Below are 56,755 nucleotides of genomic sequence, written 5' to 3'. Positions count from 1 at the left end.
CAACCCGCGGGTCTTGTACGAGGTGGGCGGCGCCTACGACACGGCGGGAGAGGAAAACACCGCGGCGTCGTTCTACGAGCGGGCCCTTGATGCAGGGCTGTCGGGAGACCTGTTGCGCCGATGCTACCTGCAGTACGGATCCACCTTGCGGAACCTCGGCGAATTCGCCCGGTCGGCAGAAGTCTTCGAGCGCGCCCGGGCACGGTTTCCGGTTTCGCCGTCGCTGGCAGTCTTCGAGGCGATCTCCCTCCATGCGTGCGGCCGGCTCGACGAGGCCGTCGCCGCCTTGCTCGACGTGGTCGCCACCGGCATCAGGTCCCCGGACCTGGAGCGGTACAAGCCCGCCATCCTCGGCAACGCCGCCCACATCCGGTCCTTGGCGGACGCCCGCCCGTCTGCCCGCCGGCCCGACGCCCGATGACTGCGCCACCTGTGGCGGGATCCGGCCACGGGGCCACCACGCCCCGGGGTGAACGGTTAGGCTGGCGGCATGATGGCAGAACCGGAGCTTGCTCGTTCCCGCGCGGTGCGGGCCGCCCTGGCGGGATTCGGGATGGTTGCCGGCTACGCGGTCCTTGGCGCGTTGCAGATCCTGGTCTGGAACCCCCTGGCCGCGGTTCCGGGTGCCACGCTAGCCGAGATCCGCGCCCAGATGGCCGGGGCCGGCGAGCATGCGGGGACACCGCTGGTGGTGGCGCGGGCTGTCACCGGAATCCTTTTGGGCGTTGGAATGCTGGTCGCGGTGCTGCTGCGGAAGCTGTCCGCTGCCGGCGCCACGGTGCTGTCCCTGCTGCTCTTCGTGCTCGGCGCCCCCTCGATGATGGTCGCGTCGTTCCCCTCGGGCATGGGCCTGGCCGACACCTTCGGCATCTCCGGCGGTGACCACGCCCCGTGGGGGAGTGTTCTTTACCTGGCCAGCGCCGCGGCGTTGCTTCTCCTGGTGCTCTTCCTGGTGCGCAACCACCCCAGGCCGACACCGATGCCGCCCAGGTGATTCCGGCACACGACTCCCCGGGCCGGGCTCATCCCTGGTTGTGGAGGTCCTGGACGGTTCGTGAGAGCAGGCAGAACTCGTTCCCCTCGGGATCGGCCAGGACCACCCAGCTGACGTCCGGGCCCTGCCCGACGTCGGTGCGCCGCGCCCCCAAGGCGAGCAGGCGCTCCAGCTCCTGGTCGGTCGACACTCCGTCGGCACGCAGGTCGAAGTGCAACCGGTTTTTCACGTTCTTGCCCTCGGGCACCGCGAACACGTCGATGTGAGGCCATCTTTTGTCGTGCGGCGCGATGCTGATTCCTTCGCTGTCTTCCTCAACAATGCACCAGTCAAGCACGGCGCACCAGAAGTCGGCCACGACCCGCGGACGGATCGCATCGATGGCAATGGCGGCTAGTCGACTGGTCATGGCCACACGATAGCCGTTCGGGCCCGACCACGGAACAGCTGAGGTGCACCCGAAATGGCGAAGGCCCCGCCGGTGCAGCAAGCACCCGGCGGGGCCTTCGGAGGCGTGGCGGATCAGGAAACGAGCGTCGGGTCCCAGGCGGTGGAGCGGGCCGAGTCGATGGTGGCCTGGCCCAGCACGCGGGTGCCCTGGTAGATGACCATGGTCTGGCCCGGGGCGACCCCGCGCATCGGCTCGATGAGCGTGGCCACCAGGACATTGGACCCGTCTTCCTGCGCCTCGACGCGGGCACGGGCATCGACCGGGTCCCCGTGCGCGCGCACCTGGACCATGCAGTCGAACTCGATGCCGGCGGACGCGTCGGCGATGGGCAGCCCGGCCCAGGAGATCCGGATGCCGCGCAGCTCGTCGACCGCCAGCAGGGCCTCGGGGCCGACGATGACCTTGTTTTCCTTGGGCCGGATCTCCAGCACGAAGCGGGGCTTGCCGTCGGCCGCCGGGGTGCCCAGCTTCAGGCCCTTGCGCTGCCCGACGGTGAAGGCGTGGGCGCCCTCGTGCTCCCCCAACGGCTTGCCCTCCTGGTCGACGATCGCGCCCGGTTCCATGTCGATGCGCTCGGCCAGCCAGCCGCGGGTGTCCCCGTCGGGGATGAAGCAGATGTCGTGGCTGTCGGGCTTGTTGGCCACCGAGAGCCCGCGGGCCTCGGCCTCGGCGCGGACCTCGGCCTTGGACGGGGTGTCGGCCAGCGGGAAGATGCAGTGCTCCAGCTGTTCGTGGGTGAGCACGCCCAGCACGTAGGACTGGTCCTTGGCCCAGTCGGCGGCGCGGTGCAGCTCCGGGTTGCCGTCGGTGTCGCGGATGACCTTGGCGTAGTGCCCGGTGCAGACCGCGTCGAAGCCCAGCGCGATGGCCTTTTCCAGCAGCGCGGCGAACTTGATGCGCTCGTTGCAGCGCATGCAGGGGTTCGGGGTGCGCCCGGCCTCGTACTCGGCGATGAAGTCGTCGACCACGTCCTCCTTGAAGCGCTCGGAGAAGTCCCACACGTAGTACGGGATGCCCAGCACGTCGCAGGCGCGCCAGGCGTCGTTGGAGTCCTCCACGGTGCAACAGCCGCGCGATCCGGTGCGCAGGGTGCCGGGCATGCGGGACAGGGCCAGGTGCACGCCGACGACCTCGTGGCCGGCCTCGACCGCCCGCGCCGCCGCAACGGCCGAGTCGACCCCGCCGCTCATTGCTGCCAAAACCTTCATCGTGTGAACCCTGTCCCTGCTGTTTGGATGCTGCTGACTTGTGCGGCCATGCCGGCCTTTTTGGCGCGCGCGTAGGCCTCGGGCAATGCCGCCACAAGTTTCCCAACGTCGGCGGCGCTCGATGTATGCCCGAGCGTGAAGCGCTGGGCCCCGCGGGCGGTTTCCTCGTCGCGGCCCATGGCCAGCAACACGTGGGACGGGCGCGGCACCCCGGCGGTGCAGGCCGAGCCCGTGGAGGAGTGCACCCCGAGCATGTCCAGCACGAAGAGCAGCGAGTCGCCCTCGCAGCCCGGGAAGGTGAAGTGCGCGTTGCCCGGCAGCCTGGTCCCGGCGTGGGCCGGATCCGCGGTGCCGTTGAAGACCGCTTCGGGGATGTGCTCGTGCACCCCGGCGACCAGTGCGTCGCGCAGGGCGGCCAGGCGTTCGGTTTCGGCCGCCAGGTTGGCCGCGGCCTGCGTGGCCGCCGCGGCGAATCCCGCCGCCGCGGCCGAGTTCAGGGTGCCGGAGCGCAGCGCCCGTTCGTGCCCGCCGCCGTGCTGGATGGGGGTGAGCACCGTATCCCGGCGCACGAAGAGGGCGCCGATGCCAACGGGTCCGCCGATCTTGTGCCCGGACACGGCCATGGTGGCCAGCCCGGAATCGGCGAAGGAGATGGGCAGCGCGGTGAAGGCCTGGACCGCGTCGGAGTGCACCGGGATGCCGTGGGGCCCGGCGAGCGCGACGACCTTGTCGATCGGCTGGACGCTGCCGACCTCGTTGTTGGCCCACATGCAGGTGAGCAGCGCGATGGATGCGGGGTCGCGGGAGATTTCGGCGGCGAGCACCTCGAGGTCGACGACCCCGTCGGAGGTTACCGGCAGCCAGGTGATGGTTGCCCCTTCGTGGGCCTCGAGCCATTCGGCGGTGTCGAGCACCGCGTGGTGCTCGATGACCGGGACCAGGATGCGGGTGCGGCGTGCATCGGCGCCGTTGCGGGCCCAGTACAGGCCCTTGAGCGCGAGGTTGTCCGATTCGGTGCCGCCGGAGGTGAAGATGACTTCCGAGGCGTGGGCCCCGGCCGCGGCGGCGAGGCGTTCGCGGGATTCCTCCATGACGCGGTGGGCGCGGCGGCCGGCGCCGTGCAGCGAGGACGGGTTGCCGGTCTGGGCCAGTTCGCGGGTCATGGCGGCGAGCGCCGCGTCCGACATGGGTGTCGTTGCTGCGTGGTCTAGGTAAATGGGGCTCGTGGACACCGAACAATTCTAGCCGTGTTGCCGGATTCCGGGGCGGAGTGATTGCTCACAGCCTGGCCGGGCCCCGGCCCGGGGACTGCACGGGCCCCGCGGCAACAGCCGGCGGGGCGCCGTGTCCCCCTAGTTTTGTTCCCCGCCGAAGTATTCCCCGGCCAGTTCTTCCGGGTCGAAGGGATCGGTGTCGGCCTCGGGCAGTTCGTTGCGGGTGTCCCCGGCGGCATCGAGCCGGGAGTCGGCCTGGACCTCCCAGGCTTCCAGTGCCGCGCAGCCCAGCAGTGCGTCGATGAGCGCGCGGGTGCCCCCGACGATGGTGGAGTCCTCGTAGAGTTCGGTGCTCATCAGCCAGTTGCGGTCCTGGGGCCAGGCGAGGTTGGGCGACTGGCGCTGCTCCCCCAGCGAGGTCCGTGCCCACAGCGGGCTGGCGAGGTCCTGCCCGTCCCCGGTGAAGAGGTAGAAGGAGCGGTAGCCGGAGCCGATCTGCAGCGTCGGGGCGTTGCGCACCGCATCGGAGAATGCCGGGGCCTTGGCCTTCGCGGCAAGCTCGGCGGCGCGCTGGGCGTTTTGCTGCGCATCGAGTGCCGGGTCGTCCGCGATGACGACCTCGACCTGGTCCCCGCCGTGGATGAACGCGAGCCCGTTCCACAGGGCCAGGTGGATCTGCTCCGGCGTGGTGGTGTGTGCGACCAACAGAGGGGCCATGGCCCGCAGCTCGGCGGCGCCCAGTCCGTCCCAGCCCGGGGCCTCGCCTTCCCAGGAGTCCTCGGCCAGCGGCACCCCGTCCTCGCCAATGCCGGAGAGTGCGGCGAATTGCGCCAGGGCGTGCATGGTGGTGCCGCGCCGTGCGGCGATCTGCCCCCAGCGCACAGGCTGCCCGTCCGGGCCCATCGCCGGGTGGAAGATCCTCGCGTAGGCCTCGTAGCCGCGCGGGACCTGCCCGGCGACCAGGTTTGCGGTATCCGCATCCCGTCCTTGTTCCTGCAGTGCCGCCACGATCCAGGCACCGGCATCCGGGGCCGTGAAGTTCAAAGTCATTCATTCAGGGTACCCATGTGCGGGGCCCGCCGCCCGCCGAACACCCGGCCGGGTGGCACCCGGGGCCGGCCCAATCCACGCAAATCCTTCTAAAACTGGTAAGAATGGTATAACAGATCCCCGCAAGGAGCCCGCATGAGCATGTACCTTCCAGCCCTCCGCCACCCGGTCCACCGCTTTGCGCACCGAAGCATCGATTTCAGCTCGCGGATCGCGCTGATGGCCATCATCAACCGCACCCCCGACAGCTTCTACGATTCCGGGGCGACCTTTGCCCTGGCCTCCGCGGTGGACGCCGCCCTGGATGCGGTGCACGCGGGCGCCGACTGGATCGACATCGGCGGGGTGCCCTTCTCCCCCGGGCCCGCCCTGTCCTGGCAGGAGGAGGCCCAGCGGATCGTGCCGGTCATCGAAGCGGTTCGCGCCCACAGCGACGTGATCATCTCCGCCGACACGTTCAACCCCGAGGTTGCCGCCGCGGCCCTGGCCGCCGGCGCCGATGTCATCAACGACACCACCGGGCTGAGCAACCCGGAGCTCGGGCGGGTGGTTGCCGGGGCCGGGGCGCACCTGGTCATCACCCACTCGCTGGCTGCCCCGCGGACCGTCTACCCGCGCCCGCGCTACAAGGACGTGGTGGGAGAGGTCGCCGAGTACCTGCGCGAGAAGGTCGGCTTCGCCAGGTCCCTGGGGATCGGGGAGGACAAGATCATTGTGGACCCCGGGCACGACCTGAACAAGAACACCCGCCACACCCTGGAAATCACCGCCGGGTTCGAGGCCATCGCCGCGCTGGGCTACCCGAGCCTCGCGGCGGTCTCCAACAAGGACTTCATCGGCGAGACCCTCGATGCCCCGAAGGCCGGACGCACCGCCGGGTCGATGGCCGCGGCCACGATGTGCATCATGAACGGGGCGCGGATCATCCGCATGCACAACGTCCCCGAATCGGTTTCCACCATCCGGATGCTGGAGGCTGCCATGGGATGGCGCGAACCGGCATACCTGGCGCACAACATGGGAGCTGTCAACGCCCCGGCCCACCCCGGGGCCCTGCCAGCCGCCGGCAACGGGGCGCGCGCAGCGGCCCGGGAGGACGCCTGATGCGCGGGCTGGTTCCCGGCCCCGCAGCGGACCCGGACGACGGGCAGCTGCTCGACTGGTACGCGCCCGGAGGCGGCACCGGGCCCTTCGTCCGCTTCAACTTCGTCAGCTCGACCGACGGGGCCGCAAGCATCGGGGGGCTCTCCGGGGCGCTGGGCACCGCTGCGGACAAGCGCGTGTTCATGCTGCTGCGCCGGTTGGCCGATGCCATCGTCGTCGGGGCCGGGACCGTCCGCGCCGAGGGCTACGAGGGCGAGCTGCTCGATGACGCCTCGCGCGCCTGGCGCCTGGCGCACGGGATGCCCGAGCGACCGCTGCTCGTGGTGGTCTCCGGCCGCCTGGACCTGGATCCGCACAGCGAACTGTTCACCCGGAACCCCGGGAAGATCCTGGTGCTGGCCTCCGGCTCGGCCGATCGAGGGCGCGCCGCGGCCCTGGGCGCGGTGGCCGAGGTCGTCTCGGCCCCGGCTCCGGGACCCGTCATCGACCCGCGCTGGATCATCGAGACCCTGCACGCCCGCGGCCTGCGCGTGCTCCACTCCGAGGGCGGACCCACGCTGCTGGCCGATTTCCAGCGCGCGGACGCGCTCGACAGCCTGTGCGTGACCTACTCCCCCGTGCTGGCCGGCGGCGACGGGCCCCGGATCGCCCGGGGCCGGCAGGGCGATGAACCCCGGCACCTGGGGCTGCACCTGCTGCTGGAGGAGGACGGCACCCTGCTGGCCGAATACCGCCGACGCTAGGGGCCGCACCCCCCGGGCCACGGCCGCGGGGATCGGGCGGGGGGGGACATCCACCCAGCAAACCGGCACCCGGAACCGGTAGGATCGCTGGAGCGATACCGGGCTTCGGACCCGGCGCACCCCAGGGGCCAGGGACCCGCACGTCCCGTCCTCGACGCACCCCCGAACCGAAAGGCGGCCACGTGGCCCAGCGGCAAACCCATTATGAAGTCTTGGGCATTGCCCCCACCGCCAGTCCCCGGGAGATCAAGTCCGCCTACCGCAAGGCGGCCCGGCTCACGCACCCCGACCACGGCGGCGACGCCCAGGACTTTGCCCGCGCCACGCTCGCCTACGAAACCCTCATCGACCCGGCCGCCCGCACCCGCTACGACCGCAGCTACGGCACCGAGTCCAGCTACCTGCGCGGGGGTGCCCCCGCGCCAGGTGCCCACGGCGCCGACCCGGGGCACCCGTCGGGCACGGGGGCCGGCGGGTCCATGCGCTTTGGCGCCGCCGGTCCCCGCCCCTCGGCCACCGACGCGACGATCTACGTGCCGGGGCTCGAGGAGCCCGGGGCCATCGACCGGGACACCTCCATCCGCCAGGTCCACGGTGCACCGCGCAAGCGCGGCATCTTCGGCGCCCAGGCCCGCCTGGCCCGCGAGAACCGCTCGGTGCAGCTGCTTTCACGCCAGGTGCTCACCGCCCTGCCCTCGGCCCGGCTCGTCAACGGGCTGCACGCCCCCGGCGGCGGGTACATCGACCACGCCCTGCTCGGCGGCTACCGCCTGGCCCTGGTGCATTCGATGCTGCTGCCCCGGGGTGTCTACCGCTGGGACGGCTCGACCCTGTTGCGCGACGGCAAGCACATCGACCCGCCGCGCCTCGGGCCGGTGGTGCACCAGATGCAGGGCCTCTTCCCGGAGCTGAACGTGACCGGGTGGACGGTGATCCTGTCCCCCGACGGGAACCTGCACGAACCGGTCATCGACTATGCGCGCGGCGCCGAACCCGGGCCGATGAACGTGCTCAACGTGGTCAACGCCGTGAACCTGGTGCGGGAAATGAAGATGTTCCTGGGCACCGGGCCCACCCCGCATGTGGTGGATCGCACCATTTTGGCCCGGCTCATCGGCGGAATGTACTAACCACGTGCGCTCCCCGGCGTCCGCAGGTCCTCCCCGGACCCTCCGGTGAACCGCCGCCGGAGCGCCCGGCACCATGCGCGGGCCCGGCGCACCGTAAACTGGGGTGCGTGTTCCGAATCCTTTTTTACACTCCCGAAATTCCCGGCAATACCGGCAACGCCATCCGCCTGGCCGCGGTGACCGGCGCCGAACTGCACCTCGTCGAGCCGCTGGGCTTCGACTTCGAGGACTCCAAGCTGCGCCGAGCCGGCCTGGACTACCACGACCTGGCCGTGGTCACCGTGCACCCGGACATCGAATCCGCCTGGGCGGCCCTGGCCCCCGCCCGCGTCTTCGCCTTCACCTCCGAGGGCAGCACGCTCTACACGGAAGTGTCCTACGAACCGGGCGACGTGCTGCTCTTCGGCCCCGAGTCCGTCGGGCTGCCGGCGGAATTGAAGAACGATGCGCACATCACCGCCACCGTCAGGTTGCCGATGCTCGAGGCCCGCCGCTCGCTGAACCTCGCAAATTCCGCATCGATCGCGCTCTACGAAGCCTGGCGCCAGCACGGCTTCGTCCCCGGCGGCACACACTGAATACCTAGCCTTCTGCCCTATGCTTACACGTGGCAATCACCGGCCACCCCCCGCTCTTTGAAAAGGATGGCAACATCATGACCGGCACCGATCCCGCATACCCTGCGCACCGCGGCGACGAGAACGACGACGACCTCGGCATGGATCTTGTCGATGCGGTGTCCACGGACGCCGAGTCCCCCGCACGGCGCCCGCTCAAGAGGTGGATGTTCGTGGTCGCGGCCCTGGCGGTGGTCGTCATCGGCCTGGTCGCCGGGCTGGTGAACCTGATTCCGACCAACTACGTTTCCAAGGTCGAACGTGCCTCCGACCAGGTCGTCGCCCAGGCCGATCTCGAGGGCGGCGGGCATGCGGTGCTCAAGACCTCCGCGAAGGCCGACGCCGGGATGATCGAGCTGACCGGCTTGCCGGCCATCGACCCCACCGAGGACTACGTGGTGTGGCTCATCGAGGCCTCCACCGACCGGCCCACCCTGCTGGCCACCATCGCCCCGTCGGACAAGCCCGTCAAGGAGGGGTTCAACGGGGTGGACCAGCTCGCCTCCGTCATGGTCTCGGTGGAACCGGGCGACGGAAGCAGCACCGCCCCGAGCACCGAGCCGTTGGCCGTGCTGGATTTGCCCGAGGCCAAGTAGCGCACGATTGCGGTCCCGGCGCGGCACCCGCGCCGCCCACGACGAGTGGGCCGCCTCCCCTGCGACAGGGAGGCGGCCCACTCGTGTTTAAGGCGCCGCCGGCCTGCGGCTGGAAGCGCCGGGGCCGGAAGCGCCCGGGCTAGAAGCCGGCGATGGTGTCCGCCGCGTTGACCGCGACCACGTGGAAGGACTCGGCCACAGCACCGGGCCCGAACCCCGCCGCGGCGCCCTGCGCCTCGGACTGGGCGCGCACGTAGCGTTCCATGGCCGGCACGTCGGGGTGCTGGCTCAGGTGTTGGCGCAGCGCCTCGAGCTTGAGCTCGAACACCGCGGTGACATCCACCCGGTGGTTTTCGCGTTCGGCCGGGGCCCCGTAGAGCCACAGCCACGGCAGCTTGTACGCTTCCAGTCCCGCCTCGAGCAGTTCCGGGTAGGAGAACGGGTTCTCCACCGCCGGGTAGATGGCCCGGGTGACCGCTTCCCCGCAGGCCAGGTGGTCGGGGTGCGAGCGCTGGATCCGCTCCCAGTTGCGTTCCGGGTGCATGGCCAGCACGACGTCGGGGCGCAGCGCGCGGATCAGCGCGACCACCTGCTTCATGACGCGGTGGTTGGGCTCCAGGAACCCGTCGGCCTCCCCCAGGAAGTGCACGGTGTCAACGCCCACCAGGGCCGCGGCGGCACGCTGCTCGGCATGCCGGGTGGCGGTGATCGCCTCGGCGGTGCGCGCGTCGAAGCCCCCGGCGTCGCCGTCGGTCATGATGCAGTACTCGACCTGCACGCCCGCGGCGGTCCAGGCCGCCACGGTGCCCGAGGCCCCGAAGTCCAGGTCGTCGGGGTGCGCGCCGAAGCACAGCACCCGGCGCACCTGCTGCACGGCCGGATCGAAGATGCCCACGCGACTAGCCCTTGCGCCGGCGGATCTCGGCGGCGGCCTGCGGCAGCACCTGGGCCAAATCGCCCACGATGCCCAGGTCCGCGATCTCGAACACCGGTGCGTCGGGGTCCTTGTTGATCGCGATGATGGTCTTGGCGGTCTGCATGCCGGCCTTCTGCTGGATCGCCCCGGAGATCCCGGCGGAGATGTACAGCTGCGGGGAGACCGTCGTGCCGGTCTGCCCGACCTGCGCGGAGTGGTCGATCCACCCGGCGTCGGTGGCGGCGCGCGAGGCGCCCACCGCCGCGCCCAGCGCGTCGGCAAGATCCTCGACGGGGCCGAAGTCCCCGTCCACGCCGCGTCCGCCGGCCACCACAAAGCGGGCCTCGGAAAGTTCCGGGCGGCCGGTGGCGGTGTGCTCGGCGGTGGCGGTGATGCGGGCCGCCGGGCCGGCCTCACCGAGTTCGAGCTCGTGCACCGGGGCTGCCGCGCCGGCGGCGGGGGCCGCCTCGCGCAGCTCGACGCTGTTGGCCTTGAGCGTGATCAACGCCGGGCCGCGGGTCGCCTGCGCCTTGACGGTGTAGCTGCCGGCGAGCACCGGCTTGGTCACGGTGAAATCCGCGTCGACGTCGATGGCGTCGGTGATGACCCCGGCGTCCAGCCGCACGGCGGCGCGTGCGGCGATTTCACGTCCCTCGACGGTGTTGGGCAGCAGCACCGCGGTGGCGCCCGATGCGCGCACCGCGGCCTCCAGCAGCGAGACCGCCGGGGCGATGAGCCCGGTGGCGTCCAGGCCGCCGGCCGCGGCGTAGAAGCCGGTGGCGCCCGCGGAGGCGAGCCCTGACAGTGCGGCGGCGTCGGCCGGGCCGCCCAGCACCGCGCTGGCCTCGCCCAGGCGGGCGGCCAGGGCCAGCAGCTCGCGCTGCCCCTTGGTCGGCGCGCCGGCGGGGGCGTGGATGTATACCAGGATGTTCGACATGTTGTTCCCCTTGAAAGTGGTGCTAGATCAGCTTGGCGTCGGCCAGGAAGTCCACCAGCGCGATGCCGGCCTCGCCGGAATCGGTGATGACCTGCCCCGCGGCGCGCGGCGGGCGCGGTGCGGCGGAGAGCACGCGGGTCGCGGACCCCGCGGCGCCCACGGCCCCCTCGGCCAGGCCCAGTTCGGCGAGCGTCAGCGTGGTGATCTTCTTCTTCTTCGCCGCCAGGATCCCGCGGAAGTTCGGGTAGCGCGGCTCGTTGGCCTGGTCGGTGACCGAGACCAGCACCGGCAGCGCGGCTTCCAGTGACTGGACCCCGTCCTCGCCGACGCGCAGCCCGGTGACCGTGGTGGTTCCGGGCGCGATTTCCAGCTTCGAGAGGTTGGTCAGCTGCGCCAGGCCCAGGCGTTCGGCCAGCTGTGCGGGGACCAGCGAGGTCTCCGCGTCGGTGGAGGCCATGCCGGTGAGTACCACGTCGAAGCCGCCCAGCTGCTTGATGGCGGTGGCCAGCACCAGGGAGGTCGCCCCGGCGTCGGAACCCGCCAGCGCGGGATCACAAATGTGCACGCCCGCGGCCGCCCCCATCTGCAGGGACTTCTTCACGGCGTTCGCCGCTGCGTCGGGACCCATGGTCATGGCCGTGACGGTGTTCCCCGCCTTCTCGCCGCCGCGGGACTCGGACAGGGCCAGGGCCGCCTCGATGGCGTACTCGTCGAGTTCCGACAGGACCGAGTCGGAGCGGTCCAGGCGTTGCCCCGGTGAGGTCAGGTGCCGCTCGAATTGGACATCTGGCACGTGTTTGACCAACACGAGAATGTTCAGGGGCGTGCCGGTGTTCTGGCTCATTGCTGCCTTTCTGGAAACTTGGACAGATCTGCGTGGGAGAGGGCGTCCGGTGCGCACCGGGCGCCGCCGATGGCGGGCGGGACCGGCCGATCTCCCAGGGTCCATCGTATCGGTGCCCGGAGGCGCCCGCTGGCCCGGCCCCGGGCGGACGGCGGGGCGGGGCGGGTGCACCGGCGCGGCAAGCGCGCGCGCATGCGGCAAACGCGGCGCACCGGGCGCCGGGGATGGCCCTGGCCGCCGGCACGCCGCGTCCGTCAATGTTTCACCGCATTGCCCCGCGTTGCGCGGTGTGACCCCCGGCGGCACCGGCCATGTTGCGCCGTGTGTCGCCAGGGTGCGCCGCTACTGCGCCGGGGTCTTGCCCACCGTCACGGTGGTCGACTCCGCGGCGCCGCCGCGGGAGTAGTGGACCACCGTGGTGCCGCCGGCCGGGATCTCGCGGATCGCGGCGGTCAGCGAGGTGCTGTCGGAGATGCTGCGTGCATCCACGCCGGTGATCACGTCGCCCGCCTTCAATCCCGCCTTGGCCGCCGGGCTGTCGGCGACGACCTCCTTGACCTCGGCGCCGACGCTGAACGAGGACGCGTTCGAGCCGTTGGCGCTGGCGGCCTTGGCCTGCACCGTGACCCCGAGCAGCCCGTGGGTGGCCGAGCCGTTGTCGATGATGTCGTTGGCGATGCGCTTGGCGTAGTCGATCGGGATGGCGAACCCGACGCCGATCGATCCGCTGTCGCCCGAGGAGCTGGCGCTGGAGCCGGAGGAGGCAATCGCGACGTTCACCCCGATGATGTTCCCGTTCACGTCCACCAGCGCGCCGCCGGAGTTGCCGTGGTTGATGGCCGCGTCGGTCTGGATCACGTTGATGAAGATCGAGCCCTCGGAGCTGGATGGCTGTTGCTGCTGCTCCGGGGCGCCGGGGAACTGGAAGTTGAACTGGTTGCCGTTGTCGTTCGAGTCGTTGCCCTCGGACTGCTTGGGCACCGCGGAGGAGGCGACGGAGATGGTGCGGTTCAGCGTGGAAATGATGCCGTCGGTGACGGTGCCGCTCAGGCCCAGCGGGGCGCCGATCGCGATGGCGGTGTCGCCCACGTTCAGGCTCCCGGAGGTGCCCAGCTCGGCCGGGACCAGGTCCTGCGCCTCGATCTTGATCACTGCCAAATCCGAGAGCGGGTCGGTGCCCACCACGGTGGCGTCGTGGACCTTCCCGTCGGAGGTGCGCACCGCGATCTTCGGGCTGTTGGTGGTCCCGCCCAGGGTCACCACGTGGGTGTTGGTCAGGATGTGCCCGGCCTTGTCCAGGATGATGCCCGAGCCCGAGCCAGCCTCGGAGCTGCCGGCGACGTCGATGGTCACGACGCTGGGGCTGGCCTTGGCGGCCGCGGCGGTGACCGCTGTGACGTTCTTCGGGTTGTTGATGACCACGTCGCCCTGCGGGGTGGTGCTCGACGAGGCCGCTGCCGTGGGATTGGAATTCATCACGTAGTTGGCGCCCACTGCGCCGCCCGCGCCGATGAAGGCGGCGGCGACCATGCCCACGATCAGGGCACCGGAGGTGAACTTCTTCGGCGCGTTGTTCCGGGCCGGGGGCAGCGGTGCACCGAAGGCGGAGGCGTGTTCCTCGGCGGTCGGGGTGCCGTAGGGCGAACCGCCCTGCGGCGCGGAGTTCCAGGCATGCGCCGGCTGCTGCGCCGCGGCCGGGGCCCCGTAGTGATGCTGCGGCTGCGCGCCGGCTGCCGGACCCTGGGCCGATGCGTCCGGTGCCGATGCGTCCTGGCCCGGGTTGCCCGAGTGGCGCGGCAGTGCCTGCGTCGGATCCGCGGCCCCCTCGATGCGGGAGACCGGCTGCGTGCCCTCGGTGCCCGCGGACGCGTCGCCCAATCCGTTGGCGGGGGTGCTCGGCGGGGTCGCGGGCCGCGGCGGCACGGCACCGGATTCCGGCTGCCGTTCCGGATCTCGGCCGGTGCCCGGCTGCTCAAACTGGTTCTCGCTCATGACTGTTCTTCCCATCCCTGACGGTGGATTCCTCTGCGTTTCCTGGTTACAACTATGCCCGCAAGGGCTGTGGCGGCGAAAAGGAGAACCTGAGTGTCGGCTGTGAGAAGGTGTGATTCGGAAACCGCCTGCCCCGTGCACCGGCGATTCTGTGGACTCGCGCGATTCACCCACCTAGAATCAACATCGACAGCAGAAACCGGAGAGTTGCATGGAATCATGCAACGATACGCGCATTTTCTGCGGCCGACCATGCAAGGGTGAAGGAAAACCATGAAATCGCTCCCCCGGCGGATGGCACTTGTTGCCTCCGCAGGAATCTTGTCCCTGTTCATGCTTGCACCCCCGGCCCTGGCCGACTCCCCCGTGCAGATCCCCCCGGGGCAGTTCGTCGTGGACCAGGCCAACGTCCTGGGTTCGGACGCCTCCGAGGTCGAGAACGCGGTGAAGCAGCTGCAACGGGACACCGGCCAGTCGCTCTACGTCATCTACGTCGACACCTTCAGCAACCCGGACGACCCCGCGGCCTGGATCGAAAAGGTTGCCGAGTCCAAGAACATGGGCACCAGCGACATGGTGCTGGCCGTCGCAACGCAGCAGCGCTTCGGCACGTTGGTCACCAACGACCGCAGCGAACTGCACGAATTCCAGCAGGACATCTTCAACCAGATGGTCAAGCCGGAGTTGTCCGACGATGAGTGGGCAGCAGCTGCCCTGGGCGCGGTCACCGGCATCGAAAACGTCTCCAACGGCAAGACCCCCGACGGCGACGAAGCAGCCACCGGCTCGAACGGTTCGGGCTCCAACGGCGGATCCGGCGGCGGCACCGCCGGCTGGCTGCTGGTCGGCGGCGTCGTGGTGGTCGGCGGCGCGACCGCCTGGGCGCTGACGCGCCGCAAGAAGCTCCCCGCGCAGCTCCCGCAGGTGGCCACCGGTCCCGACGGCAAGCCGCTGGACCCCCTGGCGTCGCTGGGCATCCCGGAATTGCGCACCAAGGCCGGCAGCCTGCTCATTGCCGCCGACGACGCCATCCGCTCCTCCGAGCAGGAGGTCGGCTTCGCCCAGGCGCAATTCGGCGAGGCCGCCATCAAGCCCTTCGCGGAGGACATCGAGACGGCCAAGACCCACATGTCCGAGTCCTTCAAGCTGCAGCAGCAATTGGACGACGAGATCCCCGACACCGAGGAAGAACAGCGTTCCTGGCTCGGTGAGATCATCCGCCGCTGCGAGGCCGTCAACGAGACCCTCGAGCAGCACACCGAGGAATTCGCCTCGCTGCGCGAGCTGGAAAAGAACGCACCGGAGGCCGCCGCCTCGCTCAAGGCCCGGATCGTGCCGCTGCGCCAGCGCGTCGGCTCGGTCCAGTCCCAGCTCACCGAGTTCGCAGCCCGCTACACCGACAGCGCGCTGAACCAGGTCCACACCAATATCGCCGAGGCCACCGAACGGCTGGACTTCGCCGACACCGCGGTGTCCACCGCCGAGGCGAAGATCGCCGCGGCCGAAACCGCCGAGGCCGCCGTTGCGGTCCGCGCCGGGGAGGACGCCGTGCACCAGGCCACCGTGCTGCTCGACGCCGTTGCGCACGCCGGGGACGACCTGGACAAGGCCCGCACCGACCTCGAGTCCCTGGTCTCCACCGCCGCCCAGGACCTGGCCCAGGGACGCGCCCTGGTCGCCAACGGTTCCAACCCGGAGCTGGCCGGATCCGTCGCCGCCCTGGAATCCGCGCTGTCCTCGGTCCAGGCGCAGGTCGGCACCGGACGGGTGGACCCGGTCGCCTTGCTGGCCGAAGTCGACGCCGGGCTTCGCCCGCTGAACGAGCAGCTGAACCAGATCCGCGATGCGCAGGAACGCAACCGCCGTGCGGCCGACCAGCTGCAGGCGGCCATCCGCTCCGCGCAAATGAAGATCACCGGCACCGACGACTTCATCCGCGCCCGTCGCGGCGGCGTCGGGGCCACGGCCCGCACCCGGCTGGCAGAAGCCCAGCGAAACCTCGAGGAAGCGCTGCGCCTGGCCTCCTCCGACCCGGTCAATGCCCTGTCCTACGCCGAGCACGCCTCGGCGCTGGCCGACCAGGCCGCCCGCGAGGCGGAGAACGACGTCAACGGCTTCGGCGGCGGGTTCGGCGGCGGCCGGGGCGGAAGCAACGGCCTGGGCGGAGCCATCCTCGGCGGCATCCTCATCGATTCCATCCTGCGCGGCGGCTCGCACTCCGGTGATTCCGGCGGCGGCATCTTCGGCGGCGGCGGGTTCGGCGGATTCGGCGGCGGCGGTGGCTTCGGCGGCGGATTCGGCGATGGCGCGGGAGGAAACTTCTAGGCGGCAGCACCCCAGCACCGGAACCGACCGCCCCGGTCGGTGCCACGGATCCCGGCTACCGACCGGGACCCCACAGATTGCAGTACTGCGTTTCCGGCACCGGAAGCGCGACAGAAATCAACCAGTCAGTCAACGAAAGGTCTCACCGTGGCAAAGCAGTCTATTTTTGGTCGAGTCGCCCAGCTGGCCAAGGCCAACATCAACGCCATGCTCGACTCGGCCGAGGATCCCCAGAAGATGCTCGACCAGATGGTCCGCGACTACACCGACAACATCGCTGAGGCCGAAACCGCCGTCGCCCAGACCATCGGCAACCTGCGCATGATCGAGGAAGACTACAACGAGGATGTCCAGGCGTCCTCCGACTGGGGCAGCAAGGCCCTGGCCGCCTCGGGCAAGGCCGACGATTTCCGCTCCGCCGGCGACACCGCCAACGCCGACAAGTTCGATTCGCTGGCCAAGGTCGCCATCCAGCGCCAGATGCAGGCCGAGTCCGAGGCGAAGTCCTCGGAGCCGACCATCACCTCGCAGCGCGAAATTGTGGAGAAGCTCAAGTCCGGCCTGGATGCCATGAAGTCCAAGCGCCAGGAACTGGTTTCCAAGCGCGACGAGCTTGTGGCCCGCGCCAAGTCCGCCCAGGCGCAGAACCAGGTGCAGGAGGCCGTGAAGTCCATCGACATCATGGATCCTTCCAGCGAGGTGGGCCGCTTCGAGGAAAAGATCCGTCGCGAAGAGGCCCGCGTGCGCGGCGCCGCCGAGCTTGCCTCCTCGTCGCTGGACGCGCAGTTCAACTCGCTGGAGGACATGGGCGAGCAGACCGAGATCGAGGCACGCCTGGCCGCGCTGAAGGCGCCGAAGACCGCGCCTTCGATCACCACCGGCGCGGACGAGTAACCAACCCCGCACCCACGCGCCGCGGCGGCCCCGTGTCCGCCGGCCAAAAGGACGGACGGGTGCCTTGCACACCGGGATGATTCCGGTTCGCAGGGCCCTCGCCCGTCCTTTTGCCGTCCCGCCGCACACCCGGCCCGGGAGCCCCGACCGCGCCCCCCTGCCCTCACCGGCCACGATCCCGCATTCATTTTTCGGTTATCCACAGAATTGCAAACCCTCTGGATACGAACCCGGCGGATCGGGCATGCTCAAAGGCATGAACACCGAGCAGTTCACCCAGCTCCTGGGCCAAGGCCGCGGACACACCGGCCAGGGCTCCACGCCCGGCCAACCCGTGTCCCGGGCCGATCGCTTGCGCCTGCTGCTCGCCGCCGAGGAATTCTTCGTTGCCACCGCCACCGAACTGGCCACCGGGTCAACCTCTCCCACTGAGGCCGCCATGGTCGCACTGATCGTCGAACGTGCCCACCGGCGCACAACCTACACCCAGATCCTCGCCGCACAATCCGCCCAGCGCACTCTGGCCCACGAGTTGCCGCTCGAAACCATGGAGCAGCTCTCCGCCATCGTGGCCGACCCCGCACCGTTCCTGGCGGGGAAGAGCTCCCTGCCCGCCGACCCGCTGACGGCGCCGATCGGGCGGCGGCCCCACAAGGACACTGCGGACTTCCTGCAGCACCTGTTGGGGACCGCATACTTCGAGGTCCGTGACCGGATCAATGCCGCCACCGCGCTGGCACCCCACGTGGACGTCAACGGGATCAGCCGCCCGGCCCGCTACCCCAAGCTCTCCGAGGACGCCCAGTCGGGGACGGTTGATCCCAGGCACGCGATCCAGCTGGCGAAGAAGATGGACAAGGTTGCACCCGTCATCAAAAAGCAACCCAAGGCCGAGGAACTCGCCACCACCTTGGAGGACAAGGTCCTGGAGTCGTTGCGCACCCAGGGTCCCCAGGCGACCGGCAAGCTCGTCACCGCCTGGCAGCGTCACCTGGAGGAATCTGCCCCCAGCGAGCCCAGCGACGAAGAGATCGACGCCAAGACCGGAATCTTCCTGACCCGCCGCACCGAGCACTTCTCGTACTTCAACCTATGCATGCTTAACGTGGACGCGGAGATCTTCCTGTCGCACTTCGCCAATGCGGACAACGCGCGCACCGCTGCGGGCAACAGGGACGGTCTTGCCCGCGATGCCGCGGCCCGGGCCCAAGGCCCCGTAGGCCAGGACGGCAGCGCGACGGATCTGAACGACGCGCGTCCGATTCCCGCCTGGGCGGTTGCCCCGGATGCCCCGACAAACGATCGCTCCCAGGCCGCCGACACGGACCCAGGGTTCGCCGTCACCAAGGACGACAAGGCCAACGAAGCCACCAAGACCACCATTGGCGAAGAGCAGGACGCGCCTGCCCTAGGGATTCCCGAAGAGGCCCCGACAGGGCAATGGCAGGAAGATGCTTCCCGCCTTGACGGATTGACACCGGCACGTCGCCACCTCCAATCAATCCTCAACGCGCTGCAAAGCGTCGGTGGTTCCGCCACGGGCGGCAAGGGCCGGGCCAGGGCGACTTTGGTGGTCCACTGCCAACTCGAAACACTTCTTGGGCTGGCCGAACGAGCCGGCATCAGCGCCCACGGGCTGGACATCAGCCCCGGGGAACTCAGACGGGTGTTGTGCGACGCAGGCGTATTGCCAGCCACGTTCAACGGCGAGAGCCAGATCCTGGATCTGGGCCGGGAACAGCGGTTCGTCCCGGATTACATGCGGGAGGGCATCCTCGCCAGGGACGGCGGATGCCTGGTTCCGGGTTGTGCGGTGCCGCCGGAGCACTGCGAAATGTGCCATATCGACTCGTGGGAAGACGGCGGGGTGACGAGTGTGGAAAATATCGGCCCCGGTTGCAGCTCGCACCACCATGATTTCCACTCCGGGAAGATTCAACTGGTCCGGGACAGCGATGGCTTGCCCGCGGTTTTGTTGCCCAAGTACCTCGATCCGGAACAGGTCCCGCGTCGCAACGACTACTGGCAACACCGGAGGCAAACCAACTCCCTGCTCTTCTAGCCGCGGTCCTGCATGCCACCGCCTCGATTGGGTGCCAAGATTCGGAAAATCGTTCAGGCGCAAGAAAGGCCCTGCGGATCCGTGGATCTGCAGGGCCTTCGTTGTGGAGATGGGGAGAATTGAACTCCCGTCCGATGTGGTGTTGCCAGGTCTTCTCCGGGCGCAGTTTGCGTTGGATTTTCTCTGCCCCAGTCGTCTTGCAAACAAGCGGCTGGTCCGGGCACAGTTACCTAAATTATGCGGGCCGTTCCGGTAACACTAACTTCCCGCAGTGGCTATCTAAATGACGTAAGGAACAGGGGCGATAGCATCCCCTGGCTTACGGACTGTCTGGCTGCTTAGGCAGCGAGAGCGAAGTCAGTGCGCTTTGAGTCGGCACTTATTGTTTTGCAAAGATCGTTAACGAGATAACTTTGCATCCTCGGCCCGCTTCACATGTCGCGACTCACACCGTCGAAACCGATCATCCCCGTATTTTGTTGTCAATGAGCAGCTTGCGCTGCCCCAACCACACGGATCAACCGTGCATATCTAGTCTAACGCACATTCGCGTCAGGTCTATTCCTTTGGCACGGCCAGGCCTAGTCGCGCACCCCGCGGTTTCGTTCCCGCATGGTGCGCAGCGCTTCGCGGTTGTCCTGTTTCTCACGCAAGGATTGGCGTTTGTCGTATTCCTTCTTGCCCCTGGCCACACCGATTTCGATCTTCGCGCGCCCGTTCTTGAAGTACAGGCTCAGCGGCACGATCGTCAGACCGGCCTCGTTGATCTTCCGCTCGATCTTCAGGAGCTCCATGCGGTGCAGCAGCAGCTTGCGTCGCCGCCGTGCGGCGTGGTTCGTCCACGAACCGTTGAGGTACTCCGGAATGTAGACGTTCTCGATGTACAACTCGTTGCGATAGAACTGCCCAAACCCGTCGACCAGCGATGCCTTGCCCTCACGCAGCGACTTGACCTCGGTCCCGCTGAGTACCATGCCAGCCTCGTAGGTATCGAGAATCTCGAAGTCGTGTCGGGCCTTGCGGTTGCTTGCAATGATCCGTTCTTGCGGGTCTTTCTTAGACACGTTGGCTTCTCCTCTCCGCGAGTGGTTTCTTCACTTGGCGAGCTTATAGCTTACCGCTAGAGAAGTCCCAATGGGTTTACGGCTGTACCGTTGACGATGGTCTCAAAGTGCATGTGGCAGCCGGTGGAATTGCCCGTGGTGCCGACGTAGCCGATGAGCTGGCCCTGCCTGACGTTCTGCCCCACGCTCACAACCACGCGCTGCATGTGGTGGTAGTTTGTCGCCAGGGCCCTGCCCTTGACCACGCCATGGCTGATGGTGACCTTGTTTCCGGAGGTTCCACCCCAGCCAGCCATCCACACTTCGCCGTCAGCAGCGGCATGCACCGGAGAACCACACTGGCCGCCGAAGCCCCAGTCGACGCCGGCGTGCACGTAGCCGCCACGGCCCCCGTAGTCGATCGTTCCGGACGGAGTGGGTCGCCAGCCAAAGCCCGAGGTCTGGCGTCCACCGGAGACCGGCTTGATCAGGCCCCACGAGCTACGTTCCTGGGGAACGGCTTGCGGCTTCGGGGCCACGTATTGTGGCTTGACGTAGGTGTCCTTCTTTTTCTGCCGCGCAGCTTCTTCCTTGGCCTTCTTGGCTCTCGCTGCTTCCTCGCGCTCCCACTTGGCCTTTGCCTCGGCGATGCGCTTGCGTTCGGCCTCCGCGGCCTTGCGCTTGCGTTCGGCTTCCTCACGGATCAGCCGTTCCTGCCGCTCCTTGATGTCCGCATTTACCTGTGCCTTTTCGACTTCCTCGGCGCGCAGTCTTTGCTGGATTCGCGGACGCTGGGCCAAGAGCTCGGCACTCAAGGCGTCGGTCTGGGTGATGATGCCGTCGAGCGACTGCTTCTTCGATTCCGCATCGTCTCGGGCAACTTGTTCACGCGCCAGCGCAGCGTCGGCGGCGGACTTGAGGTCGGTGATTTCGGCTTCAACCGCCGCCAACCGCAACTTGGCGTTCGCGTCGGTGGCGGATTGCTCGGAGAGGGCATCAAGCGCCGCGTTCTGCGAACGCATGGCTTGGTCGGCCAAGTCCATCCCTGCTGCCAGGTTGCCGTCGGACGTCGCGTTCAACAGCAAGGACAGGTCGGACGAGACCCCTCCACGTTTGTAGGCCTCAGTGGCGATCTGGCCAATGATTTGCTTGGAGTCCTCCAGCTTCGCCTTGCCCTCGGCAATCTTCACGTTCAGCTGGTCGCGGGTTTCGCGGGCAGCCTGCACCCGACGGGCGAGGTCCGCCGCTTCGTCGGAAGCTCGGCGCACCCTGCCCTGGGCATCGGCCAAGGCTTGCTCGGCAGCGGGAAGCTGCGCCTGCAATCCACGGAGTTTTGCGTCGGTGGCCTTGATATCACCGTCAAGGACTTCAAGATCCTCGGAGAGATTGTCAATGTTCTGCTCTACCTGGACCTTGCGGTCATCTAGCTCATCGGCGTGGGCGCCTACGCCTCCGGAAACCAGGAGTGCGATTGAAAGCGCACCCACGGCCCCTGAACGCGCAATCCGGCACCATACTGCTTTGGCTAACATAAATGTCCTTTGAGTCCTATGGGAAGCGAGTCTGACATGAGGAAGCGACGCACTAAACCTTCAAGTAGCGTCGCAAGGTTACCAACGACGATACACCAGCCAGAACCACACCCAGCAGGATCAGCCATGGCGCGACCATGAATACCTCGCCGGTGGAAATGAACGCCGTGTCCTTGTAGTCCAGTGCCAGCTTGTCGTCGATAAGGAATCTCACCGCAGCCCACAAGACCCCGGAGGCCAGCAGCGCACCAATCAGCGCGGAGATAACACCTTCCAGGACAAAGGGTAGTTGGAGTGAGGATTTCGAGGCGCCAACCAAGCGCATGATGCCGGTTTCACGGCGGCGCAGGTAGGCCGATAGGCGAATCGTCGTGCCCACAAGCAGCACGGCACACAGGATCATCACCCCGGCAATGCCGATGGCGACGAAGGAAGCGATATTGATGATGGAGAAGATCTTTTCCAGTAACTCCCGTTGGTCTACGACCACGTCCACGCCGTCCATCGACGAGAAGAGTTCCTTGATGATCTGGTATTTCTCCGGATCGACCAGCGAAACGCGGAACGACTCGGGCAGTTGGTCCGCCGTGACCGTTTCGCTCATCGAGGAGTTCTCGAACTGTTCGCGGAAGTGGGTGAGCGCCTGCTCCTTCGATTCGTACTCGAAGTTCTCCACGTATGGCTTGACGGCCGCCGAGCCCAGCATGGACTCGATTTCGCCGCGCTGGCCTTCCGTGACCGCGCCCTCGGCGCAGTTGGTACCTTCGTTGTGTTCACCGCAGAGGTAGATGGCCACCTGGACCTTGTCGTACCAGTAGCCCTTCATCTGCGTGATCTGCATCTGCATCAAGGCAGCGGTGCCCACGAACGTCAACGAAATGAAGGTGACCAAGACGACGGATACGACCATGGAAAGGTTGCGGCGGAGGCCTGAGCCTACTTCGCCAAGAATGAATCCGAGTTTCATGGCATGTCGTCCTCAGTGTCGAACGGTGCAAAGGCCTGGTTACCTGTCGACGGTTTTTGCCATGTGCTGTGATCGGCCTGCCGCAATTCGCGCGTGCCGTCCTGGTTGATCACCGGGATCATCGAGGTGTATTCGCCGGCGCTTTCATCGCGCATGATCTTGCCGAGTGAAAGCTCGACGACCCGGCGACGCATTGAGTTGACGATGCCGTCATCGTGCGTGGCCATGATCACCGTGGTGCCGTTTTGGTTGATCCGGTCCAGCACGTTCATGATCCCGACGCTCGTTGCTGGGTCCAGGTTTCCCGTGGGCTCGTCAGCGAGCAGGATCTGTGGTTTGTTGGCAATGGCGCGGGCTATGGCCACGCGCTGTTGTTCACCGCCGGAAAGTTCGTCGGGCTGGCGCTTTTCCTTGCCTTCGAGGCCTACAAGTTTCAAGACCTCGGGCACGTGGTCGCGAATGGCGCTTCGGCTTTCCCCGACCACCTGCATCGCAAAGGCGACGTTCTCAAACACGTTTTTCTGCGGCAACAGGCGGAAGTCCTGGAACACGACGCCGATGCCTCGGCGCAGCTTGGGCACGCGCCACGAGGGGATACGTGCAACGTTCTGCCCGGCAACGTGCACCGAACCACCGGTTGCAACGATTTCGCGAAGGATCAGGCGGAGGAATGTGGACTTGCCGGAGCCAGAGGCCCCCACAAGAAACGCGAAGTCACCGCGGTCAATCTCAATGGTTACGTCGTCGAGGCCAGGGCGCGCATTCTCCGAACCAAGGCGTGACTTTTGGTCATAGACCATCGTGACGTTTTCGAATCTAATCATCGCAGCTCTGCCCGCGGGATCGCCGGCGCATGATCCAGGCACGGGACTTGGTTGAAGGAAGTTGCAAAGCCAGCCCTTGAACTCTATCCGTCCCGGCGGCACACATCCGGGACTAAAAGCGGGTGTGTCACGAAACTGTGAGTCCGATGGGCGCGCGCTGCGTATCCGATCCGTGACGGTCAACCGCGGACAGCGGGCTCACCACCGCGCTGGCAAGTCTCCCGCTAACGCAACGACGTGCCCGCGCCCGGCGCAGGGATCGATGACCTCGTGAACGACCGGGAACCGGCGCTATCCCAGCAACAACGGCGCTTCCGTCGCGGACTGGACCTGTTCGGGGGTGACACCGGGAGCGCATTCGATCAACCGAAGCCCTGCATCCGTGATGTCGATGACGGCGAGATCTGTGATGATGCGTTGCACCACCGCACGGCCGGTCAGCGGCAGGGAGCATTCGTTGACGATCTTCGCGCTACCGTCCTTGGCCACATGCTCCATCAGGACAATCACGCGCTTGGCACCGTGGACCAGGTCCATGGCTCCTCCTGGGCCCTTGACCATCTTGCCCGGAATCATCCAGTTGGCCAGGTCTCCGGCGGCGGAAACCTGCATGGCACCGAGGATTGCTGCATCGATCTTGCCGCCGCGGATCATCGCGAAGCTGGTGGCCGAATCGAAGTAGCTGGCGCCGGGAAGCACCGTCACGGTTTCCTTCCCGGCATTGATCAGGTCGGGATCGACATCTGCCTCGGCGGGATAAGGGCCAACGCCAAGGATCCCATTTTCCGATTGGAGCACCAACGTGCGGTCGGCCGGAACATAGTTCGGCACGAGCGTGGGCAGCCCGATCCCCAGGTTCACGTATGCACCGTCCGGCAGTTCAAGCGCGGCGCGTGCCGCCATTTCATTGCGTGACCAAGACATTGCCTAGGCCTCCTTCGTCAGCGGCCGGTCGCCCGATGCAGCGCTTGCTGCCTGCACGGTGCGTTTTTCAATTGGCTTTTCGATGTCGGTTCCGACCTCGACCACGCGGTGGACGAAGACCCCGGGCAGGTGGATTGCATCGGGATCGAGTTCGCCAGGCTCGACCAGGTGCTCCACCTCGGCAATGCAGATCTTCCCTGCCATCGCCGCTACGGGCGAAAATTGCCGGGCGGCCTTGTTGAACACGAGGTTTCCATGACGGTCTCCGTAGGCCGCATGCACCAGGGCATAATCGGTGACGATGGATTCTTCAAGGACAAATGTCTTGGTTTCCCCGCCCGGCGCAAAGTCACGCTGGTCCTTGGGTTGGGAGGCCTGGACGATTTCTCCGTCTGGCCCGTATCGCTGGGGCAGCCCGCCCTCGGCCACCTGGGTGCCGACGCCGGTGCGTGTGTAGAAGGCCGCAATTCCGGCTCCGCCCGCGCGCAGTTTCTCGGCGAGCGTTCCCTGCGGGGTCAGCTCGAGCTCCAGTTCGCCCTTGAGGTAGCGGCGCGCAAATTCCTTGTTCTCCCCGACGTAGGAGGACGTCATCTTCGAAATCCGGCCGGCACCCAGCAAAATCCCCAGACCGTGCTCGTCGGTTCCGCAATTGTTCGAGACGACCTTGAGGTCTCCCACCCCGCTTTCCAGTACCGCACGGATCAGTGCGTTGGGGTTTCCCGAGAGTCCAAAGCCTCCCACCGCGATGGAGGCAGATTCGGGAATGTCCGCTACTGCGGCGCCGGCAGATTCATAGGTCTTGTCTAACATTCCTGCACTCCTGGGATTGCGGATGGACGATACCCGGAGACCACATACCGGTTGGCGCGAAGCACCCCTGCTTGGTGCTTGGCATCGCATGACCTGCGTGTGGTTCCTTAGCCACATCGTAGGACGTCCAAGCGGGAAATTCACCCATAGGGCCCAATGGGCCGCCGAACGGGTCGGCCGGCCTCCCGAGATTGCGGCCAGGCTTTCGCCCATGCGCCCATGTTCCTGCCTCCAGGCAGACAACGAAGGAGGTCCCACAGGCACATGGTCAAAATGTGCCTGCGGGACCTCCTTCGCGTTGGTGCGTGTTTAGGCCCCCGGGCGGCGCTGCGCGGCGCGCCAGCGGATCCCGGCGTCGATGAAGTCGTCGATTTCGCCATCGAGCACCGAAGAGGTGTTTCCAACCTCGTGCTCGGTGCGCAGGTCCTTGACCATTTGGTAGGGGTTGAGCACGTAGGAGCGCATCTGGTCGCCCCACGAAGCCTTCACGTCGCCGGCCATCTGCTTCTTTTGTGCGTCCTGTTCGGCCTTCTTCACGAGCAACAGTCGCGACTGCAGAACGCGCAGCGCGGCCGCGCGGTTCTGGATCTGCGACTTTTCGTTCTGCATCGACACCACGATGCCCGTGGGGATGTGGGTCATGCGCACCGCGGAGTCGGTGGTGTTCACGGACTGCCCGCCGGGGCCCGAGGAACGGTACACATCGACGCGGATCTCATTTTCCGGGATCTCGATGGAGTCGTTTTGCTCGATCAGCGGGATGACCTCGACCGCGGCGAAGGATGTCTGGCGGCGGCCCTGGTTGTCGAAAGGCGAGATGCGCACCAGGCGGTGGGTTCCGGCCTCGACCGACAGCGTGCCGAATGCGTACGGGGCGTTGACCTCGAAGGTCGCTGACTTCAGGCCGGCCTCTTCGGCGTATGAGGTGTCCATGACCCGGGTGGAGTAGCCGTGCTTTTCCGCCCAACGCAGGTACATGCGCATCAGCATCTCGGCGAAATCGGCTGCGTCCACGCCTCCGGCCCCGGCACGGATGGTGACGACGGCCTCGCGCGAATCAAATTCGCCGGAGAGCAGGGTCACCACTTCCAAGTCGGCCAATGCCTTGCGCACCGACTTGAATTCGGTCTCGGCCTCCTGCAAGGTGTCGGCGTCACCTTCCATTTCCGCGAGTTCGACGAGCACTTCCAGATCCTCGATGCGGTTGTGGATGACGGTCAGTCGCTCAAGCTCGGATTGGCGGTGCGAAAGCTTGGAGGTGACGACCTGCGCGGCGGCCGGGTTGTCCCAAAGATCGGGAACGCCGGCTTCCTCGGAGAGCATTTCAATGTCCGCACGGATGCGCGGCACATCGGAGACCTCTTCAATGGAGGCATAGGTGGAGCGCAGTGATTTGATTTCGGCAGAAAAGTCAGTTGAAGCCATGGTAGTTTCCAGCCTACGACATTTGCGGGGCCAGGCATTGCCCCGGCCGGCGATTGTGGCCAATGCGTCCGGGAACGCCGGAGCTGTGCCGCGGTTCGGATACGGCCTGCTGGCGATCCCGGCGAGCGCCGTGGCCCAGGTCCAGCCGGCTGGCCCAGTACCCACAGCCCCGCACCCACAGCCCAGTGCCCGCGGAGCAGCGATTCAGCGCGAAAGCAGCGTCCGGGCGTAGGCGTCCACCCGGATATTCACGCCGCCCGGGACCACCCAGCCGATGATCGGCGGATGCACGACCGCACCGAGCCGCACATGTGCGGTGACTGCATCCGGTTCAACCCCGGCGGCAACGATGTGCAGGTTGGAAAAGCCCGCCCCGGCGTTGACGTCACCGAGGTATTTTTCCGCAGCGTGCCGGACCTCGGATGGCTGCAGGCGGAGCGTGGCGATGTCCTCGCCCCCGGCGGTGAGCTCGAAGTTGTCGGCCGCCGCAGCGACCGCACCGTCGGCCACCGACAGGAGCTTGTGCGCCTGGACGTTGACCGCCGTGGCGGCGAGCACGACGCTGATGGCTAGCAGGGCGATCGCTACCATTCCGATGATCAGCACCATGGACTGGCCCGCTTCGCGCCCCGGAGGAATCATGGTTCGCACCGTGCTCCGGTGGCCCCCGGAGGCTGGCCAGGGTGCGAGAGTATCCCCCGGGCGGGGCTTCGCGCGTATTCCCGTGCGGCTACCCATATCGATCGACCCGCTGGGTTGCGTCGGATTGGACGCTGCCGGTGCGCCAACTCCAGCCCTCGGGGAGCAGCGGGAGGACCGTTTCAATGGACACATGGACCGTCACGGTGCTTCCCGCACTCAGGCAGGTGCCCCGGCAGCTGTAGGTGAAATGCGTGCGGCCGGGCCCGACCTCCATGTTGGCCGCGGCGCGTTGCACGGCATCGGCCGCCCTTGCACGGCCTTGGCCTTCGGTTTGGGCGGTGACGAAGACCTTGGCGGCGTGGTCCGCCGCTCCCACCGCGGCGTAGCTGGCCGCCTGGACGTGCGCGGCGCCCACCACCAGATAGACCAGCGGCACCAGCAGCAGCACCACCAGGAAGATGAATTCGATGATGGACGAGCCGTCCTGTGCGCCGCGGGAGGCCCGACGACGCAGGCAGGTTGCTGCGGGGCCGGCCGCGGTTGTGGCCCGGATCGCGGCGGCGGGACGGCATGCGTTACCCGGTCGCCGGTGCCGGGAACCGACCTCCCGGGGAACGGCGTGCCCTCGTGCCCTATCCATAGCGCACCGACTCCCCCCGGACCACGAACTCGCCCATGAAGGGGACCATACCGAAGAGCGGGATTCCTGCCCGCACGGTGATCCGCACGCCCGGTGTGCCGCCGATGTCGATGGGGGTGGCGTGCACATTGGAAGCGAACCGGTCGCTGAGCGCCCCGCGGATCAGTTCCTGGGTGCGGCGCACCCCGTCGCCGGGCCCGCGGTCGGCCAGGGTTCCGTATCTGGCGCCGGCCGCCGCGGCATCCATGAGCGTGTTGCGCACATGCAGCGCAAAAGTCAGCTGCAAGATGCCCATGAACACCGCGATCAGCAGCGCGGAGACCATCACGAATTCGGCGACCGCCGAACCTTGCTGGTTCTCCTGCGTGCCGTGCTTCCGGGATTCGATGGGCCGTGGCATGCGCGCGTCGCTAGCCCATCCCCGCAACCCGGTCGATCGCTTGGTTGAACAGCTCTTCCAGGCGCGGGCCGGCGATGGCCAGGAGCGCCGCAACAAGCAACGCGCTCATTAAAGTGATCATGACCCAACCCATGACCACAAAGTACCTATGTTGAGATAATCTTGCTCCATGACAACTACAGCGGCGATTTACGCCCGAATCTCGCGGGACAAGAAGCAGGGAACCGAAGACGAGGGCGCGAGCGTTTCCTCCCAGATCAAGGCCTGTAAGGAATTCATCACGGCCAAGGGCTGGACCTTGGGCGAGATCTACCAAGACAACTCGATCTCTGCCACCAATGGAGCAGAGCGCCCAGACTTCGAACGGCTCCTACTGGATGCCCCCGCTGTGGTGGTTGCCTACAAGCAAGACAGACTCAGCCGAGACGTGCTGGACACCCTCCGCATCAAGGGAGCCGGGATCACGGGCTACATGTGCGACGGCGGCAAGTTGGATTTTGCTACCTCCGATGCTGGCATGATTTCCATCATCCGTTCGGCAATCGACGCCGCCGAGGGTGAGAAGAAATCCGAGCGTCAAAAGCTGGCAAACCAACGCATTGCTGAGACGGGGAAGTATCGCGGTTCGATCCGCCCATTCGGTCAAGAGCGGGACGGCTCTTGGGTCAAAGCGGAAGCTCAGGCAGTCGTTGAGGCCGCAGAGAAGCTGGCCTCCGGTGAATGGTCATTCTTCAAGGTCTCCGAGTTGTGGAACCTTCAAGGCCTCAAGACTCCACAGACCGGCAAACAAGGCGGCAAGGCGTGGACCTCCGGAACCGTTCGGAACTACTTCACGAGGCCGCGACTCTACGGGATGCAGGACTACCAAGGAACACTGTATGTACTCAAAGACTGGAAGCCCCTTCTCACCAAGGATCAGTTCGATGCTATTCAGCTCCGGATCGAATCCAAGCGCACAGGGAAGCGTGACAGTACGATCACACGGCACGACGTCCGATTGCTGACCAACATCATTCAGTGCGTAGTTTGCGACCGTGGGATGAACGCTGGACAACGAGGCGGCACGGGCTCCCCCAGAACCTACCGGTGCCCCACGACGAAACATGTCACGATCACAGCCGAACCACTGGAAGATGCCGTCAGCATCCGCGCACTTGATCTCCTGTCCCAACACAATGAGGTCAGGGCACAACAGGAGGGCACAGCACGCCGCCTCGCCGAGGCGCAGGGAGAGAAGCTCCGGATCTCCATGGAACATGACGAGTGGCTCTCAGAAGCGATTGAGGCAGGTCTACGCCCGTCACTCATTGCCGACAAAGAAGCCAAGCACGCCGAGAAGATATCCGGGCTGGATGCAGAGTTGTTCAACCTCAACCAAGACAAGACCGTGAGCATCTTCGAGGGCTTCGAGCTGTCCGGATGGAAGGCCGCACCGATAGAGCTTAGGCGGGATCTCCTGGCCTCCGTGTTTGCGGAAATCAAGATCAGCCGAGGCGGTCAGGGCAAACGGTTCTCCGAGGATGTCATCGACTACGCCTATACGCCGTTGGGCGAGAAGCTCCGGGACGCTCACGTTGCGACCCTGTTGGAATCACTGCACCCGTGGGAACTCCCCGAACTGCCGAGCAGGGCATCATCCACTCCTGAGCCACTCTGGGAAAAGCCCAAGTTGCCCAAGAAGCCCAAGAACCTCACGGGTCCAACTTTCACCGATGACATTGAGTTCGAGATTTCCGAGGTGGGCAAACAGCTTTGGGAGCCATCCGCCCAGAATCCTGGATGAACCACATGAGTAACCGGCGATCGCGCGCCGTAGGACGCAGGCCCCTTGCCTTTTGGTAGGGGCCTTCCTTTGCGAACCATTCTTAGGTAGAATGGAGGCTGCTCAATTTTCCGTTTCAACCCAAAGGACACGAACACCGGACCCAGACCCATGCTCGAAGTACGCGCGCACAGGAGCTGTCCACACGGCTCCTTTTTTGATGCCCAAAAGGGTACTTACTTGGGGGTCGGTGGGTATGGAGTACATACCTAGACTTATTTGGGGGTGGGGTACGAGTCATTAGCACACCATGTTAACCAAAAGCAAGCCACGCTTGAAATCGTTATAAACATGTGGTATACTATTCGAGTAAGGTATTCCGAATCCTTATCTCAAGGCCTGTCCAGCCTGACATTGAATTGCACGGCCTGTTGACCATATCAACAGGCCGTGCCAATGCATCCAATCGGGCGACCATTTTTTTGCCTCTACGCACAGTCCCTCTTTAATCCGAAACTGTGCATAATAACTCATAGTAAGGAATATCCATTCATGCCTCACGCGAACCAGAACACCCGCCAAAGCCTCAGGGGTCTACATGACCGCTCGGAGCTGAACAAGGTACGTCTCCGTCTCTATCACGCGAATCGTCGCCAGATGAAGCTAGCGGACGAGACTCACGCCAATAACGTGTTGCTCCTGGAGCTTGCACAGCAAGAGCAGGAACTAGCCCAAAGCCACGTCACAGGATGACACCCGCACCGGCTCGCCGGAACGCATATATGCAGCACCAAACCCAAAACCCTCTTGGAGGTAAACAATGTCAGTAAGGACAACAATCAATGAGTACAAAGAATCAGAACGAACTACGCAATGAACTAATCAAAACTATCGGGCTGGATGAAACCATCGAAGAGGTTTCCTCTTTCGAGCCTGAGCAGTTCCGGGATGCTGTCCCGTGGAGTGAGGCAACTCTCGCGGATGCAATCGCCGGGGAACTGCAAGACCTCGCCAGCTATGACGCATCACAAAAACAGTGGTATCTCTGGGACGGGCAGTTGCACAAGCCTGTTGAGGATGGAGCCGCCGTGGATATCACCGCAGGCCTTGGCCTCTACTTCCTCGACAAGCTCCTGAATGATTTCCTGTTGAGGAATCCGGAGCAGAAAGTCACGGAGGAGACCAACGCAAAAGCTGGGACCGATATCAACGACAGCAACGGACGAATCAAAGCGGCTGTTAGAGGTCTTAAGATCATCCAGAAGCGGATGAACTCCAACGCGGGGCAAATGGCCGTTGCCGCCATGTTGCAACGAAAGCTCCCGTTGGATACGACCGCGCGTGATGCCGACGATAAGCAGTATCTTGTCTTCACTAACGGAGTGCTCGACATGCATAGCATCGAAAAAGCATTCCGAGATTCGACCGGGGCATGGCAGTACCCGGAACCGGAGCTACTGGAACCCTCGCCTGACCGTTTGGTGTGGCGAGCTATCCCGCACAACTGGAACCCTAAGGCCGTTGCTCCGAACTGGTGTCACATGCTCAGTGCGGACTCTTTCCACGACAGCTCAGAGGCACGCATCCTCGAACAGCTCTTGGGCATCGGACTTTCGGGGCAGGTCCGGCACTACTCGAAGCACCTTGTCTCCCTTTACGGGGCAACCAACAGCGGCAAGGGCGTGATCACTGAGCTACTGGAACGCATCTATCCTGACCACGTATCCCGGCACGACCAACGCATCGTGATGAAGATGCGAGATGGAACCGAACAAGCCCGCCTCAGGGATGAAATGCGAAACTCTCGCGTTGTCGTCGCCTCCGAGTGCATCAATGAAGTAGACGAGAATTTCCTACTGGACTACGCCGGTAACGGTAAGTACATCGTGCGCAGGATGCAGACACAGCCCGAACGCGTGGAGCCTCAAGGAATTATGGTCATCACCTCCAATGACCCGCTGAAAGCAGACGCCAACAAGAGCCAGTTGCGAGACAGGCTTTATCCAGTGCTCATGCCCTACCGTCGCATCCCTGAAACGCACCCGGACCAGTGGGCCAAGGATGACGTGAACATCTCCGGGCCGTACTCGCGTGGTGAAGACGGGCAAATCTGTAAGCCAATGGACAGTGACCTTCCCGGCAAGATGGACGCCGAGGCCGAGGGCATTTCAGTCAGGCTCATTCAGGCATATCAAGGTGCCATGGTCCACTGCGACAATAAGCTCCCCAAGACTGAGCCAATGGAAGCCAGGCTACGGGAAGCCGCCGAAGAATCAGATTTGCTCGGGCTATACCTCCGGGAGTATGCGAACCTCACCTACAACCCCGGTACCCCAATCAACAAGTCGGTCAAGGTCTCCGAACTCTATGACGGATACATGGATCTTTGTGGGAAGCACCGACGAACTCCCATGGCCCATGCTCAGTTCGGCAAGCGAGTGAAAGGCTACCAATGGGATAAGGACCTCAAAATGGAAACCAAGCCATCCGGTGGAGTGTCTCGCGTAGTCGGATTTGAGCTGATTCGCGCATAATTGACCACGGCAAATGGGGAGCGAAGGGGTAGCGAAGGGGTAGCGAAGGGGTAAAAAGTCGCTACCCCTTCGCCCGCATCCCTTTGTTTGCAAGGGAATCAGAGGCCACAAAGGGGATGAAGGGGTAAAGTTCTATAATCTTTATTGTATGGAAAAAGAGGGCATCGTCTCCTGTGCTGTAGCAAGTGGGACGGAGTTTCACGTTTTACCCCTTCATCCCCTTCATCCCCGTTGCCCCTCTCTTACATCCCTTTGTTTGTAAGGAAGTTGGGCAAAGGGGTAAGGAGTCGCCACCCCTTCGTCACCCCATCGTGCCCCATTGCCAGTTCCATGGAACCTCGCTTGCATGGAACCCATTATCTCTACGCATTATCTCTACACTGACAGTCTCACTCTTGGAGGTGTCGCCCATGGAGGTGCCAAAAGCAATAGCATCGACTCTGGGGGCATTGCAGGATATTTGCGGGCATTCGTTGGCGGGAAGTCTCAGCGGATCACACAGGCCATTCTCCCAATCGGATGCATGGAAGCCCATCCAGAAATCACGTGGAGAGATACTAGGCCTGTTGATGGGTAAAGCAGGGATCAACGGGGGGAACGGGCTTGCTCCACCCCCCAATGTTTGCAAGGAAGAGTTAATTCCTGGATGCGGTCGTCATTCCCGAAACTTTGGCCGGTGCCTCTCAGGAACGCTGGGCAGGGTGCTTGGGAAATTCACGATTCGGGGAGTAAACATACCGGAGCGTCAATCAGAGTCAATCAGAGTTGCGGGGAGGTCAAACCAGCGACAGCTATCAAGAGTGACGATGAGTCATCTAATGAATAGAACCACGAGAGCACCATGCGCACTCTGTAGGATCAAGGAAATCACTCTGATCACACTGGATGGGGAACATGGCGCGGAGAGTATTGACAGGCTGTAGGGATTGCGTGAAGTGCAATGCGTCAAGAGTCGAAAAGGGCGTACGAAACTTCACGCGAGTAATGGTTGCTGCCACTACCGCGTTTGGCTCTGAGGCGGCAATGTCGCTGGCCGGAACTTGCGGAGCTTGCGGACACCAGACTTCCCTTCACCGACAAACCGCCGCTCAGCGCTGGCAAGAGGGAGCAAGTAAACGACAGGAAGAGGCTGACGACTTGGCAAGGCGAAGGGCCGACGCCCAAGCCACCTTCCGAGAAGCCAAACTCGCCCAGACGCAGATTGCACCAGCGGTGGCTGTCCCTACGCCCATCAGTGACGAAGTTCGGGAGATCAATGAAATGTTGGCTCGCGCGTCAGCAAGGGCTAGAAAGGGCACCACCCCCAAACCTGTGGCCACGACTGCCGATCCCGAGACCCTCGAGAAAGTGTTGCCACCTCCTGGATTCTATTCAGACCCCAAGCCAGATCCTTCCCAACTACGTTGGTGGGATGGGAAGGAATGGACCGCCTTCACCAAGCCCAAGGAGTAGCAAGCAAGTGTCCTCGGTGCCGACGATAAGTCATCAGATGGGCCGAATGCTCCGAGTGACTCCTATGAACTGTAGGATCTGAAAATCACTCTGATCACACTCGATGGGGAACACGGGGAATATGAAAAACAAGCTAATCATCGGAAGCGCAGCTATCGCACTAGTGGTTGGGGGTGGACTCGGATTTGTCATTGCAGATCAGAAAGCTGATAAAACCATCCAAGCCCTCGAAGCTCAAGTGGCGAGCGCGCAAGCAACCCAGACGGCCGTAGACAGTGAGCTAGCGGCAGCGCAGACTCATAGATCACTCTGCACTGAGTACGTGACTTTCACTGGAGATTTCATCACGATGTTGGAAGACACCATCGATGCCAGCACGTCAAAGATTCAAGATCCACTTGAAGGCGACATCGCAGAACGATACAACGAAGCTGCAATCACCTTCTCCCAGGAATATGGCACCAGCAAGGAAGTGATTCGAGGCTTGTCTGAGGCCTGCTCGCCTAGCGCGGGTTGATCTAGCGGACACGCTGATTGTCTCCGTAAGTAACTGAACTGAATATGTTGGGTTTCCCAGCAACGAAGGGCCTCTGTTTCTGACAGGGGCTCTTCTTGTTGTCCTAAGGCGTTCTGCCGACCCTTGAAATCACACCACGTCACGCATATATTTAAACCAAAGGACCGTTTGGTATAAACTGAGAGCATGGAAACCACACAGACCGCCATCGTTTACGCCCGAGTCTCGACCGAGGAACAGGCCAAGTCCGGGGCAAGCCTTGACGGTCAAGTGCAGGTGCTAATGCAGGTAGCAGAGTCTCGTGGATGGAACGTCATCGTCATCCGGGAACAGGCATCCGGTAAGAGCATGACCCGGAAGGCTAGGCCACTGCTGAATGAAGCACTGGATCTCCTCAAGGCAGGACAGGCACAGTACCTCTTGGCTATCCGCATTGATCGGATCTCAAGGAACGTGGAAGAGTTCTCCCGCCTCATGACACTGTCCCGCAAACAGGGATGGGCCATGGTCCTATCCGAGATGGATCTCGACACCACCACATCACAGGGTGAGTTCATGGCCAACGTGCAGATCTCAGTGGCTCAGTATGAACGCCGTCTTATCGGCGACCGAACACGTGAAGCGCTCGCAGAACTCAAGAGGCAGGGTGTCGTCCTAGGACGACGCACAGGCCTACCCGTGGAAGTTGTGGCACGTATCAAGGCGGAACGCTCCGAGGGTGCGACACTCACGGCCATTGCCAACGGTCTCACTGACGAGCAGATCCCCACAGCACAGGGCGGAGCGCGTTGGTATCCTGCCACGATCAAGAAGATCCTTAACTCTGAGGCATGGGCACATGTGAAGTATTAGCCGGGCCATGTAATCTACCAATATCAGTTTCATTCACAGGGGGAACCATGCAGTACAAAAACTCGGCAGGGCTTTTCGTAGGTGGTATTAGCTTGATTCTCGCAAGTCCGCTAATAACCTTCATCGGATTTGCGTTCGGCACTCGGATGGCTTTCGACAATGGCTCCACGGAGCTAGACCTCCCATTCCTTGTCATAGCTTCCATAGGTGGACTACTAGCTATCGTGGGAATAATCCTGCTCATTGGTGCCACCTACCGGGCCTTGGTTAAGATCGATGCCATGCGCTAACGTTTCTTGATGGTGCATCATCCAAGGAAGCCCCGCGCAAGACCGTCTTTTTCCAGCTCGCCAGATGTTCCCCGATCCGCCATATCGCACCAATTGCACCCAAATATCCCAGACCCCAACGCGCACTAAATTCACGCGATCTCGGGCACCTTCTATGATCAGTACATGAATGAATTTATCGAATCCATTGCACCGGGGGCGGTGAGCGTCCTAGTAGCACTCTTGGTAGGCGCAACCGGATACATGATAGCTGGATTCAATGAAAGTAAGCGCTGGCAGAGACAACAAAGGATCGCACTTTATCGTGAGATAACGAAATATGAGAGAAGTCTTGTATTAGACATAAAAAACTATCTAGAACAGCAGAAATCTCATTACAATAATTATCCACAGGAAAATGACTACAGCTCGGATAATTACGCTTACATGCATTCTGTTGAACATATAAATAATACGTCACGTAAGCTGTCAAAAAGGATAAAGGGATCATACAAGTTTCGCTACGATCTGGAAATAATCGGATCGACTAAGGCTCAGAAGCTGTATAACACCTATCTGGATCTTTTGATCACTTGGGTTGGCGCGTCGTTCGACGGCAATACTAAGAATGAAGAACGCTCTCAGCAAAAGAAGGCGTGGAGCAAATTCATAGACCAGGCACAGCGAGATCTAGGCCTCAAGCATTGGTGGAATCCGGGACCGTAATTCCACATGCACCTACAGCAATCGGCCAGAGGACACTTTCCGACACGCCGTGCCGAACGACACGCCAGAGATTTATTTTTCTGTCGACCAGCCCTCACCCTGTGGACAAATATTCGAATTCATTGAATTCTCGCGGCTTAACGTCGGCAGTTTATCCACAGGGCTTGTGGGCAGTCGGCAGGTGGAATGACAGCGGTGTAATACATCATATTGGGGTCTAACCCTTGAGGCCCCACTAGATGTAGGCTTTAACGAGAAAGCAAGACCAAAGGAATCTAGCCCCAAGCGGCTAGGCCGCTGGGGCTGAGATTCGGTATTGAGTTGTTTCCTTTGCAGGGGAATGTTTCGAGAGTAGTGGTTATCCATCTCGGACCGCAACTTTTACGGCGTGTCGAAGTCGCTGAAGGACTTGGTTTTCGTACCCAATTAGTCTGAAGGGACTAAGACCATGGCATCATCGCCGCTCAAGCCGGGACAGCCTGCTCCCGCATCCGCACAGTACGAAATCATTGGCTCCCGCGGAGGCCACACCGGCCAGGAGAGGACAGTTCCGAGGGGAACCACTCTTCCTCCAACGCCGAAACCCGGCCAGTCCTACGTCATTGCTGACCGTACGAGGAACAACGCCGGGCGTGGCAAGTGACGGCCTACAACGAGCGCTCGCTCGCTGACGGCCCAGAGCATGGCGACCGTCGGTTCTTCGACGGGTCCCTGGACTCTCCCAAGGGCTACTGGGCCACGTATGACGCTAACCGCAAGGAATGGGTTCGCAGCAATTAGTTAGCCAGGATAGGCCCCAGTCTTCACTTACGAAGGCTGGGGCCTTTTCCTTATCCTTACATGAGAGCTTCAAGATCACGGGACAAACGGTCCCCCACTCCATTTCGAAGTCGAGACCGCCTGACTCGGTCGAATGTTACTACCCGGCAGCGCCCGGTACGGTACCAGTAGTCCCTGACGCCTTCGATTTCCCCTCGCCTTCCTCGTCTTCACATTTGGTAGCTATCGCGTCAGCCGTCTCAAGCGCCTTGAGCCACGCAATATGATTGGCTTCTTTTTTTGCGTCCGAGCGTCCCTCGCGTCCGACGGCGAGCACCAGGAAGATCAGCACCGCTCCCGTTATTATTGAAACCAGATTCTGGTTGCCGGTAGTCCGCGCAAGCAAATCAGTGATCTCGACAAGCGGTGTATTGCTGGCAACCAGTTCTTCAAGTTGTGCCAGCGAGACGCTGAGGCTGGAGAAGTTTTCCTTGAGTGAGACTCCTACAAAGCCGAGTATGAAAATCAGGAGTGCGGTTACTACAGGCAAGTGTTTCTGCATATGGGTATATCCACTCGCTCGAACCTTTGCAAGAATTCTAATACGCATAGCCGAGTCCGCCAGTTGGAAGGCTTTCACGGCCTGCCCGTCGAAGCTATTGTCGGCGTGCAAGACCTTAGCCAGCTTTTTGCCGTACACCTTGTCATCGAAAATGGCATGAGGGGGTTCACTCGGGCTACTGTCTCGGCCTGTATCGTTTGTTTCTGGAGTAGGAGCTTGCACAGGTGCATCGATGTCTGTCATGGATACATGCTAGTCAAGTCATTGTGTTCTAAGTTTCAACATCAGTCTTTCAAGATCATGACCCAACCCGGGACATCCCCGCGTTCGTTGCGCTTGATGCTTCCGGCCAGGTCCATGGTGTGGGTGCCGACCCACAGTCCCATGCCGATGACCATCAACCCGATCCTGTCTGCGATCCTCATGTTCCTTCTCCTTGCTGGATTGCCCCGCGGCCTTCACTGCCGCGGGAGCCTGGTGCTACATGATGCGATGTCTTGCCACGTGTCTCCGGTCCCTCCCCTCCCGGGGGCACGTCGCCGACCCGAGGGACGCGGCGATGGCCATCGGTTCCCGGGCAGCTTCGTCGGTGCCCCGGCCTGTGTGGCCTTGCCGCCTTCCGGTGGGCGGTTTGCGGTGTGATTCCTCCTGTCAGTAGTTCATGTCGATCAGCGCGAGCCCCGGGAACACCGCAAAAACGATGGTCAGCGGCAGCACGCCGAAAACTATGGGCACCATCATGCCGATTTCCTTCTTCCCCGCCGATTCCATCAGCTCGCGCTTGGCCGCGTCGCGCACGTCCTGGGCCTGGGCCCGCATCACCGCGGCGATCGGGGTCCCGCGTTCGGCCGCCACGGTGATCGCGTCGACGAATCGGGTCATGGCCGTCAACTGGATCCGGTCCGACATCTCCGCCAGTGCATCGGCCAGGGTTGCCCCGGCGCGGACGTGGGCCAGCGTCAGCGCGAATTCCTCGCTGAGCGCCCCCCTTGAGGTGCGGGCCACCCGTTCGATGGATCCCACGGTGCTCTCCCCCGCGGCCACGGCCAACGCCATGAGTTCGGCGATCGTGGGGAACTGGGCCAGGATCCGCCTGCTGCGCCGGGTGGTCTGCTCCCCCAGGTACCAGTCGCGCAGCAGGTAGCCTCCGACGGCGCAAAAGACCAGCACGAGGAACGCAAACATCGGGTTGAAGCGCCCGGCCACGAGGTTCGCGGCCAGCATCGCGGCACCGGCCAGGGTCAGCCCGGCGGACCACAGCAGCTGCTGGGCGCGGAAATCCAGCACGCTGATACCCAGCCCGGCCCGGGCCAGCCTCCGGGCCATGGCCTCGTTGCTGGGGTTCAGGCGTTGGGACATCCTGGCCACGTCGGCCAGCATGGGACCAAGGATGCGGCCCAGCGGGCCGAAGGGCGTCTGCGCCGCGAAGGACTCGTTGAGCATCCGCGATCCGCTGCGCCCGGCACGCAGGTGCGGGGCCACGCGTTGGGCGAAGGTGACCGGGCGCATCGCCGGGATCCGCACCAGCACCAGCCACAGCCCGCTGCCCAGGGACAGCCCGAGGACCAGCGACAGGATCATGGCGGTGCTCATCGGAACACCCGTTCTTCCTCGGGCAGCCGGCCGATGCGCATCATCGTCCGGTAGCAAATGAACGAGACGACAAGCCCTCCGATGAGCACGAGTATTCCGGTGACCGAGGAGTAGGCGATGACCGCCGCCGGCTGTCCGGCCAGCAGCAGGAGGATGACCCAGGGGGCGGCGATGGCCAGGCGGGCCGCGGACACCGTCCAGGACTGTCTGGCCTCGAGTTCCCCGCGGGTGCGGGCCGAGTCGCGCAGGAAGGAGCTGAGGGTGCCGAGCATCTCGCCCAGGTCGGTGCCGCCGACCTCGCGGGTGATGCGCAGGGCCTCGACGATCTTGTCGGCCACCGGGTCGGCCAGGCGCGCGGCGAGGGCCTCGAGGGAGTCGTTGAAGCGGGCCGTGGCCCGGTAGTCCAGGCCGAAGTCGGTGAAGGCCGGGCGCAGCGCTTCGGGCCCCTGCGATCCCAGTTGCGTCAGCGCCTCGGGCAGCGACATCCCTGCCCGGATCGCCGAGCGCAGGTGGTCCACCACGTCGGGCCATTGCTCGCGCAGGTTTGCCGCGCGCTTGGCCCCCTGGCGGCGCACCAGCGCCCAGGGCGCGCCGGCCCCGAACCCGGCGAAGGTCAGCGCGATCAGCGGGGCACCGGTGAGGATCAGCACGATGAGCCCGACGATGACCGCGGCGGTGATCGAGGCGGAGATGAAGCCGCCGCGGGTGACCTTGTCCAGCCCCGCATGCAGCAGCAGGGTCTCGATGCGCCCGTTGCCGACCCTCGCGCCGGGGTGCGCCGCGGCGGTGAAGGAACGGAAGACCAGCAGCAGCCCGAACCCGAGGGTCAGTCCCAGGAAGACGCTCATGCCACGATCCGTCCCAGTTCGGCCACGTCGATCCCCGCGTCGATGAGCTTTTGGTGGGCCAGGTCCGCCGTCGGGGCCAGGGTCAGCTGCCCGTCGAGGTGTTCGAACAGCGTGGTGGTCTCGATGGCCCCGTTTTCCACGCGGCGGCCCAAGGCCATGATTTCCCCGACGAAGCGCCTGCCCGCCGCGTCCCGGCGGCAGTGCACCACCAGGTCCAGGCATGCAGCGACCGTGGGAACGACAAAGTCCGAGGAAATATTCTCCCCGGCCAGCAGCGGCAGCGTGCAGATCTTTGTCAGCGCGTCGTGGGCGGAGTTCGCGTGGATCGTCGAAAGCCCGGGCAGCCCTGAATTCAGGGCGATGAGCATGTCCAGCGATTCCGCCTCGCGGACCTCGCCGATGACCAGCCGGTCCGGGCGCATCCGCAGCGCCTCCTTGACCAGGCGGCGCATGTTGATTTCCCCGTTTCCCTCCAGGTTTTGCTGCCTGGTCTGCAGGGCCACCACGTCGCGCAGGTTGATCTTCAGCTCGAAGATCTCCTCGATGGTGACCACGCGCTCGCGGCTGCCGATCGAGGAGGCCAGGCAGTTGAGCATCGTGGTCTTTCCCGCCTGCGTGGCCCCGGAGACCAGCACGTTCAGCCCCGCCCCGACGGCGACATCCAGGTAGTGTGCGGCCTGCCGGGACAGCGAACCGAGTTCGACCAGGTGCTCGAGCCTGCTGGCCCGGGCGATGAACTTGCGGATGTTCACTGCCCAGTGCTTGCGGGTGATGTCCGGGATGACCACGTGCAGGCGGGAGCCGTCGGCCAGCTGGCAGTCCACGAACGGCTGGGACAGGTCCAGGCGGCGGCCCGAGGACTTGAGCATGCGCTCCACCAGTGCCGGGACCTCGGCCTCGGAAAGCCGGATGGAGGTCAGCTCGGAGGTTCCCCCGCGCGCGCAGAAGACCTCGTGGGGTCCGTTGAGCCAGATTTCCTCGACGTCGGGATCATCCAGCAGGGGCTGGAGGGCGCCGAGCCCGGCCACCGCGTCCATGATGCGGCGCCGGGCCAGGCCCAGTTCCCCCAGCGCCGGGAGCACCCCCAGCAAGGAGCGTTCGTCGTAGTCGCGAACCACGTCGTCCACCAACCGGCGGACCTCCCCCACCTGGGTGGAGGGGTCAAGCCCGTTCCTGCGGATGAGTTCGCGTACCTCATCCTCAACTATCGCCAGTCCGTCCGCCATCGTGCATCCCTGCCGTGACCGGCTCCCGGCCGGTGGCCGGGAGCCATGCCGTTCGCCAAGGCGTGCGGGGGCCGGTGCTTGGGATGGCCTCGCGAGGCACCCCGGAGTGCTGGTGAGCGGCAATATCCAGTTAGTTTCATGACGCAATACCGCGACCATACCCGGGTGCCGGGGCGGCTACAAGGCTCCGGCCGGATCTGTGGAGAAACTCCCGGGGCGCAGCGGGTTCCGTCCACAGGGGGTGCTGCGTTTCCGCGGGACGGGCGCCGGGCGGTCCTACTGTGGGGGAAGGGGAATCGGGACCGCGGTTCGGCAACACGCGGCGAAAGGCGGGTGGGCACAAGGCTCATGGGAGGGAAACTGTTCATCAGGCTCGTCTCGGCGGCCCTGGGCCGGCCGGTGCTGGTGGAGCTGGAAGCCGCGGAGCCTCTCGGCGGACCGGTGCTGGCCGCTGCCCTGGCCAGGCGCTGGCCACAGCTGCGCTGGCATGCCGGCGGGAGGCCGCTGGAGCAGATCGCGCAGCTGCCCAGCCAGGGGCGGTTGCTGCTGTGCGATGTGCCCGCTGCACCCGCGGGCCTTGCTCCCCGCAGATGGCAGGGCGCGGCCGGCGGGATCGAGCCGGCGGTGCTGGTGGTGTTGCGCGGTCCGGATCCCGGCGGGACGCTGCCGCTGCGTCGCGGCCTGTGGGCCCTGGGCCGCGGGGAGGTCGACTTGCCGATCGGGGACCTTCGGCTCTCGCGCCGCCATGCGCTGGTCCGGGTGACCGACACCTCCATCGTGCTCAGCGACGAGGGATCGGCCAACGGGGTCTGGTTCGCCCAGACCCCGATCCTGGAGCGGCGCCTGTTGATCGGGGACACCTTCAGCGCGGGCGACAGCAGCTTCGGGGTGCTGCCGCCCGGCGGGCTGTCGGCCGGGTCCTCCCGATGGCCGCTGCAGCCGGTGCCCATCGCCGCGGAGGAACCGGGCAGCCGGTTGGCGATGATGCTGCTTGGGGCGTTGGCACCGCTGGGGCTGGGCGTGGGCCTGTTCCTGATGACCCGCAGCGTGTTTTTCCTGGCCTTCTCCGCGATTTCCCTGGTGACCGGCGGGTTTCCGGCGTTGCTGGTGCTCCGTGGGAAGGCCGGCTTCCGGCGCGCCTGGGCCCGGGCCACCGCTGCCGATGCGAAGCGCCGCGAGGACCTGGCCCCTGCGCTGGGAGCGGTTGCGGCCGGGCTGGCCGCCGGGAGTGCGGTGGATGACGACGGATTCCCCGCAATCGTGCTGGGGCACGGACGGCTGGCCGCCTGGTTGTGCACCGCCTCGGGGACTGCCCCTCCGGATCCGCGACCCGGCCGCGGGCATCGGGAGCGGGGCCGGGGGTCGCGGGGGCGTGCGCGCGGGAAGCCGCGATCCAGACCCGGGAACTCGAGCGGGGCGGCGGGCGACGCGGACAACGAACCGGTGGTGGATCCCGGCATCTTGTCCGATTCCCCGGTGCCGCTGGCCCTGCAGGCGGGTTCGGCCGTGTGGTTCCAGGGCCCCGAATCGGCGTGGGGTCCGGTGCTGCGCGCGGTGCTGGTGCGCTGGCTTCCGTTGCTCGCCTCCGGGTCCCTGCGCGTGGTGGTGCGGGGACCCGCCGGCTTCCTTCCCTCGGAATTCGCGATGCTGCCCGGTGTCCAGGTCGGCGGGGCCGACGCGCCGATTGCCCCGGATCCGAGGCCCACGATCGTGCTGCTGACCACGCCCGGGACGTACCCGGCAGCGGTCGGCGCGGTCGCAGCGCCCGGGCAGTCACAGGGTGCCGCAGGCCCCGGCGCGCCCGCCTCTATCCACTGCGGTGGCCCGGCACCCGTGCCCGGGGCGGAGGTCCACATCGACTGCTCCACCGGCCGGATCCTGTTGCAAGGGCCGGGCAGCGAACTGAACCCCTGGCTGCTCTCCGCACCCCCGGCAGGGATCCGGAAGTCCCGCCGCTTCCCCGGCGTCCGCACACGCCACTCGCGAAGCCGGCGGTCCCCGGAGACCGGGGCGCCGCCGCACGGCACCCGGGAGCCGTCCCTGCACGTGCTCACCGAAGGCATCGGGTTGCCCGTCCTGGCCCGCGCGGTCTCACGCATGCTGTCCTGGGTCGAGGCAGGCTCGGAGGCCGACGGGGAAAGCGGCACGGGTTCCGGGCCCGGTGCCATCGTCGGGGACACCGATGCCGGTCCGCTGCGCGTGGACCTGGATGCCGACGGGCCGCACCTCCTGGTCGCCGGGACCACCGGGTCGGGCAAGTCCGAGCTGTTGCGCACCCTGGTGCTGGGCCTTGCCGCGGCTTCGGGGCCCGATGAACTGGCCTTCATGCTCGTGGATTTCAAGGGCGGGGCGACATTGGCGCCGCTGCGCGGATTGCCGCACGTGCAGCTTTTCGTCTCCGACCTGGACGCCGCCGAGGCCGAACGGATCCTGGAACTGCTCGGCAACGAGCTGCACCGCCGCGAGGCCTTCCTGGCGGCGCATGCGGCCACCGACCACAGGGACTACCTGCGCTCGCGCCCTCCGGGCGATCTCCCGCTGCCCCGGCTGGTGGTGCTCATCGACGAATTCCGCGTCTTTGCCACAGAGCTGCCCGAGGCCCTGGAGCGGGTCATCCACATCGCCACCGTTGGACGGTCGCTGGGGATCCACCTGGTGCTGAGCACGCAGCGGCCTGCAGGGACCGTCAGCGCGCCGCTGCGGGCCAACATCGGCTCGGTCATCGCGTTGCGCACCATCGGCGAGGCCGAATCCATCGACCTGGTCGGCTCTCCGGTGGCGGCCCGGCTGGATCCCTCCGCCCCGGGCCTGGCGTATTTCCGACGCGGTGGCGGTGCCCCGGTGGGCTTCCGGGCCCGTGTGAACGCCCGCCCCAGCGTCCCGGCCCGGCTGCGGGCCTTCGGGGCCGACCTGGGCGAAACGCTGTTCTCCGAGCAGCTGCCGCGTGCCGGATCCGGGCCGGGGCCCGCCGCCACCGGGGCGCCGGAGGCCGAAGCATCCCAAGGTTCCGACGCGGAGCTGGCGGAGGCGGTGCGGCGCATCGTGCGGGGGCACCGGGATATCGAGCCCGCGCCGAACCCGTTTTCCGCCGCGCTTCCGGCGTCGCTGCCCGCGATCGGCCGTGCGGTGCTGCGGCAGGTGCCAGGTGGAGCCGGAGCCATCGGGCTGGTTGATCGCCCGAAGCTGCCCCAGCCAGGTCCCCTGGTCTTTGACCCGCGCACCACGGCCCGGCTGATGGTGTGCGGGCTGCCGGCCTCGGGCATCGAGAAGGTCCCCGGCCTGTTGCTGCACGCGGTGAACCGCCAGTCCTGGCGCATGCCGACGCTGCTGCTCGACGGCAACGGGACCCACGGCGCGCTGCACGGCCACCCGGCGGTGGGCGGCTACTTCGGCCCCGGCGACTCGTGGCGCATCAACGAGTTGCTCCTGCAGCTGGGTGTTCCCGCGTGCGTGGAGCCGATGCTGCTGCTGGTGTGCGGGCTCGGCGGTTGGGCCCAGGCACTGGAGGGAAGCGCGTTCATGCGCCTCGAGGCGCAGCTGGCGGCGTTCGCCCGCACCGCCCCCGAGCTGGGCCGCGCCCTGGTGGTGAGCGGGGACAGGGATCTGGCCGGTTCGCGGGCTGCATCGCTGTGCGAGACCCGTTGGTATTTCCCGCGCGGCGCCGGACCAGAGGTCCTCATGGGATGGCCGCAGCTGCGCAAGGTGGCCCCGCGGGTGGGCCGGGGCGTGCTGCTGGGGCCCGATGAACCGCAGCGCGGCACGGCATTCCAATTGCTCGACGACGCGGCGAGCCTGCCGCTGCCCGGCGGGGAGGTGCCCGGCGCGTGGCTGCGTTCCGTGCCCTTGCCCGAATCCCTGGCCGCCGACCAGCTGCCGGCGCTGCCTCCGGGGCCACAGGCGGCTCCGGAACTGGCCATCGGACTCTGCGGTCCGGACAACCGCGCCTTCGTGTGGGCGCCGGGCCCCTGCGGGCTGGTCATCGGGCACGAGGGTTCGGGCAAGTCCACGTTGCTGAGGCACCTGGCCTCGCTGGGCGATGCGGATACCGGCCACACCGTGCACCTGGGCCTTGGGGACGAGCTGCCGGTGCAGGCCGAGGAATTCATGCAAGTCCACCCGAAAGCGGCGCGGGTGCTGGTTGATCGCGCGGACTTGCGTGTGGCCCGGGCTGCGCGGGCCGCCGAGGTGCTGCTGGGTGCCGGGCTCCAACTGGTGCTCAGCGCCGAACCCGGTTCACGGTTGCTGTTCGAGTTGGGGCTCTCGGCGGTGGTGCGCGATGCGCGTTCGTTCCTCGTGCTTGATCCGCAGTTCGGTGCGGACGCCGATCCCAGCGGCTTCAGGTTGCCGCCGGCCACCGTGAGCGTGCGCGGCCGTGCCATGGTCGCGGACCGGGGAACGATCCGCCAGGTCCAATGCGTGAATCGGGTTCCGTGAGCCATCCGTCCCCGCGGCGCGGAACAGGAGAATCAGGGTTGGTTGTCGGTTCCGGGGTGCGCCGTGGGCCGGTCGCCCAGGAACGCGGTGGTGCGCGGGTCAAAGAGCAGCACCACGACCACCGCCGCAGGCACCAGCCACAGCCACGCCACCAACACGTCGACCGGCATGGCGATCTGCAAGGCCAGGATGATCTGGAAGACCTGCCAGACCAGGACGGCCGCACGCGTCCAGGCCCGGGCCCGGAAGAAGTGGTGGGCCACCAGCAGCTGCCAGGCACCGGCCGCAATGATCAGCACCAGCATGAAGATCCGTGCCCCCATGCCCAGCTCGCCCGTCTGGCCCAGGGACAGGGCATAGGTCAGTGCGTAGGCCAGCACCGCGAGCCCCTCGAGGACCAGAAGCGCCGAAATCACCAGCACCGAGATCGGGCGGCGTGGGATCGCGGGGCGGCTGGACTGGGGCACTGGCTGGTTCATCACGCCTCAAATCTAGTACGGCCACCACCGGCGAAGCCAAAGCGGAAGCAGGGTCCTCGTGTGACAAAGACCCCGCAACGGGCCAAAAAACACCCTTGTCACGACGGAACAAACCTGTTAGCGGGAGCCGCAAAACGGGTGCTTGTGACCAAGCACTCAAGGAAGCAAAGGTATTTGCAACACGGGACCCTTGTTTACGTGAACGTAACATGAAAACCTTGTTAGGCAGTCGTTCGGGTATGGCAATTTTCCCGCCGCACTGCTTTTGTCCGGCCTCACGGCCCAGGACGATCCCCCTCACTTTTCCTACCCCCAAGGAGCATCAACAAGCATGGATTGGCGTAGCCGCGCGGCCTGTCTGGACAAGGACCCGGAACTCTTTTTCCCCGTCGGGAACACCGGACCGGCCCTGCTCCAGATTGAAGAAGCCAAGAGTGTCTGCCGACGGTGCCCCGTGGTGGACACCTGCTTGGCATGGGCCATCGAGTCAGGCCAGGATGCCGGGGTCTGGGGCGGAATGAGCGAAGACGAGCGCCGGGCGCTGAAGCGCCGGGCAGCACGGGCCCGTCGAGCCTCCTAGGTCGATTGGTGCTCCACAGCACACCAAGGTGAGGGGTCGGTTCCACTGGAACCGACCCCTCACCTGCATCTGGGCCCCGATGCCCGCCGCACCGGCCGGGCAAGAACCACGTGCCGCCCGTGTGGCACACTCCCCCAAGTCCCCAACCACTGGTTACGATCGATAAGTGACAGCGCCACACTCCGACCCCCGCCTAGGCACGATCCTCGATGAACGCTATCGACTCGATGCCCGCATTGCCGACGGCGGCATGTCCACCGTCTACCGAGCCACGGACCTGCGGCTGCACCGCACGGTTGCCGTGAAGGTCCTGCACGCCCACCTGGCCTCCGATCCGGTCATCTTGGAACGCTTCGAGGCCGAGGCGATCATCGCAGCAGGGCTGACCCACGACAACATCGTGGGCATCCGCGACCACCACGTCTCCGGGTCCACCGCGTACCTGGTCATGGAATTCGTGCGCGGGCTGAACCTGAGCCAGTCGCTGAAATCCCGTGGCCGCTACACCCCGCGCCAGGCGCTGGTGGTGTTGCAGGCGATCTGCACCGGGCTGTCGGTGGCGCACGAGGAAGGCATCGTGCACCGCGACATGAAGCCGGCCAACGTGTTGATTTCCGACGAGGGGCGCATCAAGGTCGCCGACTTCGGGCTGGCCCGGGCAGCCACCGCGCACACCAACGCCACCAACTTCCTCGGCACCGCCGCCTACATCTCCCCCGAGCTGGCCAAGGGCGAACCGGCCGACGAACGCAGCGACATCTACGCCGTGGGCATCATCGCCTACGAGCTGCTCACCGGCCGCCAGCCCTTCACCTCGGACAGCGCCTACGGGCTGGCGTTCAAGCACATCAACGACGACGTCCCGCCGCCCTCGGCACTCGTGCCCGGCCTGTCGGGCGAGCTCGACGAGCTGGTCGCCTACTGCACCAACAAGGACCCCGAGGACCGGCCGCAGAACGCCTCGTTCCTGCTCAGCGACCTCAAGCAGATCCACGACTCGCTCTCCCCCGGGCAGTTGGACCTGGGATCCGAGACCCTCGGCGGGCTCAAGGACCTGATCCCCCCGGCGACCTCCGCGCACACCTCGGTGCACGAGGCCCTGGCCCAGGCCCAGGAGTACCGCGATTCCGCCGCGGCCGGGCGGGCCGCCAACGGCGCCGGCGCGACCATGGCGTTGCCGTCCGCTTCCGGGGGTGCCGAGGACCCCTCGGCCGAGGACGCCACCCGCGCGCTGGGCGTGGCCGGTGACCAAACCACCGTCCTGGGCGGCGCCGGGCACACCCGGGCCCTCGACGAAAGCTGGGACCACGCCCAGGCCGGGCCGTCCCACACCGAAGCCATGGAGGCCGGGCCGCAGCGTCCGGTGTCCGCCCGGCAGGCCAGGAAGAACGCCAAGGCCGCGGCGATCGCGTGGAAGAAGGATGCGCAGATCCCGACGCACCAGCTGGCGCCCCGGACCCCGGCACGCCGCAAGTGGCTCCTTGGGATCCTGCTGGTGCTGCTGGCCTCGATCGTGGCCGCGGCCTCGCTGTTCTTCGGCATGGGCCCGGGCGCACCCTTCCAGATCCCCACGCTGATGGGCGCCTCCGCCAGCCAGGCGGTCGACCAGCTGGCGGCCACCGGTGTGCAGGCAGGCACCCGCGAGGTATTCGACGACAAGCTTGAGCGCGGCCTCGTGGTTGGAAGTGAACCCGCCGCCGGGGAAACGATCCGTCGATTTCAGGGCCTGACGCTGATGGTCTCCAAGGGCCCCGAACTCTTTGCCGTCCCCAACCTGACCGGCCGCAAGCAGGCCGATGCCGAGGCCGACCTGAAATCGGCGTCCCTGGCAGCGGGCAAGGTCACACAGAAGTACTCCGAGGAGGTCGCCAAGGGCGCGGTGCTGAAGCAGGATCCGGATTCCGGGGAGAGGCTGCGCCGCGGCACCAAGGTCGCGCTGGTCGTTTCGCGCGGCCCGGCGCCCGTGGACGTGCCCTCCCTGGCCGGGATGACGCCGAAGGCTGCCGATGCCGCATTGGAGAAGTCCGGGCTGAAGGGCAAGAACGCCGGCAAGGAATACAGCACCAGGGTGGAAGCCGGGCAGATCCTGTCGCAGAAGCCCGCCGGCGGGCAGCTGGAGCGCGGCTCAACGGTCGAATACGTCGTCTCGCGCGGTCCGCGGATGATCGAGGTGCCCGACATGCAGGGCCGCCAGCTGGCCCAGGCGCGCCAGGAGCTTGAGGCGCTGGGCTTCAAGGTCGAGGTCGAGGAGTTCCTCGGCGGGTTCTTCGGGACCGTTCGCTCCCAGTCCCCCGCCGGCGGCAGCGCCCCCGAGGGGTCGACCATCAAGCTCGTGGTCGTCTAGCCCCAAGCCGCAACCACGGCCGCCGCGCTCTTCGTCGCGCCGGGTTCCGGGCTGCCGGACCGTTCCGCGATCCACCGAAACGCCGATGGCCGGGTTCCGCTCCCCCGAGGGGGAAGGAACCCGGCCATCGTGCATGGGCCAAAGGTGGCGTCAGCCGCGCTGACCGGCCTTGGCCAGCGCACCGGAAACCAGGAAGGCCATCTCCAGGGACTGCTTGTGGTTCAGGCGCGGGTCGCAGACCGACTCGTAGAGGTCGTCGAACTGCTCCTGGCGGATCGGGTCGGCACCTCCCAGGCACTCGGCAACGTCGTCGCCGGTCATCTCCACGTGCAGGCCGCCCGGGAAAGTGCCCAGCGCGTCGTGGACCTCGAAGAAGCCGCGGACCTCGTCCATGACGTCGTCGAACTTGCGGGTCTTGTAGCCGTTCTCGGAGGTGACGGTGTTCCCGTGCATCGGGTCGGTGACCCAGAGGACCTGGGCGCCGGAGGCGGTGACCTTCTCGACCAGGTTCGGCAGCTTCTCGCGGATGTTGCCCGCACCCATGCGGGTGATGAAGGTCAGGCGGCCCGGCTCGCGGTTCGGGTCGAGCTTGTCGATGAGCGCCAGGGCGTCCTCGGGGGTGGTGGTCGGGCCGAGCTTGACGCCGATCGGGTTGCGCACCCGCGAGAGGAAGTCCACGTGCGCGCCGTCCAGCTGGCGGGTGCGCTCACCGATCCACAGGAAGTGGCCGGAGGTGTCGTAGGGCTGGGAGGTGCGCGAGTCGGTGCGGGTCAGCGCACGCTCGTAGTCCAGCAGCAGGGCCTCGTGGGAGGCGAAGAACTCGGTGCGCTTCAGCGCCTCGAAGTCGGCGCCGCAGGCGTCCATGAACTTCACCGCGCGGTCGATCTCCCCGGCGAGCTGCTCGTAGGCGGTGTGCGCCGGATTCGCCATGAAGCCCTTGTTCCAGGAATGCACGCTGCGCAGGTCGGCAAAGCCGCCCTGGGTGAAGGCGCGGATCAGGTTCAGCGTGGCGGAGGAGGTGTTGTAGGCCTCGACCATGCGGCGCGGGTCGTGCGCGCGGGATTCGGGGGTGAAGTCGTAGCCGTTGACGATGTCGCCGCGGAAGGCCGGCAGCGTCACCCCGTCGCGGGTCTCGTCGTTGGAGGAACGCGGCTTGGCGAACTGGCCCGCCATGCGCCCCATCTTGATGACCGGCATCGAGGCGCCGTAGGTCAGCACGACGGCCATCTGCAGGATGGTCTTCACGCGGGCGGAGATCTTGTCGGCGGTGGCGCCGTCGAAGGTCTCGGCGCAGTCGCCGCCCTGGAGCAGGAAGGCCTTGCCCTGGGCCGCGGCGGCCAGGCGCTCGCGCAGGATGTCCACCTCGCCGGCGAAGACCAGCGGCGGGCGGGAACCGAGCTCGCGGACGGACTCGGCATAATGCGGGCTCTCGCTCCACGTCGGCTGCTGGGCAATGGGCAGGGTGCGCCAGATGTCCAGGGCGGGGTCCGCTGCCGGACCCGCCGGGGATTGTCCGGGCATTGAGGAAGTCGAAGATAGCTGAGTCACCCCTCTAGGGTAAACCGCCCCGGGGCCCGGCGGGCATTTTGCACGTAACCGTCCGACGCGGGGCGTTCACAGTGCCGCGCACCGGCACCGGGCGCTACTTCTTCTTGCCGCTCGCGCGGCGCTCGGCATCCAGCTTCGCCTTCACCGTGGCGGCGTAGGTGTCCACGTACTCCTGGCCGGACAGGCGCATGATCGCGTACATGATCTCGTCCACCACCGAGCGCTGCACGAAGCGGTCCTCGCTCATCCCGGCGTAGCGGGAGAAGTCCAGCGGCTCGCCGATGATCATGCCCACGCGGCGGATGGTCGGCACCCGCTTGCCGATGGGCTGGACCTTGTCGGTGCCGATCATCGCGACCGGGATCACCGGGACCCCGGCCTCCAGGGCGAGCTTAGCGACCCCCAGCTTGCCGCGGTAGAGCCGGCCGTCGGGGCTGCGGGTGCCCTCGGGGTAGATGCCCAGCAGGGATCCGTCGACCAGCGCCTGGGCACCGGCACCGAGCGAGTTCGCGCTGGCGGCCCCGCCGGAGCGGTCCATCGGGATCTGGTTGATCATGCGGAAGAACCAGGCGGTGATCCGGCCCTTGGGGCCCTTGCCGGTGAAGTAGTCCATCTTCGCCAGGAAGATCACCGTGCGGTCCACGGCCACGGGCAGGAAGATCGAGTCCGAGACCGAGAGGTGGTTGCTGGCCAGGATTGCGCCGCCCTCGGCCGGGATGTTCTCCAGCCCCTTGACCCAGGGGCGGAAGAACACGTTCACCAGCGGCCCGACGATGAACCTCTTCATGAATTGGTAGAACATTTCCGTGGGTGCCTTCCGGGCCGAGGTGCGGGGTGCGATGGGTGTTCGCGGTGCTCCCTCCGGAATCCGCGCGCCCAGGGCCCGCGGACCCGGCGGGGAATGCCGGGTTCTCAGTTAGGCTCTAACTGTAGGCAAAAAACGCCATCGGTCACACTCGGCACGACGCAGGCACCGGGTGCAGCTCCGCGGCGAACCTCCGATTCCCATCCAGGAGCACGCACCAGATGCCAGAGACACCAGGGTCCGCCGGCCCCAATGCACCGTTCCACCACGACGGGACGAACGGCGAGGCGGTGTTGGTGCTGCACGGGTTCACGGCAGGGCCGGCCGGGCTGCTGCCCTGGGCGCGCGCCCTGGCCGGGGCCGGCTACACCGTTGATCTGCCGCTGCTGCCCGGGCACGGCACCAGTTGGCAGGACCTGGCCGGCACCAGGTACACGCAGATCCTCGAGGCGGTGCACCAGCGGTACGCGGCGCTGGCCGCCACGCATTCACGCGTCTTTGTCGCGGGCCTGTCGATGGGAGGTGCGCTGGCGCTGAACCTGGCCTCGACCCACGCGGTGGCCGGGCTTGCCCTGGTGAACCCGGGGCTGACCATCGCTTCCCCGCTGGCCCCGTTCACCGGGGCGCTGCGCTTCGTGGCCCCGAGCGTCGCGGCCATCGCCAACGACATCGCCAAGCCCGGCGGCAACGAGCACGCCTACGACCGCACCCCGGTGGCCGGGGTGCACGAGCTGCGCAAGCTTTTCAAGGACACCGCCGCGCGGCTGGGGTCCATCACCGCGCCGGTGCTCGTGTTCCGCTCGGACACCGACCACGTGGTGCCCGAATCCAGCCTTCGGGTGCTGCGCGCCGGGCTCAAGCCCGGTGTCCACCTTGAGGTGAAACGGTTGACGCGCAGCTACCACGTGGCCACGCTTGACCATGAGGCGGAAGAGATTTTCGCCCGCACCATCGAGTTCTTTCAGGAAGTGGACACCAGCAGGCCATGACCAACCCGTTTCACGAGCCGGCCGAATCCGGCGATTCCGACGACGCCGTCTGGGAGGACCTGGTCCGCCGCCTGGAGGCGGACCCCGCCGCTGCCCCCGACGCGCCCCCGGGCGACTCCCCCGGGACCGACGCCTCCGGGACCGTGCCGCCCGGCGCCAACACGCCGCGGGGCGTGGACCCGCAGCTGTTCCGGATGCACCCGGCACTCACCGGGCCGCGGGACTACGAGGGGCCCGAGGACGATGACGACGGCGCATTCATCCCCGAGGAACCCCCGGCACTGGGATCGGGCAACCCGCTGCTGAACCTGGCCTGGATCTGCGCCGCCGGGGCGCCGATGGCGCTGTTGCTGCTGGCCATCTTCTGGCGCCGGGCGCCGATGCCGCTGTGGATCGGGCTGGTGGTCATCGCCGTTGCCGCCGCGGTGTTCCTCTTCGCCCGGTTGCCGCGGCACCGCCAGGACGACGACGACGGGGCACGCGTCTAGCGCATGCGTCCCCTGGCGCAGCGCCGGCCCCCGCGACGGATCCCTCACGGGCGCGGGAACCACTGCGCCGCACGGCGGCGGGGTTTGTTGCGAAGCCGGGCAAATACCCGTAAGTTACTAGTGAGTAAAGAATGTGACCCGAACCACTAAGATGGGTGGTGAGGGGATCGATGGGGGTTGGCTGGCTCGCACCGCCCCGCCCCGGAACCGAAGGAGCGCAAAATGCAGGAACTAGTAGTCCCTCCGCTGGTGGAGAACACTCCGCAGACCAACATCACCGACCTGCTCCTGCGCCACGCCCGCTCCGCGGCCGACCCGGCGCTGCTGGCCAAGCCCGGCCCGAACGGCACCTGGATCGACATCCCCGCCTCCGAATTCGCCGCCGACGCCGCGGCCCTGGCCAAGGGCTTCATCGCCTCCGGCATCGAACCGGGGGCCCGCATCGGCCTGATGGCCCGCACCCGCTACGAATGGACGCTGGTGGATTTCGCCATCTGGTTCGCCGGCTGCGTCACGGTCCCGGTCTACGAGACCTCCTCCCCCGGGCAGGTCGCCTGGATCCTGGGCGACTCCCACGCGGTGGCCGCCATCGTCGAGGCCCCGCACCACGAGAACGTCGTGCGCCAGGCCGCCCACCAGGAAGGGCTCGACGAGCTGAAGCACGTCTGGCAGATCGAGGGCAACGGGCTCGATGCGCTGCGCGCCGCGGGCAAGGAGGTGGACGACGCGGTGCTCGAGGAGCGCCGGAGCGCCGCCGGGCTGGACTCGCTGGCCACCATCATCTACACCTCGGGCACCACCGGGCGGCCCAAGGGCTGCGAGCTGACGCACTCGAACTTCGTCGAGCTCAGCGACAACGCCGCCGCCGAGCTTCCCGAAGTCGTCTTCCCGGGCGCGGCGACCATCATGTTCCTGCCGCTGGCCCACGTCTTCGCCCGCTACATCTCGGTGCTCGCCGTGGCCGGCGGGGTCAAGGTGGCCCACACCGCCGACGTGAAGAACCTGCTGCCGGACCTGCAGTCCTTCCAGCCCAACTTCATCCTCGCGGTGCCGCGCGTGTTCGAGAAGGTGTACAACTCCTCGATGCTCAAGGCCGAGGACGCCGGCAAGGGCAAGATCTTCCACGCCGGCGCCGACACCGCCATCGCCTACTCGCGCGCCGAACAGGAGGGCAAGGTCCCGCTGGGCCTCAAGCTCAAGCACAGGCTCTTCGACGTGCTGCTGTACGGCAAGATCCGGGCCGCCATGGGCGGGAAGGTCGTGCACGCGGTCTCCGGCGGCGCCCCGCTGGGCGAGCGCCTGGGGCACTTCTTCCACGGCATCGGCCTGACGGTGCTGGAGGGCTACGGGTTGACCGAGACCACCGCCCCGATCACGGTGAACACCCCCAAGCACCTGAAGATCGGCACCGTGGGACGCCCGCTGCCGGGCAACGGCGTGAAGATCGCCGCGGACGGGGAGATCCTGGCCAAGGGCTTCTGCGTGATGCGCGGCTACTACAACCGGCCGGACCTGACCGAGGAGACCTTCGTCGACGGCTGGTTCCGCACCGGGGACATCGGCGAACTGGATGCCGACGGATTCCTGAGGATCACCGGGCGCAAGAAGGAAATCATCGTCACCGCCAGCGGCAAGAACGTGATCCCGGCACTGCTGGAGGACCAGATCCGCGCCGATTCCCTGGTGTCCCAGTGCGTCGTCGTCGGGGACGCACGCCCGTTCATCGCGGCACTCATCACCCTGGACGCCGAGGCCCTGCCGGGCTGGCTGGCCCGCCACCAGCTGCCCGCCGGCACCACCGTCGCCCAGGCCGCGGAACTTCCGCAGGTCCGCGACGCCATCGCCGCGCTGGTTCAGAAGGCCAACACCGCGGTCTCGCGGGCCGAGGCGATCAAGGAGTTCCGCATCGTGCCCACCGACTTCACCGAGGACTCCGGGCACCTGACCCCGTCGCTGAAGATCAAGCGCGCCCAGGTGCTCAAGGACTACGACTCGGTGCTCGAGGAGATCTACTCCGCCGCCAAGCCGCGCGCCTAGCAGCTTCGTCGGCAGCAACAAAGCGCCGTGGGGCGGACACCTTCCGGTGTCCGCCCCACGGCGCCTTCGCGTGCCCCACCGGCGAGCGGTGGCGCCCGGGCACCGGATGCCCGGGCGAACCCCCTACAGCGGGGCGGATGCGCCCGCCGGGATCTCCAGTCCCAGCAGCGCGTTTTCCACGACCTCGCTCAGCGCCGGGTGGATCCAGAACTGCCCGCGGGCCATGGTCGCCACGTCCAGCCCGGTGGCCATGGCCTGGATCAGCGGCTGGATCAGCAGCGAAGCCTCGTGCCCCATGATGTGGGCGCCCAGCAGCAACCCGGTGTCCCGGTGGGCCAGCAGCTTCACGATGCCCTCGGAATCCTCCATGGCCCAGCCGTAGGCGGTGGACCCGTAGGGCTGGATGACCGAGAGCACAGCGTCGTCCCCGTGTTCGGCGCGCGCCTGGGCCTCGGTGGCGCCGACGTAGGCGATCTGCGGGTTGCTGAACACCGCGGCCGGCACGGCGCGGCGGTCCATGGGCCGCATCGCGCCGGGGTTCTCCAGGTTGTGGATCACCACGCGCGCCTCGCGGTTGGCCACGTGCTTGAGCTGCTCGGTGTTGGCCGCGTCGCCGAGGCCGAAGATGCCCTCCACGGGAAGGCCGTCGGCCACCACGCGCTGGTACTCGTCCACCACCAGCGAGCCGTCCTCGCGCAGCTCGAACCCGAGCTCCGCGACCCCGAGGGCATCGGTGTTGGGCGTGCGCCCGGTGGCGACCAGCACCACGTCGGCCTCGAGGTCCAGGGGCTGCCCGTCGCGCTCCAGGCGGACGACCAGCGAATCGTCGCGCTGCTCGATTCCCTGCAGCCCCGCGTTGAGCTCGACGCCCCAGCGCGCGGATGCTGCCTGCGTGAAGGCCGCGGAGATGTCGGCGTCCTGCCGGCGCATCAGCGCGCCGGAGCGGTTGACCTGGGTGACATCGCTGCCCAGCGCGGAGAAGACGGCCGCGAATTCGCTGGCGATGTAGCCGCCGCCGAGGATCACCAGGCGCTGGGGCAGCGCGTCGAGGCGCATGATGGTGTCCGAGGTGTGCACCCCGGGCAGGTCGATCCCCTCGACCTGCGGCAGCACCGGGCGCGAGCCGGTGGCGATCACGATGTTGTCGGCGGTGATGCTCTGGCCGCTGGCGGTGTTCAGCTCGTTGCGCGAGACGAACCGGACATGCTCGGTGTAGAGCGTGACGTTTTCCAGTTCGTGGGCGCGGTAGTTCTTGCCGGCCTCGGAGATGGCGTCGATGCGCCCGAAGATCCGATCCCGCATCGCCGCCCAGTCGGCCCCGTCGAAGCTCATCGACACGCCCAGGGCCTTGGCCTCGGCCACGGATGCGGCCAGCTGCGCCGGGTAGACGAACATCTTGGTGGGGATGCAGCCGACATTCAGGCAGGTGCCGCCGAAGGTTCCGGCATCGATGATCGCCACCTTCCGCCCGTCCCAGTGCTCGGTGATCAGCGAGTTTCCGGATCCCGATCCGATGATGGCGAGGTCGTAGTGTGCCATGTGGTGTTTGGTGCTCCTTCAAGGATGGTGGTCAGTTCGTCGACAAGTTGGCCCAGGGCCCGCCGCGTCGCCCGCTTCGGGGCGGGTCTTCCGGAGGCGGACAGGCCCAGCGCCGCGTCGAAGGGCAG

General features: G+C 66.1%; 50 protein-coding genes and 1 other RNA gene (2 of these 51 cut by a window edge). 22 read left to right on the top strand and 29 right to left on the bottom strand.

Going from position 1 to position 56,755, the window contains the following annotated elements:
• Together FPY90_RS00790 and FPY90_RS00785 are read left to right on the top strand one after the other, a co-directional pair.
• A protein-coding gene (locus tag FPY90_RS00790; RefSeq protein ID WP_498683320.1) for a tetratricopeptide repeat protein crosses the window boundary here: on the top strand, positions 1-421 show its 3' portion. The gene continues 104 nt to the left of window position 1, outside the view; 421 of the gene's 525 nt are visible here — the last part of the coding sequence; its start codon lies beyond the left edge, outside the window; its stop codon occupies positions 419-421.
• Positions 422-490: 69 nt separating this feature from the next.
• On the top strand, positions 491-994 hold the full coding sequence (locus tag FPY90_RS00785; protein WP_498683318.1) for a hypothetical protein: 504 nt from the start codon (positions 491-493) through the stop codon (positions 992-994).
• A gap of 28 nt (positions 995-1,022) precedes the next feature.
• On the opposite strand, the gene FPY90_RS00780 is transcribed toward FPY90_RS00785, so the two are convergent.
• From FPY90_RS00780 to FPY90_RS00765, 4 genes are all read right to left on the bottom strand, one after another.
• Positions 1,023-1,403: a VOC family protein gene (locus FPY90_RS00780; RefSeq protein ID WP_498683317.1), complete on the bottom strand. Its 381-nt coding sequence runs from the start codon at positions 1,401-1,403 to the stop codon at positions 1,023-1,025.
• Positions 1,404-1,516: 113 nt separating this feature from the next.
• On the bottom strand, positions 1,517-2,653 hold the full coding sequence (gene mnmA, locus FPY90_RS00775) for a tRNA 2-thiouridine(34) synthase MnmA (protein WP_498683315.1): 1,137 nt from the start codon (positions 2,651-2,653) through the stop codon (positions 1,517-1,519).
• On the bottom strand, positions 2,650-3,840 hold the full coding sequence (locus FPY90_RS00770) for a cysteine desulfurase family protein (protein WP_498685484.1): 1,191 nt from the start codon (positions 3,838-3,840) through the stop codon (positions 2,650-2,652). The genes mnmA and FPY90_RS00770 overlap by 4 nt, the downstream gene beginning before the upstream one ends.
• Positions 3,841-4,005: 165 nt before the next feature.
• Positions 4,006-4,917, bottom strand: a complete 912-nt coding sequence (locus FPY90_RS00765; protein WP_139194721.1) for a hypothetical protein — start codon at positions 4,915-4,917, stop codon at positions 4,006-4,008.
• A gap of 135 nt (positions 4,918-5,052) precedes the next feature.
• On the opposite strand from FPY90_RS00765, the gene folP reads away from it, so the two are divergent.
• The 5 genes from folP (at position 5,053) to FPY90_RS00740 (ending at position 9,107) form a co-directional block, all read left to right on the top strand.
• Complete coding sequence (folP, locus tag FPY90_RS00760; RefSeq protein WP_498683312.1) at positions 5,053-6,021, top strand: dihydropteroate synthase; 969 nt, start codon at positions 5,053-5,055, stop codon at positions 6,019-6,021.
• Positions 6,021-6,764: a dihydrofolate reductase family protein gene (locus tag FPY90_RS00755; RefSeq protein ID WP_071213544.1), complete on the top strand. Its 744-nt coding sequence runs from the start codon at positions 6,021-6,023 to the stop codon at positions 6,762-6,764. The genes folP and FPY90_RS00755 overlap by 1 nt, the downstream gene beginning before the upstream one ends.
• A 182-nt stretch (positions 6,765-6,946) precedes the next feature.
• Positions 6,947-7,894: a J domain-containing protein gene (locus FPY90_RS00750; protein WP_498683307.1), complete on the top strand. Its 948-nt coding sequence runs from the start codon at positions 6,947-6,949 to the stop codon at positions 7,892-7,894.
• Positions 7,895-8,001: 107 nt separating this feature from the next.
• Complete coding sequence (locus FPY90_RS00745) at positions 8,002-8,472, top strand: tRNA (cytidine(34)-2'-O)-methyltransferase (RefSeq protein WP_071213546.1); 471 nt, start codon at positions 8,002-8,004, stop codon at positions 8,470-8,472.
• A 77-nt stretch (positions 8,473-8,549) separates the two neighbouring features.
• Positions 8,550-9,107: an anti-sigma factor gene (locus FPY90_RS00740; RefSeq protein WP_139194723.1), complete on the top strand. Its 558-nt coding sequence runs from the start codon at positions 8,550-8,552 to the stop codon at positions 9,105-9,107.
• Between the two features lie 139 nt (positions 9,108-9,246).
• Here FPY90_RS00740 and FPY90_RS00735 read toward each other — a convergent pair whose 3' ends face one another.
• The 4 genes from FPY90_RS00735 to FPY90_RS00720 all read right to left on the bottom strand — a co-directional run bounded on the left by FPY90_RS00735 (position 9,247) and on the right by FPY90_RS00720 (position 13,796).
• Positions 9,247-10,002, bottom strand: coding sequence for a PIG-L deacetylase family protein (locus FPY90_RS00735; RefSeq protein ID WP_498683305.1), 756 nt, complete (start codon positions 10,000-10,002; stop codon positions 9,247-9,249).
• A 4-nt stretch (positions 10,003-10,006) separates the two neighbouring features.
• Positions 10,007-10,960: an electron transfer flavoprotein subunit alpha/FixB family protein gene (locus FPY90_RS00730; RefSeq protein WP_071213549.1), complete on the bottom strand. Its 954-nt coding sequence runs from the start codon at positions 10,958-10,960 to the stop codon at positions 10,007-10,009.
• A 22-nt stretch (positions 10,961-10,982) separates the two neighbouring features.
• Entirely contained in the window at positions 10,983-11,804 is an 822-nt protein-coding gene (locus tag FPY90_RS00725) for an electron transfer flavoprotein subunit beta/FixA family protein (protein WP_498683303.1), read from the bottom strand.
• 342 nt (positions 11,805-12,146) lie between these two features.
• Positions 12,147-13,796 carry a S1C family serine protease gene (locus FPY90_RS00720; RefSeq protein WP_498683301.1) on the bottom strand — a complete coding sequence of 550 codons (1,650 nt, stop codon included), beginning with the start codon at positions 13,794-13,796 and terminating at the stop codon, positions 12,147-12,149.
• A gap of 273 nt (positions 13,797-14,069) precedes the next feature.
• Between FPY90_RS00720 and FPY90_RS00715 the strand changes: the two genes are divergently transcribed.
• The 3 genes from FPY90_RS00715 (at position 14,070) to FPY90_RS00705 (ending at position 19,077) form a co-directional block, all read left to right on the top strand.
• Positions 14,070-16,121, top strand: coding sequence for a TPM domain-containing protein (locus tag FPY90_RS00715; protein ID WP_498683299.1), 2,052 nt, complete (start codon positions 14,070-14,072; stop codon positions 16,119-16,121).
• Between the two features lie 147 nt (positions 16,122-16,268).
• Entirely contained in the window at positions 16,269-17,015 is a 747-nt protein-coding gene (locus FPY90_RS00710) for a PspA/IM30 family protein (RefSeq protein ID WP_071213552.1), read from the top strand.
• A gap of 256 nt (positions 17,016-17,271) precedes the next feature.
• Positions 17,272-19,077 carry an HNH endonuclease signature motif containing protein gene (locus FPY90_RS00705; RefSeq protein WP_498683296.1) on the top strand — a complete coding sequence of 602 codons (1,806 nt, stop codon included), beginning with the start codon at positions 17,272-17,274 and terminating at the stop codon, positions 19,075-19,077.
• A 101-nt stretch (positions 19,078-19,178) separates the two neighbouring features.
• Here FPY90_RS00705 and ssrA read toward each other — a convergent pair.
• The 11 genes from ssrA to FPY90_RS00650 form a co-directional block, all read right to left on the bottom strand.
• Positions 19,179-19,548, bottom strand: a transfer-messenger RNA (tmRNA) gene (gene ssrA / locus FPY90_RS00700).
• Positions 19,549-19,658: 110 nt separating this feature from the next.
• Positions 19,659-20,141: an SsrA-binding protein SmpB gene (gene smpB, locus FPY90_RS00695; protein ID WP_083411005.1), complete on the bottom strand. Its 483-nt coding sequence runs from the start codon at positions 20,139-20,141 to the stop codon at positions 19,659-19,661.
• Positions 20,142-20,197: 56 nt separating this feature from the next.
• The gene (locus tag FPY90_RS00690; RefSeq protein WP_286135264.1) at positions 20,198-21,607 is read right to left on the bottom strand and encodes a peptidoglycan DD-metalloendopeptidase family protein; all 1,410 of its coding nucleotides are present in this window, start codon (positions 21,605-21,607) and stop codon (positions 20,198-20,200) included.
• Positions 21,608-21,704: 97 nt separating this feature from the next.
• Complete coding sequence (gene ftsX / locus FPY90_RS00685; RefSeq protein ID WP_071213555.1) at positions 21,705-22,619, bottom strand: permease-like cell division protein FtsX; 915 nt, start codon at positions 22,617-22,619, stop codon at positions 21,705-21,707.
• On the bottom strand, positions 22,616-23,443 hold the full coding sequence (gene ftsE, locus FPY90_RS00680) for a cell division ATP-binding protein FtsE (RefSeq protein ID WP_071213556.1): 828 nt from the start codon (positions 23,441-23,443) through the stop codon (positions 22,616-22,618). The genes ftsX and ftsE overlap by 4 nt, the downstream gene beginning before the upstream one ends.
• 291 nt (positions 23,444-23,734) lie before the next feature.
• Positions 23,735-24,367, bottom strand: coding sequence for a CoA transferase subunit B (locus tag FPY90_RS00675; RefSeq protein WP_071213557.1), 633 nt, complete (start codon positions 24,365-24,367; stop codon positions 23,735-23,737).
• A 3-nt stretch (positions 24,368-24,370) separates the two neighbouring features.
• Positions 24,371-25,177, bottom strand: coding sequence for a CoA transferase subunit A (locus FPY90_RS00670; RefSeq protein ID WP_071213558.1), 807 nt, complete (start codon positions 25,175-25,177; stop codon positions 24,371-24,373).
• Between the two features lie 309 nt (positions 25,178-25,486).
• Positions 25,487-26,602, bottom strand: a complete 1,116-nt coding sequence (gene prfB, locus FPY90_RS00665) for a peptide chain release factor 2 (RefSeq protein ID WP_071213559.1) — start codon at positions 26,600-26,602, stop codon at positions 25,487-25,489.
• A 204-nt stretch (positions 26,603-26,806) separates the two neighbouring features.
• Entirely contained in the window at positions 26,807-27,244 is a 438-nt protein-coding gene (locus FPY90_RS00660; protein ID WP_071213560.1) for a hypothetical protein, read from the bottom strand.
• Between the two features lie 88 nt (positions 27,245-27,332).
• On the bottom strand, positions 27,333-27,884 hold the full coding sequence (locus tag FPY90_RS00655; RefSeq protein ID WP_498683292.1) for a hypothetical protein: 552 nt from the start codon (positions 27,882-27,884) through the stop codon (positions 27,333-27,335).
• On the bottom strand, positions 27,877-28,284 hold the full coding sequence (locus FPY90_RS00650) for a TadE family protein (protein ID WP_071213561.1): 408 nt from the start codon (positions 28,282-28,284) through the stop codon (positions 27,877-27,879). Before FPY90_RS00650 ends, FPY90_RS00655 begins: the two co-directional genes overlap by 8 nt.
• Positions 28,285-28,453: 169 nt before the next feature.
• On the opposite strand from FPY90_RS00650, the gene FPY90_RS00645 reads away from it, so the two are divergent.
• From FPY90_RS00645 to FPY90_RS00620, 6 genes are all read left to right on the top strand, one after another.
• Positions 28,454-30,067 (top strand): recombinase family protein, encoded by a 1,614-nt coding sequence (locus FPY90_RS00645; RefSeq protein ID WP_498683289.1) that lies wholly within the window; start codon positions 28,454-28,456, stop codon positions 30,065-30,067.
• A gap of 821 nt (positions 30,068-30,888) precedes the next feature.
• Complete coding sequence (locus FPY90_RS00640) at positions 30,889-32,580, top strand: hypothetical protein (protein WP_498683288.1); 1,692 nt, start codon at positions 30,889-30,891, stop codon at positions 32,578-32,580.
• Between the two features lie 885 nt (positions 32,581-33,465).
• Entirely contained in the window at positions 33,466-34,032 is a 567-nt protein-coding gene (locus FPY90_RS00635) for a DUF2510 domain-containing protein (protein WP_498683286.1), read from the top strand.
• Between the two features lie 121 nt (positions 34,033-34,153).
• Positions 34,154-34,549: a hypothetical protein gene (locus FPY90_RS00630; RefSeq protein WP_498683284.1), complete on the top strand. Its 396-nt coding sequence runs from the start codon at positions 34,154-34,156 to the stop codon at positions 34,547-34,549.
• Between the two features lie 186 nt (positions 34,550-34,735).
• Positions 34,736-35,401 carry a recombinase family protein gene (locus FPY90_RS00625; protein WP_498683283.1) on the top strand — a complete coding sequence of 222 codons (666 nt, stop codon included), beginning with the start codon at positions 34,736-34,738 and terminating at the stop codon, positions 35,399-35,401.
• Between the two features lie 455 nt (positions 35,402-35,856).
• Complete coding sequence (locus FPY90_RS00620) at positions 35,857-36,396, top strand: hypothetical protein (protein WP_498683282.1); 540 nt, start codon at positions 35,857-35,859, stop codon at positions 36,394-36,396.
• 919 nt (positions 36,397-37,315) lie between these two features.
• On the opposite strand, the gene FPY90_RS00615 is transcribed toward FPY90_RS00620, so the two are convergent.
• The 5 genes from FPY90_RS00615 to FPY90_RS00595 form a co-directional block, all read right to left on the bottom strand.
• The gene (locus tag FPY90_RS00615) at positions 37,316-37,960 is read right to left on the bottom strand and encodes a hypothetical protein (protein WP_498683281.1); all 645 of its coding nucleotides are present in this window, start codon (positions 37,958-37,960) and stop codon (positions 37,316-37,318) included.
• Between the two features lie 41 nt (positions 37,961-38,001).
• A complete protein-coding gene (locus tag FPY90_RS00610) occupies positions 38,002-38,142 on the bottom strand; it encodes a hypothetical protein (RefSeq protein ID WP_498683279.1) in 141 nt (46 codons plus the stop codon).
• A 226-nt stretch (positions 38,143-38,368) separates the two neighbouring features.
• Positions 38,369-39,310, bottom strand: a complete 942-nt coding sequence (locus FPY90_RS00605) for a type II secretion system F family protein (protein WP_071213562.1) — start codon at positions 39,308-39,310, stop codon at positions 38,369-38,371.
• Complete coding sequence (locus tag FPY90_RS00600) at positions 39,307-40,158, bottom strand: type II secretion system F family protein (RefSeq protein WP_071213563.1); 852 nt, start codon at positions 40,156-40,158, stop codon at positions 39,307-39,309. The genes FPY90_RS00605 and FPY90_RS00600 overlap by 4 nt, the downstream gene beginning before the upstream one ends.
• A complete protein-coding gene (locus tag FPY90_RS00595) occupies positions 40,155-41,384 on the bottom strand; it encodes a TadA family conjugal transfer-associated ATPase (RefSeq protein WP_498683277.1) in 1,230 nt (409 codons plus the stop codon). The genes FPY90_RS00600 and FPY90_RS00595 overlap by 4 nt, the downstream gene beginning before the upstream one ends.
• A 348-nt stretch (positions 41,385-41,732) precedes the next feature.
• Between FPY90_RS00595 and FPY90_RS00590 the strand changes: the two genes are divergently transcribed.
• Positions 41,733-45,818, top strand: coding sequence for an FtsK/SpoIIIE domain-containing protein (locus tag FPY90_RS00590; RefSeq protein ID WP_498683275.1), 4,086 nt, complete (start codon positions 41,733-41,735; stop codon positions 45,816-45,818).
• A 32-nt stretch (positions 45,819-45,850) separates the two neighbouring features.
• Here FPY90_RS00590 and FPY90_RS00585 read toward each other — a convergent pair whose 3' ends face one another.
• The gene (locus FPY90_RS00585) at positions 45,851-46,300 is read right to left on the bottom strand and encodes a hypothetical protein (protein ID WP_498683273.1); all 450 of its coding nucleotides are present in this window, start codon (positions 46,298-46,300) and stop codon (positions 45,851-45,853) included.
• A gap of 328 nt (positions 46,301-46,628) precedes the next feature.
• Here FPY90_RS00585 and FPY90_RS00580 point away from each other — a divergent pair, with 328 nt between their 5' ends.
• Positions 46,629-46,877, top strand: a complete 249-nt coding sequence (locus FPY90_RS00580) for a WhiB family transcriptional regulator (RefSeq protein ID WP_007271814.1) — start codon at positions 46,629-46,631, stop codon at positions 46,875-46,877.
• 166 nt (positions 46,878-47,043) lie between these two features.
• On the top strand, positions 47,044-49,221 hold the full coding sequence (locus FPY90_RS00575) for a Stk1 family PASTA domain-containing Ser/Thr kinase (protein ID WP_498683271.1): 2,178 nt from the start codon (positions 47,044-47,046) through the stop codon (positions 49,219-49,221).
• A 150-nt stretch (positions 49,222-49,371) separates the two neighbouring features.
• Here the strand turns inward: FPY90_RS00575 and FPY90_RS00570 are convergent, their stop codons facing one another.
• Positions 49,372-50,742 (bottom strand): class II 3-deoxy-7-phosphoheptulonate synthase, encoded by a 1,371-nt coding sequence (locus FPY90_RS00570; RefSeq protein ID WP_071213568.1) that lies wholly within the window; start codon positions 50,740-50,742, stop codon positions 49,372-49,374.
• 121 nt (positions 50,743-50,863) lie between these two features.
• A complete protein-coding gene (locus FPY90_RS00565) occupies positions 50,864-51,571 on the bottom strand; it encodes a lysophospholipid acyltransferase family protein (protein ID WP_071213569.1) in 708 nt (235 codons plus the stop codon).
• Between the two features lie 224 nt (positions 51,572-51,795).
• Here FPY90_RS00565 and FPY90_RS00560 point away from each other — a divergent pair, with 224 nt between their 5' ends.
• The 3 genes from FPY90_RS00560 to FPY90_RS00550 all read left to right on the top strand — a co-directional run bounded on the left by FPY90_RS00560 (position 51,796) and on the right by FPY90_RS00550 (position 55,088).
• On the top strand, positions 51,796-52,563 hold the full coding sequence (locus FPY90_RS00560) for an alpha/beta hydrolase (RefSeq protein ID WP_071213570.1): 768 nt from the start codon (positions 51,796-51,798) through the stop codon (positions 52,561-52,563).
• Positions 52,560-53,051 (top strand): hypothetical protein, encoded by a 492-nt coding sequence (locus FPY90_RS00555; RefSeq protein WP_498683269.1) that lies wholly within the window; start codon positions 52,560-52,562, stop codon positions 53,049-53,051. Before FPY90_RS00560 ends, FPY90_RS00555 begins: the two co-directional genes overlap by 4 nt.
• Positions 53,052-53,273: 222 nt before the next feature.
• Positions 53,274-55,088: an AMP-dependent synthetase/ligase gene (locus FPY90_RS00550; protein ID WP_071213572.1), complete on the top strand. Its 1,815-nt coding sequence runs from the start codon at positions 53,274-53,276 to the stop codon at positions 55,086-55,088.
• A gap of 123 nt (positions 55,089-55,211) precedes the next feature.
• Here FPY90_RS00550 and FPY90_RS00545 read toward each other — a convergent pair whose 3' ends face one another.
• Together FPY90_RS00545 and FPY90_RS00540 are read right to left on the bottom strand one after the other, a co-directional pair.
• Positions 55,212-56,627 (bottom strand): mycothione reductase, encoded by a 1,416-nt coding sequence (locus FPY90_RS00545; protein ID WP_498683266.1) that lies wholly within the window; start codon positions 56,625-56,627, stop codon positions 55,212-55,214.
• Positions 56,576-56,755: the 3' portion of a hypothetical protein gene (locus tag FPY90_RS00540; protein ID WP_498683264.1), read on the bottom strand. The gene runs 861 nt beyond the window's last position; 180 of the gene's 1,041 nt are visible here — the last part of the coding sequence; the start codon falls outside the window, past its right edge; the stop codon is at positions 56,576-56,578. The genes FPY90_RS00545 and FPY90_RS00540 overlap by 52 nt, the downstream gene beginning before the upstream one ends.

Source organism: Arthrobacter sp. C2 (assembly GCA_024207135.1).
In the GTDB taxonomy this organism is placed as follows: Bacteria; Actinomycetota; Actinomycetes; order Actinomycetales; family Micrococcaceae; genus Paeniglutamicibacter.
This window is presented reverse-complemented; position numbering and strand designations above follow the sequence as displayed.

What these genes read in the sequence shown, in the direction of transcription:
- FPY90_RS00590 (WP_498683275.1), top strand. Translation starts at nt 41,733, where the DNA reads ATGGGAGGGAAACTGTTCATCAGGCTCGTCTCGGCGGCCCTGGGCCGG.
- FPY90_RS00545 (WP_498683266.1), bottom strand. Translation starts at nt 56,627, where the DNA reads ATGGCACACTACGACCTCGCCATCATCGGATCGGGATCCGGAAACTCG.
- FPY90_RS00635 (WP_498683286.1), top strand. Translation starts at nt 33,466, where the DNA reads ATGGGGAACATGGCGCGGAGAGTATTGACAGGCTGTAGGGATTGCGTG.
- FPY90_RS00785 (WP_498683318.1), top strand. Translation starts at nt 491, where the DNA reads ATGATGGCAGAACCGGAGCTTGCTCGTTCCCGCGCGGTGCGGGCCGCC.
- FPY90_RS00595 (WP_498683277.1), bottom strand. Translation starts at nt 41,384, where the DNA reads ATGGCGGACGGACTGGCGATAGTTGAGGATGAGGTACGCGAACTCATC.
- FPY90_RS00625 (WP_498683283.1), top strand. Translation starts at nt 34,736, where the DNA reads ATGGAAACCACACAGACCGCCATCGTTTACGCCCGAGTCTCGACCGAG.
- FPY90_RS00780 (WP_498683317.1), bottom strand. Translation starts at nt 1,403, where the DNA reads ATGACCAGTCGACTAGCCGCCATTGCCATCGATGCGATCCGTCCGCGG.
- FPY90_RS00550 (WP_071213572.1), top strand. Translation starts at nt 53,274, where the DNA reads ATGCAGGAACTAGTAGTCCCTCCGCTGGTGGAGAACACTCCGCAGACC.
- FPY90_RS00650 (WP_071213561.1), bottom strand. Translation starts at nt 28,284, where the DNA reads ATGCCACGGCCCATCGAATCCCGGAAGCACGGCACGCAGGAGAACCAG.
- FPY90_RS00770 (WP_498685484.1), bottom strand. Translation starts at nt 3,840, where the DNA reads ATGTCGGACGCGGCGCTCGCCGCCATGACCCGCGAACTGGCCCAGACC.
- ftsE (WP_071213556.1), bottom strand. Translation starts at nt 23,443, where the DNA reads ATGATTAGATTCGAAAACGTCACGATGGTCTATGACCAAAAGTCACGC.
- FPY90_RS00670 (WP_071213558.1), bottom strand. Translation starts at nt 25,177, where the DNA reads ATGTTAGACAAGACCTATGAATCTGCCGGCGCCGCAGTAGCGGACATT.
- FPY90_RS00705 (WP_498683296.1), top strand. Translation starts at nt 17,272, where the DNA reads ATGAACACCGAGCAGTTCACCCAGCTCCTGGGCCAAGGCCGCGGACAC.
- FPY90_RS00645 (WP_498683289.1), top strand. Translation starts at nt 28,454, where the DNA reads ATGACAACTACAGCGGCGATTTACGCCCGAATCTCGCGGGACAAGAAG.
- FPY90_RS00610 (WP_498683279.1), bottom strand. Translation starts at nt 38,142, where the DNA reads ATGAGGATCGCAGACAGGATCGGGTTGATGGTCATCGGCATGGGACTG.
- FPY90_RS00605 (WP_071213562.1), bottom strand. Translation starts at nt 39,310, where the DNA reads ATGAGCACCGCCATGATCCTGTCGCTGGTCCTCGGGCTGTCCCTGGGC.
- folP (WP_498683312.1), top strand. Translation starts at nt 5,053, where the DNA reads ATGAGCATGTACCTTCCAGCCCTCCGCCACCCGGTCCACCGCTTTGCG.
- FPY90_RS00720 (WP_498683301.1), bottom strand. Translation starts at nt 13,796, where the DNA reads ATGAGCGAGAACCAGTTTGAGCAGCCGGGCACCGGCCGAGATCCGGAA.
- FPY90_RS00570 (WP_071213568.1), bottom strand. Translation starts at nt 50,742, where the DNA reads ATGCCCGGACAATCCCCGGCGGGTCCGGCAGCGGACCCCGCCCTGGAC.
- FPY90_RS00620 (WP_498683282.1), top strand. Translation starts at nt 35,857, where the DNA reads ATGAATGAATTTATCGAATCCATTGCACCGGGGGCGGTGAGCGTCCTA.
- FPY90_RS00675 (WP_071213557.1), bottom strand. Translation starts at nt 24,367, where the DNA reads ATGTCTTGGTCACGCAATGAAATGGCGGCACGCGCCGCGCTTGAACTG.
- FPY90_RS00740 (WP_139194723.1), top strand. Translation starts at nt 8,550, where the DNA reads ATGACCGGCACCGATCCCGCATACCCTGCGCACCGCGGCGACGAGAAC.
- FPY90_RS00630 (WP_498683284.1), top strand. Translation starts at nt 34,154, where the DNA reads ATGAAAAACAAGCTAATCATCGGAAGCGCAGCTATCGCACTAGTGGTT.
- FPY90_RS00765 (WP_139194721.1), bottom strand. Translation starts at nt 4,917, where the DNA reads ATGACTTTGAACTTCACGGCCCCGGATGCCGGTGCCTGGATCGTGGCG.
- FPY90_RS00655 (WP_498683292.1), bottom strand. Translation starts at nt 27,884, where the DNA reads ATGGATAGGGCACGAGGGCACGCCGTTCCCCGGGAGGTCGGTTCCCGG.
- FPY90_RS00640 (WP_498683288.1), top strand. Translation starts at nt 30,889, where the DNA reads ATGAGTACAAAGAATCAGAACGAACTACGCAATGAACTAATCAAAACT.
- FPY90_RS00600 (WP_071213563.1), bottom strand. Translation starts at nt 40,158, where the DNA reads ATGAGCGTCTTCCTGGGACTGACCCTCGGGTTCGGGCTGCTGCTGGTC.
- mnmA (WP_498683315.1), bottom strand. Translation starts at nt 2,653, where the DNA reads ATGAAGGTTTTGGCAGCAATGAGCGGCGGGGTCGACTCGGCCGTTGCG.
- prfB (WP_071213559.1), bottom strand. Translation starts at nt 26,602, where the DNA reads ATGGCTTCAACTGACTTTTCTGCCGAAATCAAATCACTGCGCTCCACC.
- FPY90_RS00660 (WP_071213560.1), bottom strand. Translation starts at nt 27,244, where the DNA reads ATGATTCCTCCGGGGCGCGAAGCGGGCCAGTCCATGGTGCTGATCATC.
- FPY90_RS00555 (WP_498683269.1), top strand. Translation starts at nt 52,560, where the DNA reads ATGACCAACCCGTTTCACGAGCCGGCCGAATCCGGCGATTCCGACGAC.
- FPY90_RS00730 (WP_071213549.1), bottom strand. Translation starts at nt 10,960, where the DNA reads ATGTCGAACATCCTGGTATACATCCACGCCCCCGCCGGCGCGCCGACC.
- FPY90_RS00565 (WP_071213569.1), bottom strand. Translation starts at nt 51,571, where the DNA reads ATGTTCTACCAATTCATGAAGAGGTTCATCGTCGGGCCGCTGGTGAAC.
- FPY90_RS00725 (WP_498683303.1), bottom strand. Translation starts at nt 11,804, where the DNA reads ATGAGCCAGAACACCGGCACGCCCCTGAACATTCTCGTGTTGGTCAAA.
- FPY90_RS00615 (WP_498683281.1), bottom strand. Translation starts at nt 37,960, where the DNA reads ATGACAGACATCGATGCACCTGTGCAAGCTCCTACTCCAGAAACAAAC.
- FPY90_RS00560 (WP_071213570.1), top strand. Translation starts at nt 51,796, where the DNA reads ATGCCAGAGACACCAGGGTCCGCCGGCCCCAATGCACCGTTCCACCAC.
- ftsX (WP_071213555.1), bottom strand. Translation starts at nt 22,619, where the DNA reads ATGAAACTCGGATTCATTCTTGGCGAAGTAGGCTCAGGCCTCCGCCGC.
- FPY90_RS00715 (WP_498683299.1), top strand. Translation starts at nt 14,070, where the DNA reads ATGAAATCGCTCCCCCGGCGGATGGCACTTGTTGCCTCCGCAGGAATC.
- FPY90_RS00580 (WP_007271814.1), top strand. Translation starts at nt 46,629, where the DNA reads ATGGATTGGCGTAGCCGCGCGGCCTGTCTGGACAAGGACCCGGAACTC.
- FPY90_RS00755 (WP_071213544.1), top strand. Translation starts at nt 6,021, where the DNA reads ATGCGCGGGCTGGTTCCCGGCCCCGCAGCGGACCCGGACGACGGGCAG.